The sequence below is a fragment of the Streptomyces sp. Q2 genome (assembly GCF_056820935.1).
In genome coordinates this window covers 102,490-158,751 of the sequence record NZ_JBXEJE010000027.1, presented here as the reverse complement: position 1 = coordinate 158,751, position 56,262 = coordinate 102,490, and the positions used below count along the sequence as shown (strand labels likewise).

54 protein-coding genes and 1 pseudogene (2 of these 55 cut by a window edge) are annotated in these 56,262 nt (G+C 71.2%); 29 read left to right on the top strand and 26 right to left on the bottom strand.

Going from position 1 to position 56,262, the window contains the following annotated elements:
• On the bottom strand, positions 1–21 hold the beginning of the coding sequence (locus ACWBNA_RS29250; protein ID WP_482707507.1) for an alpha-2,8-polysialyltransferase family protein. 1,323 nt of this gene lie to the left of the window's left edge; 21 of the gene's 1,344 nt are visible here — the first part of the coding sequence; it begins with the start codon at positions 19–21; its stop codon lies beyond the left edge, outside the window.
• Complete coding sequence (locus ACWBNA_RS29245; RefSeq protein ID WP_482707506.1) at positions 21–1,007, bottom strand: glycosyltransferase family 2 protein; 987 nt, start codon at positions 1,005–1,007, stop codon at positions 21–23. The genes ACWBNA_RS29250 and ACWBNA_RS29245 overlap by 1 nt, the downstream gene beginning before the upstream one ends.
• A 198-nt stretch (positions 1,008–1,205) precedes the next feature.
• Here ACWBNA_RS29245 and ACWBNA_RS29240 point away from each other — a divergent pair, with 198 nt between their 5' ends.
• From ACWBNA_RS29240 to ACWBNA_RS29225, 4 genes are read left to right on the top strand one after another with little or no spacing between them, the layout of a single operon-like run.
• Positions 1,206–2,588 (top strand): DUF6716 putative glycosyltransferase, encoded by a 1,383-nt coding sequence (locus tag ACWBNA_RS29240; RefSeq protein ID WP_482707505.1) that lies wholly within the window; start codon positions 1,206–1,208, stop codon positions 2,586–2,588.
• 23 nt (positions 2,589–2,611) lie between these two features.
• Entirely contained in the window at positions 2,612–3,856 is a 1,245-nt protein-coding gene (locus ACWBNA_RS29235; RefSeq protein ID WP_482707504.1) for a cytidylyltransferase domain-containing protein, read from the top strand.
• Between the two features lie 14 nt (positions 3,857–3,870).
• Positions 3,871–4,809 (top strand): N-acetylneuraminate synthase family protein, encoded by a 939-nt coding sequence (locus ACWBNA_RS29230; RefSeq protein WP_383871460.1) that lies wholly within the window; start codon positions 3,871–3,873, stop codon positions 4,807–4,809.
• 55 nt (positions 4,810–4,864) lie between these two features.
• A complete protein-coding gene (locus ACWBNA_RS29225) occupies positions 4,865–5,962 on the top strand; it encodes a hypothetical protein (RefSeq protein ID WP_482707503.1) in 1,098 nt (365 codons plus the stop codon).
• Between the two features lie 6 nt (positions 5,963–5,968).
• On the opposite strand, the gene ACWBNA_RS29220 is transcribed toward ACWBNA_RS29225, so the two are convergent.
• Complete coding sequence (locus ACWBNA_RS29220; protein WP_482707502.1) at positions 5,969–6,628, bottom strand: class I SAM-dependent DNA methyltransferase; 660 nt, start codon at positions 6,626–6,628, stop codon at positions 5,969–5,971.
• Between the two features lie 266 nt (positions 6,629–6,894).
• Here ACWBNA_RS29220 and ACWBNA_RS29215 point away from each other — a divergent pair, with 266 nt between their 5' ends.
• The 9 genes from ACWBNA_RS29215 to ACWBNA_RS29175 all read left to right on the top strand — a co-directional run bounded on the left by ACWBNA_RS29215 (position 6,895) and on the right by ACWBNA_RS29175 (position 17,567).
• Positions 6,895–8,127 (top strand): M20 family metallopeptidase, encoded by a 1,233-nt coding sequence (locus ACWBNA_RS29215; protein WP_482707501.1) that lies wholly within the window; start codon positions 6,895–6,897, stop codon positions 8,125–8,127.
• A gap of 302 nt (positions 8,128–8,429) precedes the next feature.
• On the top strand, positions 8,430–9,479 hold the full coding sequence (locus ACWBNA_RS29210; RefSeq protein ID WP_482707500.1) for a BMP family lipoprotein: 1,050 nt from the start codon (positions 8,430–8,432) through the stop codon (positions 9,477–9,479).
• A 409-nt stretch (positions 9,480–9,888) separates the two neighbouring features.
• Positions 9,889–10,938 carry a BMP family lipoprotein gene (locus ACWBNA_RS29205; RefSeq protein WP_482707499.1) on the top strand — a complete coding sequence of 350 codons (1,050 nt, stop codon included), beginning with the start codon at positions 9,889–9,891 and terminating at the stop codon, positions 10,936–10,938.
• A gap of 211 nt (positions 10,939–11,149) precedes the next feature.
• Positions 11,150–12,745 (top strand): ABC transporter ATP-binding protein, encoded by a 1,596-nt coding sequence (locus ACWBNA_RS29200; protein WP_482707498.1) that lies wholly within the window; start codon positions 11,150–11,152, stop codon positions 12,743–12,745.
• Entirely contained in the window at positions 12,745–13,869 is a 1,125-nt protein-coding gene (locus ACWBNA_RS29195; RefSeq protein WP_482707497.1) for an ABC transporter permease, read from the top strand. Before ACWBNA_RS29200 ends, ACWBNA_RS29195 begins: the two co-directional genes overlap by 1 nt.
• Positions 13,866–15,131 (top strand): ABC transporter permease, encoded by a 1,266-nt coding sequence (locus tag ACWBNA_RS29190; protein WP_482707496.1) that lies wholly within the window; start codon positions 13,866–13,868, stop codon positions 15,129–15,131. The genes ACWBNA_RS29195 and ACWBNA_RS29190 overlap by 4 nt, the downstream gene beginning before the upstream one ends.
• Positions 15,128–15,520, top strand: a complete 393-nt coding sequence (locus tag ACWBNA_RS29185; protein ID WP_482707495.1) for a cytidine deaminase — start codon at positions 15,128–15,130, stop codon at positions 15,518–15,520. The genes ACWBNA_RS29190 and ACWBNA_RS29185 overlap by 4 nt, the downstream gene beginning before the upstream one ends.
• 92 nt (positions 15,521–15,612) lie before the next feature.
• Positions 15,613–16,890, top strand: a complete 1,278-nt coding sequence (locus tag ACWBNA_RS29180; RefSeq protein WP_482707520.1) for a thymidine phosphorylase — start codon at positions 15,613–15,615, stop codon at positions 16,888–16,890.
• A gap of 254 nt (positions 16,891–17,144) precedes the next feature.
• Positions 17,145–17,567, top strand: a complete 423-nt coding sequence (locus ACWBNA_RS29175) for a Uma2 family endonuclease (protein WP_482707494.1) — start codon at positions 17,145–17,147, stop codon at positions 17,565–17,567.
• 6 nt (positions 17,568–17,573) lie between these two features.
• On the opposite strand, the gene ACWBNA_RS29170 is transcribed toward ACWBNA_RS29175, so the two are convergent.
• The gene (locus ACWBNA_RS29170; protein WP_482707493.1) at positions 17,574–18,494 is read right to left on the bottom strand and encodes an AEC family transporter; all 921 of its coding nucleotides are present in this window, start codon (positions 18,492–18,494) and stop codon (positions 17,574–17,576) included.
• A 142-nt stretch (positions 18,495–18,636) separates the two neighbouring features.
• Between ACWBNA_RS29170 and ACWBNA_RS29165 the strand changes: the two genes are divergently transcribed.
• Positions 18,637–19,023, top strand: a complete 387-nt coding sequence (locus ACWBNA_RS29165; RefSeq protein ID WP_482707519.1) for an STAS domain-containing protein — start codon at positions 18,637–18,639, stop codon at positions 19,021–19,023.
• On the opposite strand, the gene ACWBNA_RS29160 is transcribed toward ACWBNA_RS29165, so the two are convergent.
• The 3 genes and pseudogenes from ACWBNA_RS29160 to ACWBNA_RS29150 form a co-directional block, all read right to left on the bottom strand.
• Positions 18,907–19,917: a sigma-70 family RNA polymerase sigma factor gene (locus tag ACWBNA_RS29160; protein ID WP_482707492.1), complete on the bottom strand. Its 1,011-nt coding sequence runs from the start codon at positions 19,915–19,917 to the stop codon at positions 18,907–18,909. The two genes, ACWBNA_RS29165 and ACWBNA_RS29160, sit on opposite strands and share 117 nt — an antisense overlap.
• An 86-nt stretch (positions 19,918–20,003) precedes the next feature.
• Positions 20,004–20,108, bottom strand: a pseudogene (locus ACWBNA_RS29155) (RNA polymerase subunit sigma-70); the annotation flags it as partial.
• 207 nt (positions 20,109–20,315) lie between these two features.
• On the bottom strand, positions 20,316–21,593 hold the full coding sequence (locus ACWBNA_RS29150; RefSeq protein WP_482707491.1) for an MFS transporter: 1,278 nt from the start codon (positions 21,591–21,593) through the stop codon (positions 20,316–20,318).
• Positions 21,594–21,656: 63 nt separating this feature from the next.
• Here ACWBNA_RS29150 and ACWBNA_RS29145 point away from each other — a divergent pair, with 63 nt between their 5' ends.
• Positions 21,657–22,610, top strand: a complete 954-nt coding sequence (locus tag ACWBNA_RS29145; protein ID WP_482707490.1) for a LysR family transcriptional regulator — start codon at positions 21,657–21,659, stop codon at positions 22,608–22,610.
• 87 nt (positions 22,611–22,697) lie between these two features.
• On the opposite strand, the gene ACWBNA_RS29140 is transcribed toward ACWBNA_RS29145, so the two are convergent.
• Positions 22,698–23,459, bottom strand: coding sequence for a prolyl oligopeptidase family serine peptidase (locus ACWBNA_RS29140; RefSeq protein ID WP_482707489.1), 762 nt, complete (start codon positions 23,457–23,459; stop codon positions 22,698–22,700).
• Between the two features lie 113 nt (positions 23,460–23,572).
• Here ACWBNA_RS29140 and ACWBNA_RS29135 point away from each other — a divergent pair, with 113 nt between their 5' ends.
• Both ACWBNA_RS29135 and ACWBNA_RS29130 read left to right on the top strand, forming a co-directional pair.
• A complete protein-coding gene (locus tag ACWBNA_RS29135) occupies positions 23,573–24,736 on the top strand; it encodes an adenosine deaminase (protein WP_482707488.1) in 1,164 nt (387 codons plus the stop codon).
• Between the two features lie 138 nt (positions 24,737–24,874).
• Positions 24,875–25,234 (top strand): ATP-binding protein, encoded by a 360-nt coding sequence (locus ACWBNA_RS29130; protein WP_482707487.1) that lies wholly within the window; start codon positions 24,875–24,877, stop codon positions 25,232–25,234.
• A gap of 79 nt (positions 25,235–25,313) precedes the next feature.
• On the opposite strand, the gene ACWBNA_RS29125 is transcribed toward ACWBNA_RS29130, so the two are convergent.
• From ACWBNA_RS29125 to afsQ1, 5 genes are all read right to left on the bottom strand, one after another.
• Positions 25,314–25,517, bottom strand: coding sequence for a PspC domain-containing protein (locus tag ACWBNA_RS29125; RefSeq protein WP_482707486.1), 204 nt, complete (start codon positions 25,515–25,517; stop codon positions 25,314–25,316).
• Between the two features lie 93 nt (positions 25,518–25,610).
• Positions 25,611–26,162, bottom strand: a complete 552-nt coding sequence (locus ACWBNA_RS29120; RefSeq protein WP_482707485.1) for a VanZ family protein — start codon at positions 26,160–26,162, stop codon at positions 25,611–25,613.
• Positions 26,163–26,244: 82 nt separating this feature from the next.
• The gene (locus ACWBNA_RS29115; protein WP_482707484.1) at positions 26,245–26,847 is read right to left on the bottom strand and encodes a hypothetical protein; all 603 of its coding nucleotides are present in this window, start codon (positions 26,845–26,847) and stop codon (positions 26,245–26,247) included.
• Positions 26,847–28,403 carry an ATP-binding protein gene (locus ACWBNA_RS29110; RefSeq protein ID WP_482707483.1) on the bottom strand — a complete coding sequence of 519 codons (1,557 nt, stop codon included), beginning with the start codon at positions 28,401–28,403 and terminating at the stop codon, positions 26,847–26,849. The genes ACWBNA_RS29115 and ACWBNA_RS29110 overlap by 1 nt, the downstream gene beginning before the upstream one ends.
• Entirely contained in the window at positions 28,400–29,077 is a 678-nt protein-coding gene (afsQ1, locus tag ACWBNA_RS29105) for a two-component system response regulator AfsQ1 (RefSeq protein WP_383871526.1), read from the bottom strand. The genes ACWBNA_RS29110 and afsQ1 overlap by 4 nt, the downstream gene beginning before the upstream one ends.
• 253 nt (positions 29,078–29,330) lie before the next feature.
• Between afsQ1 and ACWBNA_RS29100 the strand changes: the two genes are divergently transcribed.
• A complete protein-coding gene (locus ACWBNA_RS29100; RefSeq protein WP_482707482.1) occupies positions 29,331–30,074 on the top strand; it encodes a SigE family RNA polymerase sigma factor in 744 nt (247 codons plus the stop codon).
• Between the two features lie 226 nt (positions 30,075–30,300).
• Here ACWBNA_RS29100 and ACWBNA_RS29095 read toward each other — a convergent pair whose 3' ends face one another.
• Entirely contained in the window at positions 30,301–31,011 is a 711-nt protein-coding gene (locus ACWBNA_RS29095) for a uridine kinase family protein (RefSeq protein ID WP_482707481.1), read from the bottom strand.
• 70 nt (positions 31,012–31,081) lie between these two features.
• Between ACWBNA_RS29095 and ACWBNA_RS29090 the strand changes: the two genes are divergently transcribed.
• On the top strand, positions 31,082–31,489 hold the full coding sequence (locus tag ACWBNA_RS29090; protein ID WP_482707480.1) for a hypothetical protein: 408 nt from the start codon (positions 31,082–31,084) through the stop codon (positions 31,487–31,489).
• A gap of 67 nt (positions 31,490–31,556) precedes the next feature.
• Here the strand turns inward: ACWBNA_RS29090 and ACWBNA_RS29085 are convergent, their stop codons facing one another.
• From ACWBNA_RS29085 to deoC, 3 genes are read right to left on the bottom strand one after another with little or no spacing between them, the layout of a single operon-like run.
• Complete coding sequence (locus ACWBNA_RS29085; protein WP_482707479.1) at positions 31,557–32,510, bottom strand: aldehyde dehydrogenase family protein; 954 nt, start codon at positions 32,508–32,510, stop codon at positions 31,557–31,559.
• Positions 32,503–33,939 (bottom strand): aldehyde dehydrogenase family protein, encoded by a 1,437-nt coding sequence (locus tag ACWBNA_RS29080; protein WP_482707478.1) that lies wholly within the window; start codon positions 33,937–33,939, stop codon positions 32,503–32,505. The genes ACWBNA_RS29085 and ACWBNA_RS29080 overlap by 8 nt, the downstream gene beginning before the upstream one ends.
• Positions 33,940–33,944: 5 nt before the next feature.
• A complete protein-coding gene (gene deoC / locus ACWBNA_RS29075) occupies positions 33,945–34,904 on the bottom strand; it encodes a deoxyribose-phosphate aldolase (RefSeq protein WP_482707477.1) in 960 nt (319 codons plus the stop codon).
• A gap of 135 nt (positions 34,905–35,039) precedes the next feature.
• Between deoC and ACWBNA_RS29070 the strand changes: the two genes are divergently transcribed.
• Positions 35,040–35,726, top strand: a complete 687-nt coding sequence (locus ACWBNA_RS29070) for a PH domain-containing protein (RefSeq protein ID WP_482707476.1) — start codon at positions 35,040–35,042, stop codon at positions 35,724–35,726.
• Positions 35,727–36,660: 934 nt separating this feature from the next.
• Here ACWBNA_RS29070 and ACWBNA_RS29065 read toward each other — a convergent pair.
• The 3 genes from ACWBNA_RS29065 to ACWBNA_RS29055 form a co-directional block, all read right to left on the bottom strand.
• On the bottom strand, positions 36,661–38,292 hold the full coding sequence (locus tag ACWBNA_RS29065) for a phospho-sugar mutase (protein WP_482707475.1): 1,632 nt from the start codon (positions 38,290–38,292) through the stop codon (positions 36,661–36,663).
• A 296-nt stretch (positions 38,293–38,588) separates the two neighbouring features.
• Entirely contained in the window at positions 38,589–39,425 is an 837-nt protein-coding gene (locus tag ACWBNA_RS29060) for a purine-nucleoside phosphorylase (RefSeq protein WP_482707474.1), read from the bottom strand.
• Between the two features lie 127 nt (positions 39,426–39,552).
• Positions 39,553–39,990: a gamma-glutamylcyclotransferase family protein gene (locus tag ACWBNA_RS29055; protein WP_482707473.1), complete on the bottom strand. Its 438-nt coding sequence runs from the start codon at positions 39,988–39,990 to the stop codon at positions 39,553–39,555.
• 64 nt (positions 39,991–40,054) lie between these two features.
• Between ACWBNA_RS29055 and ACWBNA_RS29050 the strand changes: the two genes are divergently transcribed.
• Both ACWBNA_RS29050 and ACWBNA_RS29045 read left to right on the top strand, forming a co-directional pair.
• Positions 40,055–41,545, top strand: a complete 1,491-nt coding sequence (locus ACWBNA_RS29050) for an NAD(P)H-quinone dehydrogenase (protein ID WP_482707518.1) — start codon at positions 40,055–40,057, stop codon at positions 41,543–41,545.
• 166 nt (positions 41,546–41,711) lie between these two features.
• Entirely contained in the window at positions 41,712–42,674 is a 963-nt protein-coding gene (locus tag ACWBNA_RS29045; RefSeq protein WP_482707472.1) for a DeoR/GlpR family DNA-binding transcription regulator, read from the top strand.
• Positions 42,675–43,585: 911 nt separating this feature from the next.
• Here ACWBNA_RS29045 and ACWBNA_RS29040 read toward each other — a convergent pair.
• Entirely contained in the window at positions 43,586–45,358 is a 1,773-nt protein-coding gene (locus ACWBNA_RS29040) for an acetyl/propionyl/methylcrotonyl-CoA carboxylase subunit alpha (RefSeq protein ID WP_482707471.1), read from the bottom strand.
• Positions 45,359–45,740: 382 nt separating this feature from the next.
• On the opposite strand from ACWBNA_RS29040, the gene ACWBNA_RS29035 reads away from it, so the two are divergent.
• Complete coding sequence (locus tag ACWBNA_RS29035) at positions 45,741–46,229, top strand: hypothetical protein (RefSeq protein WP_482707470.1); 489 nt, start codon at positions 45,741–45,743, stop codon at positions 46,227–46,229.
• 13 nt (positions 46,230–46,242) lie between these two features.
• Here ACWBNA_RS29035 and ACWBNA_RS29030 read toward each other — a convergent pair whose 3' ends face one another.
• Positions 46,243–46,863: a Maf family protein gene (locus tag ACWBNA_RS29030; protein WP_482707469.1), complete on the bottom strand. Its 621-nt coding sequence runs from the start codon at positions 46,861–46,863 to the stop codon at positions 46,243–46,245.
• Positions 46,864–46,909: 46 nt separating this feature from the next.
• On the bottom strand, positions 46,910–47,038 hold the full coding sequence (mmpB, locus tag ACWBNA_RS29025; RefSeq protein WP_383857808.1) for a morphogenic membrane protein MmpB: 129 nt from the start codon (positions 47,036–47,038) through the stop codon (positions 46,910–46,912).
• Between the two features lie 128 nt (positions 47,039–47,166).
• Between mmpB and ACWBNA_RS29020 the strand changes: the two genes are divergently transcribed.
• Entirely contained in the window at positions 47,167–48,291 is a 1,125-nt protein-coding gene (locus ACWBNA_RS29020; protein ID WP_482707468.1) for an SGNH/GDSL hydrolase family protein, read from the top strand.
• A gap of 46 nt (positions 48,292–48,337) precedes the next feature.
• Here ACWBNA_RS29020 and ACWBNA_RS29015 read toward each other — a convergent pair whose 3' ends face one another.
• Both ACWBNA_RS29015 and ACWBNA_RS29010 read right to left on the bottom strand, forming a co-directional pair.
• On the bottom strand, positions 48,338–48,547 hold the full coding sequence (locus ACWBNA_RS29015) for an acyl-CoA carboxylase epsilon subunit (RefSeq protein ID WP_482707467.1): 210 nt from the start codon (positions 48,545–48,547) through the stop codon (positions 48,338–48,340).
• Positions 48,548–48,556: 9 nt separating this feature from the next.
• On the bottom strand, positions 48,557–50,167 hold the full coding sequence (locus tag ACWBNA_RS29010) for an acyl-CoA carboxylase subunit beta (protein ID WP_482707466.1): 1,611 nt from the start codon (positions 50,165–50,167) through the stop codon (positions 48,557–48,559).
• A gap of 110 nt (positions 50,168–50,277) precedes the next feature.
• Between ACWBNA_RS29010 and ACWBNA_RS29005 the strand changes: the two genes are divergently transcribed.
• Positions 50,278–51,138, top strand: a complete 861-nt coding sequence (locus ACWBNA_RS29005; RefSeq protein ID WP_482707465.1) for a biotin--[acetyl-CoA-carboxylase] ligase — start codon at positions 50,278–50,280, stop codon at positions 51,136–51,138.
• Between the two features lie 209 nt (positions 51,139–51,347).
• Complete coding sequence (locus tag ACWBNA_RS29000) at positions 51,348–52,508, top strand: adenylate/guanylate cyclase domain-containing protein (protein WP_482707464.1); 1,161 nt, start codon at positions 51,348–51,350, stop codon at positions 52,506–52,508.
• Between the two features lie 17 nt (positions 52,509–52,525).
• Here the strand turns inward: ACWBNA_RS29000 and ACWBNA_RS28995 are convergent, their stop codons facing one another.
• Positions 52,526–53,194, bottom strand: a complete 669-nt coding sequence (locus ACWBNA_RS28995) for a hypothetical protein (protein ID WP_482707463.1) — start codon at positions 53,192–53,194, stop codon at positions 52,526–52,528.
• Between the two features lie 211 nt (positions 53,195–53,405).
• On the opposite strand from ACWBNA_RS28995, the gene ACWBNA_RS28990 reads away from it, so the two are divergent.
• From ACWBNA_RS28990 to hutH, 3 genes are all read left to right on the top strand, one after another.
• Positions 53,406–54,215, top strand: coding sequence for an enoyl-CoA hydratase/isomerase family protein (locus tag ACWBNA_RS28990; RefSeq protein ID WP_482707462.1), 810 nt, complete (start codon positions 53,406–53,408; stop codon positions 54,213–54,215).
• A gap of 101 nt (positions 54,216–54,316) precedes the next feature.
• Positions 54,317–55,465: a GGDEF domain-containing protein gene (locus tag ACWBNA_RS28985; RefSeq protein ID WP_482707461.1), complete on the top strand. Its 1,149-nt coding sequence runs from the start codon at positions 54,317–54,319 to the stop codon at positions 55,463–55,465.
• An 82-nt stretch (positions 55,466–55,547) separates the two neighbouring features.
• Positions 55,548–56,262: the 5' portion of a histidine ammonia-lyase gene (gene hutH / locus ACWBNA_RS28980; protein ID WP_482707517.1), read on the top strand. 824 nt of this gene lie beyond the right edge of the window; 715 of the gene's 1,539 nt are visible here — the first part of the coding sequence; its start codon is at positions 55,548–55,550; the stop codon falls past the right edge of the window.

The following is a 56,262-nucleotide window of genomic DNA, read 5'->3' as shown; positions in this document are numbered from 1 at the left end:
GCGAGGGGTGGTCTGGGGCATCAGGCGGCCGCCTTCGCTGTGCTGACCCGGCGCCGCAGCCGCCGCAGCTTGGCGGAGCGGCGCATGTCCATGGTCTCGAGTACGTCACCGAGCGCGTCCTGCGGCATGCGCTTGATCGCCGCCGCGCTCATCGCCCGCAGCTGCTTGGCCACGGCCGGCTCCCACTTGGACTCGTCCGAGAGATGGTGGGCGATGATCGCGCAGTAGGTGCGCACCGCCTTGGGGAGCAGCCGGCCGGCGTCCGGGTCCGCCGCCGTCTCCTCGATCACCTGGTCGAAGGCGCGGATGAAGTCGAGTTGGCGGGCGTCGCCGATCTGGGTCAGCGAGGAGGCGACCCCCCGCCGGTAGAACACGCCCAGCAGGCTCACCACGGCGAACGACTCGGCCTCACGGTGCAGTTTCCAGATCCACGGCCGGTCCTCGGCCGTGCGCAGCCCGTCGGTGAAGTGCAGCAGGCCCTGGTCGAGCAGGCGGCGGTGGTAGGCGCCGGCCCAGGCGTAGGCGTAGTCCACCGACGTCGTCCGGTCCGCGGGCAGGATCGCCTCACGCGGGTTCAGCACCTCGTCGCGTCTGCCCACCGGGGCCCGCTGCACGGTCCGGGCGCGGGCGGTGGCCTGCACATGGTCGGTGCGGACGAAGTCGCAGCCCAACCCCTCGATCGCCGAGGTCAGTTCGGCGAGGTAGCCGCGGGCCAGCCAGTCGTCGCCGTCCAGGAACGTCAGGTACTCGCCCCGCGCGGCGTCCAGGCCGGTGTTGCGCGCGGTGGCGAGGCCGCCGTTTTGTTCATGTCGGATATAACGCACCTGGGCGACATCGGAAAGCTCCTCGGCGGCGCGTTCGAGAATGGCCGGGGTTTCGTCCGTCGATTTGTCGTCGACCAGCACGAACTCGAAGTCGGGCCGGGCGTTCATTCGAAGGCTTCTGAGGGTGTCCGGGGCGAATTGCTGCACGTTGTAGAACGGCACGATCACGGAAAGCTTTGGCACCTGCAAAACCCTAGGAGCCGGTCCGGCAGCGGAACCGTACGGTGACCGTACAGGGGGTGAACTCCGTGTGTCGGAATGGTGCATCCACTGTACTTTTCGCTTTTCCACGGGCCAGTTCGGCTCTCGGTGGGCTGTTGTTAACTTTTCGTTGATTCCCGGTTGGGCCGCACCTAGAAATTGCTTCCTAGCGTCTTCCTCGTGCCACCAAGTACAGGAACGCGTACCAGGAACACCCCGCGAATCGCCGTCCTCGCGGACTCGGACACCCGCTGGAAATGGGGTGCGCTGACCGCGGACCGCATCACGCCGGGCCCGTCCATGGAAACCGCACCGCGCGACGACACGCAAGCCGGCCCCGCCCTGAGCGGATTCCTGCTGCGCGGCCGGGCCACGCCCACGCCCCGTCAGCTCGAGGAAGTGGGGGTGCGCGCCGAGTCGCTGCGCGAGGTCACCGCGGTCGAGTTCCTGCGCGCCATGGCCGAGGAGGAGTACGACGTCGTCGTCATCGCCCTCGTCGGCGGCGGCGTGCAGGCGATGCTGCACGGCCTGGGGCGGGCCTGGGAGGGCCGGGAGAAGCGTCCCGTCGTCGTCACCGGCTATGTCGGTGTCGTCTACGAGAAGCTCGCCGACGGCCTCCTGCTGCGGCACGGCGCCGACCTCGTCCTCGCCAACTCCCGCCAGGACGCGGACCGTTTCCGCACGGTGTACGAGGGAGTGGGCGCCGACGCCTCGTCGGTGACCGAGGTGGCACTCCCGTTCCTCGGCGGAGCCCCCTACACGGGCGAGCACGACCCGTCCGCGGAGCAAGGGCGCAGGCCCTACACGGTGGTCTTCGCCGCCCAGCCCTCCGTCCCGGACAGCCGCAAGGACCGTACGTACCTGCTGGAGCGGCTCGTTCGGCACGCCCGCACGCACCCCGACCGCGAGGTGCTGCTGAAGCTGCGCTCCAAGCCGGGCGAACACACCACGCACATCGAGGAGTTGCCCTACCAGAAGCTGGCGCAGCGGGCCGACCTGCCGCCCAACCTCCGTCTGGTGTACGGCCACATGGGCGAGCTGCTCGACCGCACCGACCTGCTGGTCACGGTGAGTTCGACGGCCGCCCTGGAAGCACTGCACCGCCGCATCCCCACCGTCGTGCTCACCGACCTCGGCGTGCGCGAGGTGCTCGGCAACCACCACTTCGTCGGCTCCGGCTGCCTCGCCTCCTGGGACCAGCTCGACGCCGGTCACCGGCCCGCGCCCGACGAGGAGTGGGTGGCCCGGCAGGGCGTCGCGGCTGAGGGCGGCGCGTACGCCCACGCCTTCGACGCGGCGCGGGAGCGGATCACCAAGCTGCTGGCCGCGCCCGGACTGCCCCCGCTGACCCCGTACTACACACCCGCGACCGCGCCCGGCTACCTGCCCGGCATCCTCGCCCGCCACCACCTCGGCCCGGACGGCAGCCCGCTGCCCGGCGCCCCCGCCGCCGACCGGGAGCCGGGCCCGGTCCGGCAGATCGTGCGCCGGGCGGCGCGCGGCGCCTACCGGCACGGGGTGCAGCGGGTGGCTCCCGTCATCCGGCGGATGGGGGAGCTGTGACCTCTCTTCAAGGAGTAGACCCCATGTCCCACCCGGCAGCGGGCCAAGGCGCTTCGGTGCGCCGGGTGCTCGCGGTGATCCCCGCGCGCGGCGGCTCCAAGGGCGTGCCCGCGAAGAACCTCGCCCCCGTCGGCGGTGTCCCGCTGGTGGCGCGAGCGGTGCGCGAGTGCCGTGCGACCCGGCTGGTGACGGACGTGGTCGTCTCCACCGACGACCAGGCCATCGCGGCCGCCGCCCGTCAGGCCGGCGCGGAGGTCGTGCTGCGGCCGGCCGCCATCGCCGGTGACCTGGCCACCTCGGAGGCCGCGGTCCTGCACGCGATGGAGGCCCACGAGGCCCTGCACGGCGCGGCCGTCGACGTGGTCCTGCTCGTGCAGTGCACCAGCCCGTTCATCGCCCGCGAGGACGTCGAGGGCGTCGCCGCCGCCGTCGTCGAGAACGGGGCGGACACCGCGGTGACCGTGGCGCCGTTCCACGGGTTCGTCTGGCGGGACGCGGACCAGGCGGCCGGCTCCGCCGACGGGAACGGCGGTCACGGCGTCAACCACGACAAGTCCTACCGCCCCCGCCGCCAGGACCGCCCCCAGGACTTCCTGGAGACGGGCGCCGCCTACGCGATGGACGCGGCGGGCTTCCGCAAGCACCGGCACCGCTTCTTCGGCCACACGGAACTGGTCCGCACGGACCCGGCCCGCGTGCTGGAGATCGACGACCCGCACGACCTGGCCCGCGCCCGCGCGCTGGCCCCCCTCTTCGACGCGAACCGTCCCGGCGCCCTTCCCGCCGCCGACGACATCGACGCGGTCGTACTGGACTTCGACGGCACCCAGACCGACGACCGGGTGCTGATCGACGCCGATGGAAAGGAGTTCGTCTCCGTCCACCGCGGAGACGGCCTCGGCATCGCCGCCCTGCGCAACAGCGGCCTGAACATGCTGATCCTCTCCACGGAGCAGAACCCGGTCGTCGCCGCCCGTGCCCGGAAGCTCAGGATCCCGGTCCTGCACGGCATCGACCGCAAGGACCTCGCACTGAAGCAGTGGTGCGAGGAGCAGGGCATCGCGCCCGAGCGCGTGCTCTACGTCGGCAACGACGTCAACGACCTCCCGTGCTTCGCCCTCGTCGGCTGGCCCGTGGCGGTCGCGAGCGCCCACGACGTGGTGCGCGGCGCCGCACGCGCGGTCACCACCGTCCCCGGTGGCGACGGCGCGATCCGAGAGATCGCCAGCTGGATCCTCGGCCCTTCTCTCGACTCCCTCAACAGTTAAGGAACGTTCCTGCCATGAGCACCAACTCCCGCCTGCGCACGTTCGGTTCGAAGACCGCCGGCCCGGGTCACCCCGTCTACATCACCGGCGAGATCGGCATCAACCACAACGGCGAGCTGGAGAACGCCTTCAAGCTCATCGACGCGGCCGCCGAAGCCGGCTGCGACGCGGTCAAGTTCCAGAAGCGCACCCCCGAGATCTGCACGCCGCGCGACCAGTGGGACATCGAGCGCGACACCCCCTGGGGCCGGATGACGTACATCGACTACCGCCACCGCGTGGAGTTCGGCGAGGACGAGTACCGCCAGATCGACGAGTACTGCAAGACCAAGAACATCGACTGGTTCGCCTCCCCCTGGGACAACGAGGCCGTCGCCTTCCTGGAGAAGTTCGACGTCCCCGCCCACAAGGTGGCCTCCGCCTCCCTGACCGACGACGAGCTGCTGCGCGAGCTCCGCGCCACCGGCCGCACCGTCATCCTCTCCACCGGAATGTCCACCCCGAAGCAGATCCGGCACGCGGTCGAGGTCCTCGGCTCGGACAACATCCTGCTCTGCCACGCCACCTCGACCTACCCGGCGAAGGCCGAGGAGCTCAACCTCCGGGTGATCAACACCCTGGAGAAGGAGTACCCGAACGTCCCGATCGGCTACTCCGGCCACGAGACCGGCCTGCAGACCACCCTCGCCGCCGTCGCCCTCGGCGCCGCCTTCGTCGAGCGCCACATCACCCTCGACCGCGCGATGTGGGGCTCCGACCAGGCCGCCTCCGTCGAGCCGCAGGGCCTCACCCGCCTCGTCCGCGACATCCGCACCATCGAGGCCTCGCTGGGCGACGGCGTCAAGAAGGTCTACGAGTCCGAGCTCGGCCCGATGAAGAAGCTGCGCCGCGTCAGCGGTGTCGTCGCCGAGGCGGAGATCGCGGCGGCGGCGGGCGAGCCGGTCGCGGTCTGAGCCCCGGCACCCACACCCCCCACAGAATCAGTTACGACGGGACGGTCGTACGTAGATGAGCCGCCGCGCCGGGTCCGCCGGCCCCCGCACTCTCGCCTTCGTGGAGAGTCCGGTACAGCTGCTGAACGTGCTGGAGTGGGCGCACACGCGTGTGCGGGCCCCCGAGCACGACGAGCAGGAGCGGGCACCCGGCGCGGGGCTCACCCTCGTCGTCCTGTCCCCGATCGACCCCATGACCCGCGGCCAGCTGCGCCGCATGTCCGAGCTCGCCCGCGAGGAGGGCCACCAGGTCCGCTGGGAGGAGGCGAGGGGCGGTCCCCTGGCTCCGTTCCAGACCATAGGCGGCCTCACCGGAATGCTCCGCCGGGCCGACCGGGTGGTCCTGGGCGACCCCTTCTCGCGATACGTCCAGCTGCTGCTGACGATCACCAGGGCCCGCGACCTCGTCGTCGTCGACGACGGCACGGCCACGATGGAGTTCGTCGCCCAGCTGGCCGGCGGCGAACGCCTGGTCCGCTGGCACCGCAAGGGCGGCCGGCCGGGCCCCCGCGACCTGGTCTTCGCGCCGGTGTCGTCCGTGGCCAGGCGCCGGCTGACGCCGAGCGGGCGCCGGACGGTGGAGATCTTCTCCTCCATGCCCATGGACGAGACCCCGGCCGGCGTCACGGTCACCGCGAACGCCTTCGCCTGGACCCGCTCCCGCTTCGGCCCGCCCCGCATCACCAAGGGCGCCGACCTGGTCGGCACCTCGCTGGTGGAGACGGGAGTCGTCGACGCCGACCGCTACCTGGAGGCCGTCCGCGCCCTGGCCAAGGCCCACGGCGCGACCCGCTACTTCGCCCACCGCCGGGAAGCCACCGACAAACTCCACCGCCTCGCCGTGGAGACCGGCCTGGAGATCGTCCGCCCCGACCTCCCCCTGGAGCTGATCGCCCGCCGCGGCCCGGTCGGCCGTACGATCCTCAGCTTCCCCTCGACCGTCGTCCACACCCTCCCGCTCGCCCTCGTCGGCACGGACGTACGCGTCGCGGTCTGTGACATCGACCCCGAATGGCTCACCCGGAACGCCTCACCGCGCGCCCAGGGCTTCCTGTCGGGCGTGACGGGCTCGGCACGGGACGTGACCCGGCTGTCGGCGGTCACCGCGGTGTGACGGTTCCTACGCAGGCTTCCTCGCCAGGAGGAAGGTCCGCGGCCGCGTCTCCTCCCCGTACGGCTCACGCAGCACCCGGACCTGGAGGCGCAGGCCCGCGTCGGTGAGGTGGCCGGCGACCGTCTGCGGTGTACGCCAGTAGTAGTCGAGCGAGATCTCCCGACCGAACCGCTCCGCCAGGTGCAGCCGCCCTTCCTCGTCCCCGGACTGGAAGGCGAGCAGCACATGACCGCCGGGCGCCAGGACGCGGTGGAACTCGGCGAACGCCGTCGGCAGATCCTCGTCGGGCACGTGGATGATCGAGTACAGGGCGACGATCCCGCCCAGCGTCCCGTCCGGCAGATCCAGGGACGTGAGGGATCCCACATGGAAGCGCAGACCGGGGTGGGCCCGGCGGGCCAGCTCCACCATCCGGGGCGAGATGTCGACGCCGAAGACCGGCAGCCCGAGCGCACGCAGCCGGGCGGTGACGTACTCGGGGCCGCTGCCGAGATCGGCGACGGGAGCCGACCCGTTGTCACGCACCAACTCGGCGAAGGCGGCGACCTGCGCGCGGTCCACCGGTCTGTCGGCGAGGCCGTCGGCGTAGCGCTCGCTGTAGACGTCGGCGATCTTGTCGTACGACGTTCGGGTGGCCCGCAGGTGGTCCAGCGTCTCGGCACTCACGCTGCCGCACCCTACTGATCCGGTGCCTGGAATGTGGGGCGCTTCACCAGTCCGACAGGTGAACAGACCGGCCTTTTCAGGACGAGGCGTGGTATCCGTGGAGAAGGGGATGGGTGCGATTCACATCCACTCGGCCGGAAAGCCGGCGAGTGTACCCATCCCGAACGGTACATATACGTCCGGCGATCAGATTTTCTTCCCTCTCATGGTTGATCTTTTGTTGATCGAGGGTCGGTCGACCGCCCGGGCGTCCTACCCTTCAGAGGGTGAAGCAATTGACGTCCCTAGAGTCCGAGGCCGATTCCGCCGGGGAAGCGCTGCTTCCCGGTGTGCTGCCCGAGGCGCTCCGTGCCGAACTCGTCGCCTTCCGCCGAGACCTGCACATGCACCCCGAGCTCGGCAACCAGGAGTTCCGCACCACGGCGGCGATCAAGGAACGGCTCGAGAAGGCCGGCCTGAAGCCGCGCGTACTCGCGGTCGGCACCGGGCTCGTCTGTGACATCGGCGAGTGGGACGGCGGCCGCCCCATGCTCGCCCTGCGGGCCGACATCGACGGCCTGCCCATCCCGGACACGAAGACCGAGTGCTCGTACCGCTCCACCGTCCCGGACCGCGCGCACGCCTGCGGTCACGACGTGCACACCACCGTGGTGCTGGGCGCCGGGCTCGTCCTCGCCGAGCTGCACCGGCAGGGGCTGCTGCCCAGACCCGTACGGCTGATCTTCCAGCCCGCGGAGGAGGTACTGCCCGGCGGTGCCGCCGACGCCATCGACTGCGGGGTGCTCGACGGGGTCGGGCGGATGCTCGCCGTCCACTGCGACCCGCGGGTCGACGCCGGACGGATCGGGCTGCGACAGGGCGCCATCACCTCCGCCTGCGACCGGCTGGAGATCGCCCTCGACGGCCCCGGCGGCCACACCGCGCGACCTCACCTGACGACCGACCTGGTCACCGCCGTCGCCCGCGTCGTCACCGACGTGCCGGCCCTCGTCGCCCGCCGCGTCGACACCCGCGCGGGTCTCGCCGTCACCTGGGGCCGCATCGAGTCGGGCCACGCCCCGAACGTGATCCCGCAGCACGCCGAGCTCTCCGGGACCGTACGGTGCCTGGACATCGACGCCTGGCGGCAGGCGCCCGACATCGTGGTCGCCGCGATCGACGAGGTCGCCAACCTGCACCGCGCCAAGTCGGAGATCAACTACGTGCGCGGAGTGCCGCCGGTCGTCAACGACCCGGACGTCACCGAGCTGGTCCGGGACGCCATGATCGCCCGCCGGGGTGTCGACTCCGTCGAGAGCACCGAGCAGAGCCTGGGTGGCGAGGACTTCTCCTGGTACCTCCAGCACATCCCCGGCGCCATGGCCCGCCTCGGTGTCCGCCCTCCCGGCGAGCGCGCCGTACGCGACCTTCACCAGGGCGACTTCGACGCCGACGAGTCGGCGATCACGGTGGGCGTGGAACTGTTCACCGCCGCCGCCCTCCTGGACGGCGGTCTCTAGCCGGTCCTCCGAAAGCCCCGTTCAGGTTGCGGCCCGGGCGGGGCGGAGAGAGTCTGAGCGCGTGGCGTGCAACAGGTGCGTCATCACGCTGGTCACATCCGGAGGCACGGAAAGTTACGGGACCTGAGAGCACGGTGTCCCACGGCATCCCATTCGATCCAGTGGTTCACAGGGACGTAACCGGCCATCGGCACGAATGGATAACGGCCACACGAAACCCCGTTCCCAGGAGTGTCTACGCGCGTTACTCTGCGCCGAACTCAGCACCCACTGCGGGGCTTTGGAGAATGGGGAACTTCGAGATGCGTCGGATATCCAAACTGACCCGTGTCGCGGTGGGGGTCGCGTCGCTCGCGCTCGCCGCAACCGCTTGTGGCGGCACCAGCACTGACGGCGGCAGCGACAGCGAGACCAAGAGCGACCTCGGTCTCGCCATCGCGTACGACATCGGCGGCAAGGGCGACCAGTCCTTCAACGACGCCGCGTTCTCCGGTCTGGAGAAGGCGCAGAAGGAGTTCGGCTACAAGACCGCCGACGTCGAGCCCACCGAGGGCGAGACCGACGCCGACAAGGAACAGCGTCTGTCCTCGCTGGCCAAGCAGGGCTACAACCCGATCATCGGCGTCGGCTTCGCCTACACCCCCGCGATGGAGGCCGTGGCCGCGAAGTACCCGAAGACCACCTTCGGCATCGTGGACTCCGTGGTCGAGGGCAAGAACGTGGCGTCCCTCGTCTTCGCCGAGAACGAGGCCTCGTACCTGGCCGGCGTCGCCGCCGCCAAGGCCACCAAGACGAACATCGTCGGTTTCGTGGGCGGTGTCGACGTCCCGCTGATCCACAAGTTCGAGGCCGGCTACAAGCAGGGCGTCGCGGACACCAATCCCAAGGTCAAGGTCCTCTCGCAGTACCTGACGCAGACGGCGGAGGAGGGCGGCTTCTCCAGCCCCGACAAGGGCAAGGCCGCTGCCGAGGGCCAGATCGAGAAGAAGGCCGACGTTCTCTACGCGGCCGCCGGTCTGTCCGGCCAGGGCGTGATCGAGGCCGCCGCCAAGGCCAAGGTCTGGGCGATCGGCGTCGACTCCGACCAGTACAAGCAGGCCGCGCTGGCGTCGTACAAGGGCTCCATCCTGACCTCCGCGCTCAAGGACGTCGGCGGTTCGGTGTACGCCCTGGCCAAGTCCGTCAAGGACGGCAAGCCGCTGACCGGCGTCCAGACCTTCGACCTGAAGGTGAACGGCGTCGGCCTGTCCGAGAGCAACCCGGAGTTCGCGAAGGTCGCGGGTCTCTCCGCCGCGGTGGCCAAGGCCAAGGAAGAGATCATCGACGGCACCATCAAGGTCAAGACCGAGTAGTTCCCCGCGGTTCTGCCCGAACGGGCGAACGCGGTCGGATCGGTACGAAGCGGGCGGGGACTTACGAGTCCCCGCCCGCTTCGGCGTGTCGTGTCCGGGTCACTCACCGCCACCCTCCCTTTGCGGTCGGCAACCCTCGGGTCAAGGGCGAGTTCGCGTTGGGCACGGCCGGATAACAAGGTGGACAGAAGGGGTTTTCAGGCAGGTCTACGCGCGTTAATCTGCGGCGAAGCCAGCGTCGAAGCCGAAACCGTCCCCGGCGCTGAGCGACCCCGGGGAAGTCGAGCGACCCCCGCGCCGCCTCGGCACGGGAAGAGCACGCACCGCCTGTGGCATCAGCCGCCGCCGCGGCGGGCGCGGCAACGCACCCGCACTTCTCCGGACCCGCTACTCGACAGGAGCACCACACATGCGCCGGATTTCCCGGATCACGGTCGCAGGCGCAGCGACCGCCTCTCTGGCCCTCGCCCTCTCCGCCTGTGGCGGTACCTCGACTTCGAGCTCGTCCTCGGACTCGAAGGGCGACAAGGGTCTCGCGATCGCGTACGACGTCGGCGGCAAGGGCGACCAGTCCTTCAACGACGCGGCGTACGCGGGCCTGGAAGAGGCGAAGAAGGAGTTCTCCTACGACACGGCCGACCTCGAGCCCACCGAGGGCGAGACCGACGCCGACAAGCAGCAGCGTCTGGAGTCGCTGGCCAAGCAGGGGTACAACCCGGTCATCGGCATCGGGTACGCGTACGCGACGGCCGTCAAGGAGGCCGCGGCCAAGTTCCCGGACACCACCTTCGGCATCGTGGACGACTCCACGGTCCAGGCGGACAACGTGGCGGACCTGGTCTTCTCCGAGGAGGAGGCCTCCTACCTCGCCGGTGTGGCCGCCGCCAAGAACACCAAGACGAACGTGGTCGGCTTCGTGGGCGGCGTGGACATCCCGCTGATCCACAAGTTCCAGGCGGGCTTCGAGCAGGGCGTCAAGGACACCGACTCCAAGGTCAAGGTCCTCTCGCAGTACCTCACCCAGACGGCCGAGGAGGGCGGCTTCTCCAGCCCGGACAAGGGCAAGACGGCCGCCGAGGGTCAGATCGAGAAGAAGGCCGACGTCGTCTACGCGGCCGCCGGTCTGTCCGGCCAGGGCGTGATCGAGGCCGCCGCCGCCAACAAGATCTGGGCGGTCGGCGTCGACTCCGACCAGTACAAGCAGGAAGCCCTCGCGAAGTACAAGGACTCCATCCTCACCTCGGCGATGAAGGACGTAGCCAAGGCGGTGTACAACCTGGCGAAGTCGGTCGAGGACGGCAAGCCCGAGACCGGTATCGTCAGGGGCGATCTGAAGACCGGCGAGGTCGGCCTGTCGAACTCCAACCCGAAGTTCGCGGACAACACCGAGCTGCAGGACGCCCTCAAGACGGCCAAGGAGAAGATCATCAGCGGCGAGATCAAGGTCAAGAGCAGCTGACTGAGCAATACCCTGAGCAGCGTGTAACCGCGGGGTTACGTCCGCTCAACGGGGTACGGGGAGGCTGTCTCCCCGTACCCCGTTGTCACGGGCGCCGGGCCCCTTTTCGATGCCGTAGGGGCGCTACGCGCGTAGACGACCCCCGTCCCCAGGAGAGTGCGCCATCAACGCGTCCAGCAGCCCTCCGGCCGGAGCGGCGGTCAAAGGTCAAGTGACCGCCGTCGAGCTCGCCGGGATCACCAAGCGTTTCCCGGGCGTCGTGGCCAACCACGACATCCATCTCACCGTCCGCAAGGGCACCGTCCACGCCCTCGTCGGCGAGAACGGCGCCGGCAAGTCGACGCTGATGAAGATCCTCTACGGCATGCAGAAGCCGGACGAGGGCACCATCGCGATCGACGGTGATCAGGTCACCTTCTCCTCCCCGGCCGACGCCATCGTCCGCGGCATCGGCATGGTCCACCAGCACTTCATGCTGGCCGACAACCTCACGGTGCTCGAGAACGTGGTGCTGGGCAGCGAGAAGCTCTACGGCATCGGCGCCAAGGCCCGCCGCAAGATCCAGGAGATCTCCGAGCGCTACGGCCTCGGCGTGCGCCCCGACGTCCTCGTCGAGGAACTCGGCGTCGCCGCCCGCCAGCGCGTGGAGATCCTCAAGGTCCTCTACCGAGGCGCCCGCACGCTGATCCTCGACGAGCCGACCGCCGTGCTCGTGCCGCAGGAGGTGGACGCGCTCTTCGACAACCTCCGCGAGCTCCGTGCCGAGGGCCTGTCGGTCATCTTCATCTCCCACAAGCTCGGCGAGGTCCTCTCCGTCGCCGACGAGATCACCGTCATCCGCCGCGGCACGACCGTCGGCACCGCGGTCCCCGCCGAGACGACCCCGCGTCAGCTCGCCGAGATGATGGTGGGCAGCGAGCTGCCCACCCCCGAGACCGCCGAGTCCACGGTCACCGACCGCCCGGTCATCACCGTCGACAAACTGCGCCTGGAGGCGTTCGGCGGCAAGGCCCTCCTCGACGACATCAGCTTCACCATCCACGCGGGCGAGATCCTGGGCATCGCCGGAGTCGAGGGCAACGGCCAGACCGAGCTGGTCGACGCGCTCATCGGCCTCAAGGGCGCCGACTCCGGCACGATCACGCTGATCGACGAGGACATGACCGGCTGGCCCACCCGCAAGCGCCGCGAGCAGGGCATCGGCTACATCCCCGAGGACCGCCACCGCCACGGCCTGCTCCTGGAGGCCCCCCTCTGGGAGAACCGCATCCTCGGCCACGTCACCGAGAAGCCCAACGCCAAGGGCGTCTGGCTGAACCCGAAGGCGGCCCAGGAGGACACCCGCCGGATCGTCGCCGACTACGACGTCCGCACCCCCGGCATCGACGTCACCGCCGCCTCCCTGTCCGGCGGCAACCAGCAGAAGCTGATCGTCGGCCGTGAGATGAGCAGCAAGCCGCGCTTCCTGATCGCCGCCCACCCCACCCGGGGTGTGGACGTCGGAGCGCAGGCCGCGATCTGGGACCACATCCGCGAGGCTCGCCGCGAGGGCCTGGCCGTGCTGCTGATCTCCGCCGACCTCGACGAGCTGATCGGCCTGTCCGACACCCTGCGCGTGATGTACAACGGCAAGCTGGTCGCCGACGCGGACCCGGCCACCATCACCCCGGAGGAGCTCGGCTCGGCCATGACCGGTGCCGTCACCGGGCACCTCGAACACGAAGAGACCACCGAGACCCCGGCAGACACCCCCGAGACCCCCGAGATCCGCAAGTCTCCCGAGTCTCCGGAAGACGAGGCCCGCTGATGAAGAAGTTCGACAAGGAGCGCGTGCTCCTCGCGGTGGCCGGACCGGTCATCGCGCTCGCCGTGGCCTTCGTGCTGAGCGCGATCGTGCTGGTCGCCTCCGGCAAGAACCCGGTCGAGCCCTTCTCGATCATGTTCGAGCAGGCCTCGTTCTCCGACGTCCAGGTCCGCATCATCAACCAGGCGTCGATGTACTACATCGCGGCGCTCGCGGTGGCCATCGGCTTCCGGATGAACCTGTTCAACATCGGGGTCGACGGCCAGTACCAGCTCGCCGCCATGATGGCCGCGATCGTCGGCGCCCACGCGAACCTGCCGGCCGTCCTGCAGATCCCGCTGCTGCTCCTCACCGCGATCCTCACCGGCGCCTTCTGGTCCGGCATCGCCGGTGTCCTCAAGGTCACCCGCGGGGTCAGTGAGGTCGTCGCGACGATCATGCTCAACGCGATCGCGGTCTCCGTGATCGCCTACCTGTGGCTTCCGAACGTCTTCGGGGTCAAGGTCGGCAACAACAACACCACCGGCGAGATGCACGAGTCGGGCTGGGTGCCCGGCATCGACATGGGCGCGGCCGGCGAGATCTACGGCCTGGTGGTCCTCGCCGCTCTGCTCGGCGTCGGCTACTGGGTCGTCCTCAACCGCACCCGCTTCGGCTTCGACCTGCGTGCCTCCGGTGCCTCGGAGTCCGCGGCGGCGGCCAGCGGTGTCGACCCCAAGCGCATGATCCTGACCGCGATGCTCATCTCCGGCGGTCTCGCCGGTCTCGCGGGCCTGCCGATCCTGCTCGGCGACTCGCACACCTACAACCTCAACTTCCCCACCGGCATCGGCTTCCTCGGCATCGGCATCGCCCTGCTCGGCCGTAACAACCCCACCGGTATCGCCTTCGCCGCCCTGCTGTGGGCCTGGCTCGACAAGGCCTCGCCCGAGCTGGACTTCCACGACTACGACAAGGAGATCGCGGTCATCATGCAGGGCCTGATCGTGCTCTCGGTCGTCGTCTCGTACGAGGCCGTACGCGAGTGGGGCCTGCGCCGCCAGCAGCGCCGGGTCGGCGCGGAACTGGCCGCCGGAAACATCCTCGGCGCCGACAACAACGTGAAGAAGGAGGTGGCGGGCCGATGACCACCGTGACCGACCTCAACCAGCCCACGCTGCAGCCCACGGCGCCGACCGGGCGCCGCATGTCATGGCCCGTCCTGCTGCTGGTCATCGCCGGCGCCCTGGCGCTGACGTCGATCGTCCGCATCATCACCGGCGCCGACGGCATCACCAACGTCAGCCAGATGTCCACCGCCCTCCAGCTCGCCGTCCCGATCGGCCTCGCCGGCCTCGGCGGTCTGTGGGCCGAACGCGCGGGCGTCGTCAACATCGGCCTCGAGGGCATGATGATCCTCGGCACCTGGTTCGGTGCCTGGGCCGGCTTCCAGTGGGGCCCGTGGACGGGCGTCCTGGTCGGCATCCTCGGCGGCGCGATCGGCGGTCTGCTGCACGCGATCGTCACCGTCTCCTTCAACGTCAACCACATCGTCTCCGGCGTGGCCATCAACATCCTCGCCCTCGGCGCCACCCGCTACCTCGCCCCGCTCGCCTTCGAGGGCCACACGGGCGGCTCGGCCAAGCAGTCCCCGCCGGTGGACTCCCTCGGCAACTTCACGGTGCCCGGACTGTCGGACGCGCTGACCGACCTGAACGCCAAGGGCTGGTTCTTCATCTCGGACATCGCCGGTCTGCTCGGCGGTCTGATCACCAACGTGTCCTGGCTGACCCTGATCGCCATCGCGCTGATCCCCGGCACCTGGTGGATCCTGTGGCGCACCGCGTTCGGCCTGCGGCTGCGGTCCTGCGGCGAGAACCCGATCGCGGCCGAGTCGCTCGGCGTGAACGTCTACAAGTACAAGTACATCGCCGTGATCATCTCCGGCGGTCTGGCCGGCCTCGGCGGTGCCTTCCTCTCCATCGTCGCCAACCCCTTCTACCTGGAGGGCCAGACCAGCGGCCGCGGCTACATCGGTCTCGCCGCGATGATCTTCGGCAACTGGATGCCGGGCGGACTCGCCATCGGCGCCGGCCTGTTCGGCTACACCGACAGCCTCAACCTGCGCGGCGGCTCCGAGAACGTCCACGCGCTGCTGCTGCTCGGCGCGCTGCTGCTGATCATCGGCTCCATCTGGCTGGCGTTCCGGAAGAAGTACACCTCCTCCGCGATCACCCTGCTCGTCGGCGGCCTGGTGCTCACCTGGTACCTGGGCACCAACGAGGTCCCCAACCAGGTCGTCTCCGCCACGCCGTACGTCATCACGCTCGTCGTCCTCGCGCTGTCGGCCCAGCGCCTCAGGATGCCGAAGGCGGACGGCATGCCCTACCGGAAGGGACAGGGCAAGTGACCGACGTCGACTGGGACACGCTGCGGGCGGTGGCCCGGGACGCCATGTCACGGGCGTACGCCCCGTACTCCGGCTACCCGGTCGGCGTGGCGGCCCTGGTCGACGACGGGCGCACGGTCTCCGGCTGCAACGTCGAGAACGCCTCGTACGGCCTCGGCCTGTGCGCCGAGTGCGGTCTCGTCTCGGAGCTGCACAACACCGGCGGCGGCCGTCTGACGCACTTCACCTGCGTCGACGGCCAGGGCGCGATCCTCGTCCCGTGCGGCCGCTGCCGGCAGCTGCTGTACGAGTTCGGCGGCCCCGACCTGCTGCTGGAGACGCCGGCGGGCATCCTGCCGCTGTCGCAGATGCTGCCGCAGGCCTTCGGGCCGGGGCATCTCACCAAGTAACTCCCGTGCGGTCCCTTCGAGTCGCCGGCTTCGGCCACTCGGGGGCCGCGCAGTTTCTGAATGCTTTTCGGAAGGAAGGCCACGCCATGGCCATGGACGCCATCTCCGTCATCCGCACCAAGCGGGAGCGCGGTGAGCTCAGCGACCAGCAGATCGACTGGGTCATCGACGCGTACACCCGCGGGGAGGTCGCCGACGAGCAGATGTCCGCGCTTGCGATGGCCATCCTGCTCAACGGCATGAACCGCCGGGAGATCGCCCGCTGGACCGCCGCGATGATCGCCTCCGGGGAGCGCATGGACTTCTCGTCCCTGTCCCGCCCGACGGCGGACAAGCACTCCACGGGCGGCGTCGGCGACAAGATCACCCTGCCGCTCGCCCCGCTGGTCGCGGCCTGCGGCGCGGCCGTCCCGCAGCTGTCGGGCCGGGGCCTCGGCCACACCGGCGGCACCCTGGACAAGCTGGAGTCGATCCCCGGCTGGCGGGCCCTGCTCTCCAACGAGGAGATGCTGTCCGTACTGGACGGCACCGGCGCGGTGATCTGCGCGGCGGGCGACGGCCTGGCCCCGGCGGACAAGAAGCTGTACGCCCTGCGTGACGTGACCGGCACGGTCGAGGCGATCCCGCTGATCGCCTCCTCGATCATGTCGAAGAAGATCGCCGAGGGCACCGGCTCCCTGGTCCTGGACGTGAAGGTCGGCACCGGCGCCTTCATGAAGACGATCGAGGACGCGCGCGAACTGGCCTCCACGATGGTGGGCCTGGGCACGGACCACGGCGTGAAGACGGTCGCCCTGCTCACGGACATGTCGACCCCGCTCGGCCTGACGGCCGGCAACGCCCTGGAGGTCCGCGAGTCGGTGGAGGTCCTGGCGGGCGGAGGCCCGGCGGACGTCGTCGAGCTGACCATCGCCCTGGCCCGCGAGATGCTCGACGCGGCCGGCGTCAAGGACGCGGACCCGGCGAAGGCCCTCGCCGACGGCTCCGCCATGGACGTGTGGCGCCGCATGATCGCGGCCCAGGGCGGCGACCCGGACGCGGAGCTGCCGGTGGCGCGCGAACAGCACGTGATCAAGGCCCCGTCCTCGGGCGTCCTGACCCGCCTCGACGCCTACGACATCGGCGTCGCCGCCTGGCGCCTGGGCGCCGGCCGCGCCCGCAAGGAGGACCCCGTGCAGGCGGGCGCGGGCGTCGAGCTGCACGCCAAGCCCGGCGACACGGTGACCCAGGGCCAGCCCCTGCTGACCCTGCACACGGACACCCCCGAGCGCTTCGCGTACGCCCTCGAGTCGGTGGAGGGCTCGTACGACATCGCGGCGGCGGGGACGACGTTCTCGGCGTCGCCGGTGGTGCTGGAACGTATCGCTTGACCTGGACTTTCCTCGTTTGGGTGAACGGGACCGGTGGACCCCCGCCGGTCCCGTTCGGCAGCCCTCGGGTGCGTCCGTCTCCTGCCAGATCCGGACGAGTTCGTCCCACTCGTGGCCGCCGGCCGTCGAGTGGTCGACGGGGAGTGCGCTCATGGCGGTGTCTCCGATCGGTGCGTCACCGGTCCCAGCATCGAGGGGATCGTCACCGTGGCACCCCACCGCCGTCCAACGCGCACAACGACATCGCGGACCTCGTGCAGCGCAGCCTGTACGAGGTCATCCCGAAAGACTGGGGCGTCTACCAGAGGTTGTGCACAGCCGTGCCGTCCCGCATCGGGCTGTATATTCCGGACCTTGCTGTGGCGCCGAGGCAGGTGCTGCGCGCCGAGAAGGGCTGTTGCGTCCCCGCTGACGCGGCGGAACTCATCGTCGAGATCACCTCCAAGTCCAACGCGAGCAACGACCGGATCAAGAAGGCGGCGGGGTACGCACAGGCAGGCGTTCCTCTCTACCTCCTCATCGACAATCGGGCCCCCGGAGGCCCAACGATCACGCTGCACGGCGAGCCCCATGGTGACGTCTATCGCGTCCTGCGGGCGGGCAAGTTCGGTGCCACCATCCCCTTGCCGAAGCCCTTCGACCTCGACCTCTACACCAGCGACTTTCCCCATAGTTGATGCAGGTCACCCCAACAACGCCGCCACCACCACCAAAACCGGCACCGACAGCACCGTCGACACCAGGATCGAGTCCCGCGCCAGCCGCTCGCCCACCCCGTAGCTGGACGCGTAGGTGAAGAGGTTCTGTGCGGCCGGCAGGGCCGAGGTCACCACCACGTCGAGGAGTGCGGCACCGCGCAGCCCGAACACGCCCACCGCCAGCGCCCAGGCCACCATCGGCTGCCCCACCGTCTTCAGCGCCACCGACAGCAGCACGAGGTGGCGGTCCGGGCCCCGGCCCGGCATCGTGCTGCCGCACAGGGAGATGCCGAAGGCGAGCAGGACCGCCGGGACGGACATGTTGCCGATCAGGGTGACCGGATTCATGACGGCGGCCGGGATCCGCATCCCGCTCGCCGACACCAGGACCCCGGCCAGCGAGCCCACCGCGATCGGATTGCGCAACGGTGTGAGCAGCCGCTGCCACAGCGGCCCCTTCTGGCCCCTGCCCGACAGGTCCAGGATGGTCAGCGCGACCGGCGCCAGGAGGAGGAGTTGGAACAGCAGGACCGGTGCCACCAGGGAGGCGTCGCCCAGCACGTACACGGCGATCGGGATGCCGAGGTTGCCGGAGTTGACGTAGCCCGAGCACAGGGCGCCGATCGTCGTGCGGCCGATTCCCCAGCCGCGTACGACACCCACCGCGACGAAGACGCCCGCCGCGGCCGCCGTGCTCAGCGCGGTCACGACCAGGCGGCTGGAGAAGATCAGCGACAGGTCGGTGCGGGCCAGCGTGGTGAACAGCAGAGCGGGTGAGGCCACGTGGAACGCGAGCTTGGTCAGGACGTCACGGCCGTGTTCGCCGAGGTGACCGCCCCGCCCGAGCGCATAGCCGACGCCGATGACGACGGCGATGACCGCGAAGCCGGTCAGCACCCCCTGCACGGAGCCTCCTCACAGGTGAGGAAGGCGTGCGGTCTCCGGGGCGGCGACGATATGTGGGGCATACAGGCAACCCTCCGGGGAAGGAGGGCGGCGGGTCAATGTGATCCCGGTCGGCGGACAGCGAGGGAAGACGCCGGCCGCGATGAGTTACGCCCGCCCCGCCGGTCTACCGCTCGTGGACGCCATGACACCCGCAGTACTCGTGCTGACCGGCCCCGTCACCAGGGACGAGGTGACCGGGCTGTGCGACGAGGTGCGGGCGCTGCTGGAGGCCGGTGGTGCCAGGGCCGTGGTGTGCGACGTCGGAGGGGTAGGGCCGCCGGGGCTGGGCACCGTCGACCTGCTGGCCCGGCTGGAGCTCACCGCCCGGCGGGCCGGGGGCCGGATCCGGCTGCGCGATGCCGACCCCGGCCTACACGCCCTCCTCGACCTGGTCGGCCTCCGCTTCGAGACGGAGCGGCAGCCCGAACAGCGGGAACCAGCGCTGCGTGTCGAGGAAACAGTGGAACCCGGTGATCCGGCCCTGTGAGATCTCGAGGACCTGCACCGCCCACGGGATGAAGCCACCCTTGTCCGGGTCCGGCTTGTACTGGGCGAAGCCCGGCAGACCGTTGACCTGGACCGGCACCAGGTGTGAGCCCGCGCAGGGAGCACCGAGCGTCGTCATGAAGCCGGTGATGTCCGAGGGGCCGGTCAGCCACAGGTCGAACGGCGGCATCGTCATGACGGCGTCCTCGTGCAGCAGGGCCGTCAGAGCGGTCATGTCATAGCCCTCGAACGCCGCCACATAGCGGTCCAGGAGCTTTTGCTGCTCGTCGTCCAGCGGGTCGGACACGGCCGCGTCCGCGCCAAGCTGCTCCCGCTCGGCGAGCGTCGCCCGGGCCCGCTGCAGCGCGCTGTTGACCGAGGCGACCGAGGTGTCGAGCAGCTCGGCGACCTCGCTCGCCTTCCACGCCAGCACCTCACGCAGGATCAGCACCGCGCGCTGCTTGGCCGGGAGCTGCTGGAGGGCGGCCATGAAGGCCAGCCGCACGGACTCCTTGGCGACGGCCGCCTCCGCCGGGTCCTCGGTCGTCGGCAGTACGCGTGCGTCCGGCATCGGCTCCAGCCAGGTGTTGTCCGGGCGGGGGGACAGCGCGGCCCGGGCGAGGGGGGTGGAGTCGGTGAGATCCATCGGCCTCGCGCGTTTGTTGCCGGCCGTCAGCATGTCCAGGCACACGTTCGTCGCGATGCGGTACAGCCAGGAGCGGAGGCTGGAGCGGCCCTCGAACTTCTCGTAGCTGCGCCAGGCCCGGACCATCGTGTCCTGCACCGCGTCCTCGGCCTCGAAGGAGGAGCCGAGCATGCGATAGCAGTACCCCGTCAGCTCGGTCCGGTGTTTCTCCAGCCTGACGTCAAGATCCGTCGTCACCGTGTCACTCATCGTCGTCCACCCACCCCTGTGGCGTTCTGTCGCGCGCCTTTGCGCCCAGCACTTCGGAAGCTACCGCAGGGCACTGACAATGGCCNCTCGGCCTCGAAGGAGGAGCCGAGCATGCGATAGCAGTACCCCGTCAGCTCGGTCCGGTGTTTCTCCAGCCTGACGTCAAGATCCGTCGTCACCGTGTCACTCATCGTCGTCCACCCACCCCTGTGGCGTTCTGTCGCGCGCCTTTGCGCCCAGCACTTCGGAAGCTACCGCAGGGCACTGACAATGGCCTGGGGAGTGGGGAAAGGAGCAGGTGGGAGAGGCCGGCCTCCGCCTGTCGCCCCACCGGGTCGGGCGGGGCGACAGGCGGAGGCCGGGGGTGCCAGGGGGCGGAGCCCTCTGGCACGGCCAGGTCAGTGGGCCGGCACAGGGACCCGCCGCGCGGCGACCCGCGCCGCCCGCGACCCGAACACCGTGATCGTCACGACGCCGAGCACCGCCAGCAGGCCGACGCCCACCGTCCCGGCCCAGCCGCCCGCGTGGAAGGCGACCGCGCCGACGGTGCTGCCCGCGCTGGAGCCGACGTAGTAGGACGACTGGTAGAGGGCCGAGGCCTGCGCCCGCCCCTTCGTCGCCGTCTTGCTGACCGCCGACGACGCGACCGCGTGCCCCGCGAAGAAGCCCGCCGTGATCAGCACCAGTCCCAGCAGGACCAGCGCAAGGGAGTCGGCCAGGGACAGCAGCAGACCCGTGGTCGTCGTACCGCCCGCCGCGTACAGCGCGCCCCGGCGGCCGAGGCGCCCGACCAGCCGCCCGGCCGTGGACGCCGACACCGTGCCCACCAGGTAGACCAGGAAGATCGACCCGATGATGCCCTGGGGCAGGTCGAAGGGCGCCTCGGTCAGCCGGTATCCGATCACCGTGTAGACGCCGCCGAACACCGTCATGAACAGCGCGCCGATCGCGTACAGCCGGCGCAGCAGCGGGTCGGAGAGGTGGTCACGGACCGTGCGGGCCAGCACCCGCGGCCGCAGTGAGCCCGGCGCGAAGTGCCGTGGGGCGGGCAGCAGCAGCCGGAAGGCCACCGCGCAGCCGACCGCGATCACGCCGATCACGCCGACCGCGACCCGCCAGCCCCACTCCTGCGCGACCCAGCCGGTGATGACCCGGCCGCTCATCCCGCCGACGCTGTTGCCCGCGACGAACAGGCCGATCGCGGTGACCAGCGCCTTGGGCGTGACCTCCTCCGCGAGGTAGGCCGTCGCCGAGGCCGGCAGACCCGCCAGCGCCGCGCCCTGCACCGCCCGCAGCACGATCAGCGCGGTCAGCGAGGGTGCGAAGGGGACCAGGAGACCGACGGTCACCGCGACGGCCAGCGAGGCCGTCATCACCGTACGACGGCCGAACCGTTCCGACAGGGCGCTCATCGGCAGGACGAACAGGGCCAGTCCGCCGGTCGCGGCCGCCACCGTCCAGCTCGCCTCGCTCGCCGCCACCCCGAAGTCGCCGGAGATCAGCGGCAGCAGGGCCTGTGTGGAGTAGAGGAGGGCGAAGGTCGCGACACCGGCGAGGAAGAGGGCGAAGCTCATCCGGCGGTAACCGGGGCCGCCCGGGGCCACTCGGGAATCGACGACAGGGGCTGGAGCAGCGGCGCCCACGATGGTGGACGCCCCGGTACTGGCGGGAGACATGCCTCGAAGTTACGTACGCTCCCGATCATCCGTCCAATGCATGGAATCGGCATAATCGTTCCCATGGAGCATCAGCAGAGGTCACAGGCGCGCCTGTCACCGTCCAGTGACACAGAAGACATGGTGATGTTGCTGGCCCCGCGCCTCGCGTACTTCGCCGGCGTCGCCCGCACCGAGCACGTCACCCGCGCCGCCCAGGAGATGCAGGTCCCGCAGTCCACCCTGTCGAGGGCCATGGTCCGGCTCGAACAGGACCTGGGCGTCGACCTGTTCGCCCGCCGCGGCCGCACGGTCTCCCTCACCCCCGCCGGCCGCACCTTCCTCGGCTCCGTCGAGCGTGCCCTCGCCGAGATCCGGCGCGCCGCCGACGAGGTCCGCGCCGACGCCGACCCGGCCACCGGCAAGGTCGCCTTCGGCTTCCTGCACACCATGGGCGCCGAGACCGTGCCCGGCCTGCTTCAGGCCTTCCGCACCGACCATCCCCGAGTCCGCTTCAGCCTCGTCCAGAACTACGGCGAGGCGATGATCGAGCGGCTGCGCGCGGGCGAGCTGGACCTGTGTCTCACCTCTCCCGTTCCGGACGCCCCCGACCTGGTCGCCCGCCGCCTCGACGAGCAGAAGCTCCGCCTGGTCGTCCCGGCCGACCACCCCCTCGCCGGCCGCCGGCGCGTCCGTCTCGCCGAGGCCGCCGACGAAACCTTCGTCACCCTCGAACCCGGCTACGGCCTGCGCCGCATCACCGACGACCTCTGCCAGGAGGCCGGCTTCAAGCCCCGGGTCGCCTTCGAGGGCGAGGAGGCGGAAACGCTGAGGGGTCTGGTGGCGGCCGGCCTGGGGGTAGCCCTCCTGCCCCCACCCGTCTTCCCTCGCCCGGGGGTTGTGGAACTGACGGTCACAGCCCCGCGGGCGGCCAGAGAGATCGGCGTGGCCTGGCTGGACGGCCACCCGGATACGCCGCCCGTGGCCGCCTTCAAGAAGTTCCTGCTCTCGAAACGAGGCAACCTGCTGCCGACCTGAGGGCGCGGGGCTGTGTCGACATGCGGCTCCGCCGCGTGGGCGCGACCAGCCCCCACGAACCCGCACACCCCCCACCGACCCCGAGCCTCAACGGCGAAGGGACTGCCCGAAGCCTGAGGCGAGCGGCATCCGCAACCCCAGCGGCGGCGGCGCCGCCAACGCGTCCCGGACCGGCCGTGACAGCGCCCGCCCGAACAGCGTCCCCATCACGAAGTCCGCCGCCAGCGCGTGGACTTCGTCCCGGTGCTGATGCAACCCGTGTCCGTCGGAATGGACTTCGAACCGGCACACGTCCCGGTTGGCCTTCTTCGCCCGTGCCGCCAGCCGGAACGACAGCTCCGGATCGGTACGTTCGTCGTTCGTGCCGTGCACGATCAGCACCCGGCGTCCCACGAGCTGCTTCACCGGTTCGGGTGGGGCGGCCATGTCCTCCTCGGGCAGCCAGGGGGCCAGTGCCACCACGGAGTTGACGGCCTCGTGCCCGCTCGCGTGCAGCGCCGCGCGCCCGCCCATGTCGACGCCGACCAGGCAGACGGAGACGTCGCCGTAGCGCCGTACGACCTCCTCGACCGCCCAGGACGTGTCGTGCGCCGGATGGGCCTCGCTGCCGTTCCAGCCGCGATAGCGGTAGTGGACGACATGCGTGACCAGGCCGTCGTCACGGCCCGTACGTGCCAGCCGGCGGCCCAACGCGCGTACGGACGCGGTCGCCATCAGGGGAGACGGTCTGCGGCCGGAGACCTCGTCGCCGCCGGGGAGCAGCAGCACCACCCCGCTCACCGCCGTCGGCTCCGGTCCCAGTGCCCGCCCGAGCCGGGCCGTGCGAACCGGCGTCGCTTGCTGTGCCATGACAGAACAGTGTCAGAAGCGCGGGTGTACGCCACTAGTACGTGCGGTCACCGTTACGTATCGACGATTTCGTACAGCGCGCCATCTACGCGCGTAGGCGTTAGAGTGCGGAAATGACGAGCCAGACTGCCCCGAAGGGAACCACCCCGAGCTCGGACCAGATCCGCCGGGCGCCCAAGGTTCTGCTGCACGACCATCTCGACGGCGGGCTGCGCCCCGGCACGATCGTCGACCTCGCCCGGGAGACCGGGTATACCCACCTCCCGGAGACCGACCCCGAAAAGCTCGGCATCTGGTTCCGCGAGGCCGCCGACTCCGGTTCCCTGGAGCGGTACTTGGAGACCTTCTCGCACACCGTCGGCGTGATGCAGACCCGGGACGCGCTCGTCCGGGTCGCCGCCGAGTGCGCCGAGGACCTCGCCGAGGACGGAGTCGTCTACGCGGAGGTGCGATACGCCCCCGAACAGCACCTGTCCGCCGGCCTGAGCCTCGAAGAGGTCGTCGAGGCCGTCAACGAGGGCTTCCGGGAAGGCGAACGCCGGGCCCGTGCCAACGGCCACCGCATCCGCGTCGGCGCCCTGCTCACCGCCATGCGGCACGCCGCCCGTGCCCTGGAGATCGCCGAACTCGCCAACCGGTACCGCGACCTGGGCGTGGTCGGCTTCGACATCGCCGGCGCCGAGGCCGGGTTCCCGCCCACCCGGCACCTCGACGCGTTCGAGTACCTCAAGCGCGAGAACAACCACTTCACCATCCACGCCGGGGAGGCCTTCGGACTGCCGTCCATCTGGCAGGCCCTGCAGTGGTGCGGCGCCGACCGGCTCGGCCACGGCGTGCGCATCATCGACGACATCCAGGTCCACGAGGACGGCTCGGTCCAGCTCGGGCGGCTCGCCTCCTACGTACGGGACAAGCGGATCCCGCTGGAGCTGTGCCCCAGCTCCAACCTCCAGACCGGGGCCGCGGCCTCGTACGCCGAGCACCCCATCGGGCTGCTGCGCCGGCTGCACTTCCGGGCGACCGTGAACACGGACAACCGCCTGATGTCCGGCACCAGCATGACCCGGGAATTCGAGCACCTTGTCGAGGCGTTCGGTTACACACTCGAAGACCTGCAGTGGTTCTCCGTCAATGCGATGAAATCAGCGTTCATTCCATTCGATGAACGGCTCGCGATGATCAATGACGTGGTCAAGCCCGGATATGCCGAGCTGAAGTCCGAATGGCTGTTCCAGCAGACCGCCTCCACCAGCGGTTCTGTGGGTGCGGAGGGCTGAGACGGGAAATTCGCTGACCCGGAATGCGGACGGGCTTTCACGATCCGTCCGCATTTCGTTGTTTGCGGCGGGTGGCGCGGCGTGTTTACGGTCGGGGACCGCTCACATCACCGTCATCCCATTCAAGGACGCGTTTTAATGAAGCAGTCTGCTGCCAAGACCCTCGGTGTCGCCGCTCTCGGTGCCGCCTTCGCCGCCGCCGGTGCGGGCGCCGCGAACGCCGCCCCGGCCGTCCCGGACGCCACCCAGGCGCTGGGCGGCGTCACCCAGACGCTGCCGGCGGAGGGCGTCACCGAGTCCCTGCCGGGGGCCGGTGAGGCGCTGTCCCAGGCGCAGCCGGCGCTCACCACGAGCCCGGCGGCCGTGCAGCCGGTCGCGCAGAAGGTGCTCTCCGAGGGCTCGACCGCGCCGGTCGCCGGTCTGCTCGGCGGGCTGCCGGTCGGTGGCGCCGGCCTGCCCGCGCAGGGCCTGCCGGTGAACGGGATCCCGCTCGGCTGATCCGCACCGCCTCCGAACGCGCCGGTGGGGCGCACCCTTGGACACGGGGTGCGCCCCACCGGCGTACGCGCTTACGCGACTACCAGGCCGTGCGCGCGGCCTTGTCCTCGGACGGGAACAGGATCCACAGCGCGATGTAGAGCAGGAACTGCGGGCCGGGCAGCAGGCACGAGACGACGAAGATCACGCGCATCGTGGTGGCGGAGGTGCCGAAGCGCTGCGCCAGCGCGGCACACACTCCGCCGATCATGCGGCCGTTGGTGGGGCGGGCGAGGCGGGACATGTCGGCTCCTTCGTGAGCGTCTGTCGGAGGCGACCTTGTTGTTCGCCTCATCTGACAACCACGGTACGGAGACGAAGAGGGCAAAGCATCGCTCTACGGTGCGATCCCGACCCTGGGAATCGTCGGGGTCCGACCCTGAGGAGCGTCCTCCTGGCGGACGGGGCGGCTCCCGACCCGCTCGGTCCTGCGGCGCAGCCAGGCGCGGGCCGCGGGCACGAGCGCCGCGTGGGTGAGGGCGACGCCCGCCGTGTTCAGGAGCAGCGAGTCGATGTCCACGACCTGTCCGGGCACCGCGGTCTGGAGCAGTTCGATGCCCAGCGAGATCAGGGCGCCGGCCGCCATCGTCCGGAGCAGGGAGGCGAGCGGAGAGACCGTGAGCCTGCCGTGCGCCATCGGCAGCAGCACGCCCAGCGGGGCCAGCAGCGCGAGCCCCTCGGCGATGCGCCGGACGCCCTCCTGCCAGCCGAGCGCCGCATCCGCCCGGATGCCGGCCAGCGGATGCAGGTTGGGTGGCATCACCCAGGGGACGTCCAGTGGACGCAGCGTGAACCAGGCGACGAACACGAGGTGTGCGACGAGGAGGACACCTCCCGTCACACGGATGCGAATCGCGGCACTGCCGCCGATGGAGCCTTGACGCTGCACGCCCCCCTAGACGCGGCCTCCGGCACGAACGGTTCCGGGACACCCAGGGGTACGTGCATGAGGCTTGCGCCACACCCGTACGTCAGCCGCCCGTCACCTCGCCCGACGGCGGCTCCTTGCTGCCCGGACGGGAGCGGACCTCGTCGGTGCACTCGTAGCGGCGCAGAGGTGCGCTGTCGGGCCCGCCGAGGATGACGGAGCCGTCGCCCTCCGCGGCCGCCGAGTCGGAGAAGGTGCAGACGAGCTGGGCGAGGGAGTAGGAGGTCAGGTCGCCCGGCGGGGTGCTCAGACGCAGGGCGTCCTCGGGATCCCCGGCGCGCGGTCCGCTCACCGTCATGCCGCCGCGCACGTCGGTGGTGTACCCGGCCTCCTTCTCCGCGGCCGACGGCGTCGCGGCGAGTTCGTCCAGCAGCCCCTGCGCGACCAGCACCCGCCGCGTGGAGTCGGCAGTGCCGTCCGGCACGCGCACGGTCCGGTCGACGGCCACCAGTGACGAACCGCACAGCAGGAACACCTGCACCGGCAGCCCGCGCGAGGCCTGCGTGGAGACGTCCGGCTCGGACAGGGAGCAGCGCACCCGGGAGGGCGCGGGGCCGAAGTCGGTCGGCACCTCGGTGGCCCGGATGCCGCATCCGGCGAGGAGCAGGGCGAGCGCGGGGAGCGCCAGCAGACGTCGTACGTTCATCAGGCGTCCTCCGGGCCCTTCTCACCTTCGTCGGCTTCCTCCGTGAGCGGGTACGAGTCCCGCGGCAGCCGCAGCGTGAACACCGCGCCGCCCTCGGCGGAGTTGGCGGCCGTGATCTCGCCGCCGTGGATGTGGGCGTTCTCCAGGGCGATGGACAGGCCCAGGCCGCTGCCCTCGGAGCGCGGCCGGGAGGCGCTGGCCTTGTAGAACCGGTCGAAGACGTGCGGCAGGACGTCCTCGGGGATGCCCGGTCCGTGGTCCCGCACCTCGATGACGACCTCCTCGTCGGCCGCCCGCACGGCGACCCGCACCGGCGACCCGCCGTGCTTGAGCGCGTTGCCGACGAGGTTCGCCAGGATCACGTCCAGGCGGCGCGGGTCGAGACGGGCGTGGATACCGCGCTCGGCGTCCAGCTCCACCGCGTCCAGCCAGGCCCGCGCGTCGATGCAGGCGGTGATCTGGTCGACGACGTCCACGTCGTCGACGACCAGCCGGGCGGTACCGGCGTCGAACCGGGTGACCTCCATGAGGTTCTCGACGAGGTCGTTGAGCCGCCGCGTCTCGCTGACCACGAGCCGTACCGCCGGATCGACCATGGGATCGATGCCGCCCGACTCCAGCTCCTCCTCCAGCACCTCCGTGACGGCGGTGATGGCGGTCAGCGGCGTCCGCAGCTCGTGCGACATGTCCGCCACGAACCGCCGGGACGCGTCCTCCCGCGCCGCCATGTCGTCCACGCGTTTCTCCAGCGCCGCGGCCGCGTTGTTGAACGTCCGTGACAGGTCGGCGAGTTCGTCGGTACCGGACACCCGCAGCCGCGTGTCCAGCTTCCCCTCCCCGAGCCGCCGGGCGGCGACCCCGAGCCGGTGCACCGGCTTCAGGACGGTCGTGGCGGCGGCCTGCGCGAGCAGCGCGGAGCCGATCAGCGCCAGGCCGGTGGCGATCCCGAGCGACCAGGCGAGGGAGTTGAGGTCCTTGGCCTCCGGCTCCAGCGACTTGAGCATGTAGCCGGTCGGCCCGCCGCCGATCACCTTCGTACCGGCCACCAGGTAGGGGGTGCCGTCGCTGACTATCCGCTGCCAGTACAGGTGGTACGCGTACTTGTTGGTCGAGGTGACCTTCTGCTCCCTGTTCACCGCCTCGCGCAGGGAGGCGGGCACGTCCTGGAGCGAGAAGCCGTCCAGCGCGCCGGAGTTGCCGTACACCGTCGCGCCGCTCTCGTCCTGGGCGACCAGCAGCACGCTGAAGCGCTGGCTGCTGTTCGCCATCTGCCCCGCCGTGTGCTGCAGTTCGTCCTGGGTGGGGGTCCGGGTCAGCGAGCCCGCGCGGTTCTGCATCTCCTGCTCGAAGTCGCGCAGCACGGCGTCCTGGGTACGCGTGAGGACGGCCTCCCGGTTGAGCCAGTAGGCGATGCCGGACGCGGACACGGCGGCGGTCAGCGCCACCAGACCGAACACGACGACCAGCCGCAGGCGCAGGCTGGTGAACCGCAGCCGTGTCCAGGTTCCCTTGCGGGCCGCGGCCCAGCCGCGGACCCCCCCTTGCGCTTCGGTCACTGAGGAGTGTCCAGCCGATAACCCACGCCACGCACGGTACGGATCAGCGTCGGGGACGAGGGCACGTCCTCCACCTTGGCGCGCAGCCGCTGCACACAGGCGTCCACCAGCCGCGAGTCGCCGAGATAGTCGTGCTCCCACACCAGGCGCAGCAACTGCTGCCGCGACAGGGCCTGCCCGGGCCGGCGGCTCAGTTCGAGCAGCAGCCTGAGCTCGGTCGGGGTGAGCTGGAGGTCCTCGCCGTTCTTGGTCACGGTCATGGCCGCGCGGTCGATGACCAGGGACCCGAACGTGGCCGCGTCGTTGGCCTCCCGCTCGCCGCGCCGCAGCACGGCCCGGATCCGGGCGTCGAGGACGCGCCCCTGCACGGGCTTGACGACATAGTCGTCGGCACCGGACTCCAGTCCGACCACCACGTCGATGTCGTCGCTGCGCGCGGTCAGCAGAATGATCGGCAACTGGTCCGTGCGCCGGATGCGCCGGCACACCTCGAACCCGTCGATGCCGGGCAGCATCACGTCCAGCACGATCAGATCGGGCCGCTGCTCGCGCAGCAGCTGCAGGCCGTCCTCGCCAGTGGCAGCGGTGGCAACCCGGTGTCCCTGGCGCGTCAGAGACAGCTCCAGGGCCGTACGGATGGCGTCGTCGTCCTCGATCAGCAACAGGGAAGGCACGGGGGTCATTCTGACCCATGGTGGGCCGGGGCTGCGACACCTGTATTTCTCCGGCCCGAACCTGTATTTCTACGCGCCGGTAACGCTCTTGTCTGTGTGGGGACTGTGCCACGCCCGTGAGCGGCATCCGAGGGGGGCCTGTGACAGGTCTGTGACAGTCGGCGGACACGGCCATGAAGTGGTCCGGGCAAGCTTCTCGGCACAGGCAAGGAAGCAAGGCGAAACACCGGAAGTCCACGACGGGGGGCGCGAGATGAACACGCTGCACGGCAACAGCACGAGCGCAGTGATCACGCGTCTGCACGACGTGAACGGGGGCCGGGGTTCCGAGAAGTCCGGTGCCGTGAGCGGGCGGGGGTGCGCTCGCGGCACCGGGCGTCAGCACACCGGATACATGACGGTGGTTGACGGTTTCACGGGGGAAGCACACGGGGGAAGCGCGTACAGGGAGGACACGGGGGAGCGTCGTTCGCTGTCGGAGGCGGAGTTCACCGCCTACGTCCAGGAGCGCCGCGCCTCCCTGTACGCAACCGCCTATCACCTCACCGGCGATCGCTTCGAGGCCGAGGACCTGCTGCAGAGCGCGCTGTTCTCGACGTACCGGGCGTGGGACCGGATCAGTGACAAGGCCGCGGTCGGGGGCTACCTCCGCCGCACCATGACCAACCTGCACATCAGCGCGTGGCGCCGCCGCAAGCTGAACGAGTACCCGACCGAGGAACTGCCGGAGACGCCCGGCGACACGGACGCGATGCGCGGCACGGAACTGCGCGCGGTCCTGTGGCAGGCGCTCGCCCGGCTGCCGGAACTCCAGCGCACCATGCTGGTCCTTCGTTACTACGAGGGCCGCACGGACCCGGAGATCGCCGAGATCCTCGACATCAGTGTCGGCACGGTGAAGTCCAGCATCTGGCGGTCACTCCGCCGGCTGCGCGAGGACGACGTCCTCAGCTTCGGCCGTGACGAGGAAAGCGCCTTCGGGGAGCTCGTCGCCTGAAGGTCGGGGGGAAGCAAGTAACGGGGGAGCGGTAACCGGGGAGGGGCCCACGGGGGATCACGGGGTCACGGGAACCGCAGGGGGCCACGGGGGCCTTGGGGGGAAAGCACGGGGGAGCACCAAGGGAGCGGGACTGGAGGGCCGGGGGGCCCGTCCAGTCCCGTTTTCGCGTGTACGGCGGCAGCCCGTGCGGCGGCCGGCCCGTACGGCGGTCAGGCGGCCGCGGTCAGCTCTTCGAGGCCGACGTCGCGGCCGGGCGGCGGCCCGCCGCAGCCGCGGCCAGGCGGCCCAGGGCCTCGTCCTTGTCGCAGGCGTGAGCGCCGAGCGCCGTCTGGCGGGCCACGATGGAGCGTTCGGAGCGCATCAGGCGCCAGCCGCGACGCAGGAGGAAGGGCACGGACTTACGGCCTTCCCGCAGGTCGCGCAGGAAGCGGCGGCGGAAGGTCCGCAGCGGGCCCCGGCTCAGGCACAGGGCGTCGGCGAGGACGCCGAGGTCCCGGCAGCGGGTGACGATCTCGGCGGCGAAGATGCCCTCCGCGATGAACAGCGGGGTGCGGCCCACCTCGACCGACTCCTCGCCGGTGCGGGCGCTCAGCGAGATGTCGTAGACGGGGATCTTTGTCCGGCCCGTGCGGCACAGGTCCACGATCGCGGCGATCGCGGTGTCCGCGTCCCACGAGTCCGGGTGGTCCCAGTCGATGTCGGAGCTCCCCGCCACCAGCGGCAGCGTCGGGTCGTCGCCCTCCTTGTAGAAGTCGTCCAGCCGCAGGACCGGCAGGCCGGAACGGGCGGCGAGGAGGGACTTGCCGGAGCCGGAAGGGCCGCAGAGCAGCACGACTCGCGTCGGTATGGGTGGTTGGGAGCTCACGGGACACCAGTGTGAGGCATCCGGCGGCCCCCCTACGACCCCGTGGGTCGGCTTTGAAGCGCGCGTCACACGTCAACTACCCTTCGTGTCGACCTCATTACCCTGTGCAGATCGAAGCAAGCAGAAGGTGGCAGAAACGATGGTCCGACACGCGTCCTCCCAGAACCCGACCGCCCCGCACGCCCTGGTCGCCCTCGCGACCGCGGGCGCGGCCCTGGGAGCAGGCGCGGCGACGGCCGCCGCTGCCACCGAGCCGGTCGCCGACGTGACGCGCCCCCGCCCCGCCTCGCTGGGCAACGTCGACCCGCAGGCCGGGGTGCAGGCCCTCACCGGCACCGTCGGCTATGTCACCGGCCCGGTCGCCGGCCTCAAGCCCAACCCGCTCGCCGGCACCGGAGTCGACCCCCTCGACAACGGCGTCGGCACCCAGCCGGCCGACTTCAAGCCGCTGACCTCGCAGGCGCTGACCGGGCCGGTCGCGCAGGCGCAGTCGATCGGGAGCATGCCGGTGGTCGGGCAGGACGCGGGGCTGCTGGGCGACGGCTGAGCACGGCAGAGAGCCGCGCCTGCCCCTGGACGGAGGGGAGGCGCGGCTCTCCGGTCTTCGGCGGCTGTCAGTACGCGGAGCCGGACGCGCCCAGCGAACCCGTCGGGTGCCAGACCGTCTTCGTCTCCAGGAACGCCGTCATGCGGTCGATGCCGGGGGTGGCCGACCAGTTGTCCACAGGCTGTGGACGAAGGACGCGCTTCAGGTTGTCCGCCGCCGCGATCTCCAGTTCCTTCGCCAGGCCATCGTCGGTGCCGGCGCCGGCCAGATCGATCGCGTTGACGTCCTGGTGTGCCGCGAGAGGCGCCGCGATCTCCGCCGTACGGCCGGAGAGGATGTTCACGACCCCGCCGGGCAGGTCGGAGGTGGCGAGGACCTCGCCCAGGGACAGGGCCGGGAGCGGGGACTTCTCGCTCGCGATCACGATCGCCGTGTTGCCGGTCGCGATCACCGGGGCGAGGACCGAGACCAGGCCCAGGAAGGACGACTCCTGAGGGGCGAGGACCACGACCACGCCCGTCGGCTCGGGGGAGGAGAGGTTGAAGTACGGGCCCGCCACCGGGTTGGCGCCGCCGACCACCTGAGCGATCTTGTCGGTCCAGCCCGCGTACCAGACCCAGCGGTCGATCGTGGCGTCCACCTGCTCGGCGGCCTTGGACTTCGACAGGCCCTCGGCGTCGGCGACCTCGTGGACGAACTGGCTCCTGCGGCCCTCCAGCATCTCCGCGACGCGGTAGAGGATCTGGCCGCGGTTGTACGCGGTCGCCCCGGACCAGCCGCCGAACGCCTTGCGGGCGGCCACGACCGCGTCACGGGCGTCCTTGCGGGAGGCGAGCGGCGCGTTGGCCAGCCACCTGCCCTTCCCCGCCGCGTCAGCGTCTGATGTCTTCGTCGTCACCTCGTACACCCGGCCGCTCTCGGAACGCGGGAACTTCCCGCCGACGTACAGCTTGTAGGTCTTGAAGACCGACAGCCGCTCGGTCCTCTCCGCCTTCTCCGCCTTCTCGGACTTCTCAGACATCGAGGTACGCCTCCAGGCCGTGACGACCGCCCTCGCGGCCGAAGCCCGACTCCTTGTAGCCGCCGAACGGCGAGGTCGGGTCGAACTTGTTGAACGTGTTGGACCAGACGACGCCCGCGCGGAGCTTGTTCGCCACCGCCAGGATGCGGGAGCCCTTCTCCGTCCAGATGCCCGCCGACAGGCCGTACTGACTGTTGTTGGCCTTGGCGACGGCCTCGTCCGGGGTGCGGAAGCTGAGGACCGACAGCACCGGGCCGAAGATCTCGTCGCGGGCGATGGCGTGCGCCTGGGTGACGTTCGTGAAGAGCGTCGGGGCGAACCAGTAGCCGGACGAGGGCAGTTCGCAGGCCGCGGACCAGCGCTCGGCGCCCTCCGCCTCGCCCGCCTCGACGAGCGTGGTGATGCGGGAGAGCTGCTCGGCGGAGTTGATCGCGCCGATGTCCGTGTTCTTGTCCAGCGGGTCGCCGAGGCGGAGGGTGGAGAGCCTGCGCTTCAGGGAGTCCAGCAGCTCGTCCTGGATCGACTCCTGGACCAGCAGCCGGGAGCCCGCGCAGCACACCTGGCCCTGGTTGAAGAAGATGCCGCTCACGATGCCCTCGACGGCCTGGTCGATCGGGGCGTCGTCGAAGACGATGTTGGCGCCCTTGCCGCCGAGTTCGAGGGTGACCTTCTTCCTCGTGCCCGCCACCTGGCGGGCGATCGCCCTGCCGACCGCCGTGGAACCGGTGAAGGCCACCTTGTTCACGTCGGGGTGTTCGACGAGGGCCGCGCCCGTGTCGCCGTATCCCGGGAGGATGTTGACGACACCCCGGGGCAGGCCCGCCTGGCGGCAGATGTCCGCGAAGAACAGCGCGCTGAGCGGGGTCGTCTCGGCCGGCTTCAGGACGACCGTGTTGCCGGTCGCCAGCGCCGGGGCGATCTTCCACGCCAGCATCAGGAGCGGGAAGTTCCACGGGATGACCTGGCCGGCCACGCCGAGCGGGCGCGGGTTCGCGCCGAAGCCCGCGTGGTCGAGCTTGTCGGCCCAGCCCGCGTAGTAGAAGAAGTGCGCGGCGACCAGGGGCAGGTCGGCGTCCCTCGTCTCCTTGATCGGCTTGCCGTTGTCCAGCGTCTCCAGGACGGCCAGTTCGCGGCTGCGCTCCTGGATGATGCGGGCGATGCGGAAGAGGTACTTCGCGCGCTCGGAGCCCGGCAGCGCCGACCACTTCGCGAAGGCCTTGCGGGCGGCCCGCACCGCGCGGTCGACGTCCTCGGAGCCCGCCTGGGCGATCTCGGAGAGGACCTCCTCGGTCGACGGGGAGACCGTCTTGAAGACCTTGCCGTCGGCGGCCTCGGTGAACTCGCCGTCGATGAACAGGCCGTAGGAGGGCGCGATGTCGACGACGGAGCGGGACTCCGGTGCGGGTGCGTACTCGAATGCGGATGCCATGGTGATCAGTCCACCGTCACGTAGTCGGGGCCGGAGTAACGGCCGGTGGCCAGCTTCTGACGCTGCATCAGCAGGTCGTTCAGGAGCGAGGAGGCGCCGAAGCGGAACCAGTGGTTGTCCAGCCAATCCTCGCCCGCGGTCTCGTTCACCAGAACGAGAAACTTGATCGCGTCCTTGCTCGTGCGGATCCCGCCGGCCGGCTTCACGCCGACCTGTACCCCGGTCTGGGCGCGGAAGTCGCGGACCGCCTCCAGCATGAGGAGGGTGTTCGCGGGCGTCGCGTTGACGGCGACCTTGCCGGTGGACGTCTTGATGAAGTCGGCTCCGGCGAGCATGCCGAGCCAGCTGGCGCGGCGGATGTTGTCGTACGTCGACAGCTCGCCCGTCTCGAAGATGACCTTGAGGCGGGCGGCGCCCGCGCAGGCCTCCTTCACGGCGACGATCTCGTCGAACACCTTGGTGTAGTTGCCCGCGAGGAACGCCCCGCGGTCGATGACCATGTCGATCTCGTCGGCGCCCGCGGCGACCGCCTCGCGGACGTCCGCCAGCTTCACGGAGAGCGCGGCGCGGCCCGCCGGGAAGGCGGTGGCGACCGAGGCGACCTTCACCGAGGAGCCGGCGACGGCCTCCTTGGCGGTGGCCACCATGTCCGGGTAGACGCAGACGGCCGCGGTCGCGGGGGCCGTACGGTCGGTCGGGTCGGGGCGGACCGCCTTGGCGCCGAGCGCCCGGACCTTGCCCGGGGTGTCCGCGCCTTCCAGCGTCGTCAGGTCGACCATCGAGATGGCGAGGTCGATGGCGTACGCCTTCGCGGTCGTCTTGATGGAACGGGTGCCGAGCGAGGCGGCGCGCGCCTCCAGGCCGACCGCGTCCACGCCGGGCAACCCGTGGAGGAAGCGGCGCAGCGTGCTGTCGGACGCGGTCACGTCGGCGAGAGCGTGTGCAGCGGATGCAGTGGTGGGCATGGTCACAAGCCGAGCATATCTACGCGCGTAGCGGCTGTACACCCCGACGGACATATCAGGTGCTCATCCGCTGGGCGTCCGGTACGGCGGCACCACGTTCCGGCGTCGCCGGGGGCTTCGGGCAGAATCGGGACCATGACGACCCCGGAGCCCCAGTCACCAGCGCCGCAGCCCTCGGTTCCCCCGTCGCCGGACCGGATCTACCGGTCGCCCGCGGGCATGGCCGGCGGTTTCCTGCTGCTCGGCATCACCGGCTGGCTCGGCATCGACGCGATCGTCACCGGCGAGGACCGCACACCGTGGCTGGCACTCGCCGCGCTGATCCTCGTGGTGCCGCTGGTCGTGGCCTTCTCACTGCGCCCCGCCGTGTTCGCGAACGAGGAACGGCTGCGCATCCGCAACCCCTTCCGCGTGATCGTGCTGCCGTGGGGGCAGATCGAGGCGCTGCGCTCCAGCTACTCGAACGAGGCCGTCGCCTCCGGCAGGAAGTTCCAGCTGTGGGCCGTGCCCGTGTCGCTGCGGGGGCGGAAGAAGGCGGCTCGGCGTGAGGAGCGGCGCGGTGCGGACGGGGCCGGGCGGGGCGGCGCGTTCGGCGGGCTGTCCGGGGCCGGGGGGATGCGGGCCGGGGGCCGGACCGCGGTGCCGGACGGGCCGGTGCGCGCCCAGAACGACCGGATCATGGACGAGCTGCGGGAGCTGCTGAAGGCCCAGGCGAAGTCGGAGGCGGCGCAGGGCGAGGTGACCGTGCGGTGGGCCTACGAGGTCATGGGACCGGCGGTGACCGGGGCGGTGCTGCTGGCGATCCTGATCGCGACGGGGTGAGGCGGCCGCGGGCCGTCGCCGACGGTCACGGCGCGCCGCGCCAGACCGGCACCGTGTACGCCCCGGAGTACGGCGAGCCTGTCCGGGCGGCTGTCGGGACGACCGTGGGGTAGGGGCGGATGCGTGGGTCCGGCGATGGCCGGGGCGGTGCTGGTGGCGATCCTGATCGCGACGGGGGGAGGCGGCCGCGGGCCGTCGCCGACGGTCACGGCGCGCCGCGCCATACCGGCACCGTGTACGCCCCGGTGTACGGCGAGCCTGTCAGGGCTGCTGTCGGGACGACCGTGGGGTAGGGGCGGATGCGCGGGACGGGTTGAGGGTCAGGGGTGAGCGGGGTGAGGCGGCCGCGGGCCGTCGCCGTCGCTCACGGTGCGCCGCGCCATACCGGCACCGTGTACGCCCCGGTGTACGGCGAGCCTGTCCGGGCAGCTGTCGGGACGACCGAGGGGTAGGGGCGGATGCGCGGGACGGGTGGAGGGTCAGGGGTGAGCGGGGTGAGGCGGCCGCGGGCCGGCGCCGACGGTCACGGCGCGCCGCGCCAGACCGGCACCGTGTACGCCCCGGTGTACGGCGAGCCTGTCCGGGCCGCTGTCGGGACGACCGCGGGGTAGGGGCGGATGCGTGGGTCCGGCGATGGCCGGGGCGGTGCTGGTGGCGATCCTGATCGCGACGGACCGGCCGGCCGGTGGCCGCGGGGGGCACGGTTGCCGCCGGGGTGGTCTCGGTGGTCGCTCGGGGTGTCGGCCGGAAGGCGGTCGAGGACACGGCGGCGGCTCCAGGCAGGCTCGGCGGGGTGCTACCGGTCCACCGTTGCCCGCGGGGTGGGGCGGGACCTGGAGCCCGCGTCAGCCTGCCTGGGGAAATCACCCGATGGGGTGCCTCCGAGTTGTCTCGGGGGCACCCCGTCCCCGGGCCTGGATCTGTCGCGTACGGATCAGATGCCGGCCGCCGTCGACAGGTCCCGCTTGATCGTCGCCAGCAGTTCCGTCGCCCTCCTGCGGGCCGCCGGGAGATCGGCGTGCGCGGCGACCGGGACGACGACCTCCAGGTAGCACTTCAGCTTCGGCTCGGTGCCGCTGGGGCGGACGATGACCCGGGCGCCGTCGAGCGTGTAGCGCAGGCCGTCGGTGGGTGGAAGCGTGTCCGTGCCTTGGCTGAGGTCCTCGGCCCTCGTGACCGGCAGGCCGGCGAGGCGGGTCGGGGGCTGTTCGCGCAGGCGCCGCATCGCGTCGGCGATGACCGACAGGTCCTCGACGCGGACCGCGAGCTGACCGGTGGCGTGCAGGCCGTGCTCGACGGCGATGTCGTCGAGGAGGTCGAGGAGGCTGCGGTTCTCCTCCTTCAGCGTCGACGCGAGTTCCGTGATCAGGAGGGCGGCCGTGATGCCGTCCTTGTCGCGTACGCCGTCCGGGTCGACGCAGTAGCCGAGGGCCTCCTCGTAACCGAAGCGCAGGCCCTCGACACGGGCGATCCACTTGAAGCCGGTGAGGGTCTCCTCGTACGGCAGGTTGGCCTTCTCGGCGATACGGCCGAGGAGGGAGGAGGACACGATCGACTCGGCGAAGGTGCCGCGGGCTCCTCGGGCCACCAGGTGGGTGGCGAGGAGGGCGCCGACCTCGTCGCCGCTGAGCATCCGCCAGTCGCCGTCGTCCTTCACGGCCACCGCGCAGCGGTCGGCGTCCGGGTCGTTGGCGATGATCAGGTCGGGGTCGGTCTCGCGGGCCTTCGCGAAGGCGAGGTCCATCGCGCCGGGCTCTTCCGGGTTGGGGAAGGCCACGGTCGGAAAGTCGGGGTGGGGGTCGGCCTGTTCGGCGACGAGGACGGGCCGAGGGAAGCCCGCGCGGGCGAAGGCGGCGAGGAGGGTTTCCTTGCCGACGCCGTGCATCGCCGTGTACACCGTGCGGGCCGTACGGGGGGAGCCGGGGGCGAGGACGGCGTCCGTGCGGGCGAGGTAGGCGTCGAGGACGGCGTCGTCGAGGGTCTCCCAGCCGGTGGTGGGGCGGAAGACGGTGGTGAGGGACGGGATGGCGTCGATCTGGGCCGCGATCTCGGCGTCCGCCGGGGGCACGATCTGGGAGCCGTCGCCGAGGTAGACCTTGTAGCCGTTGTCGCGGGGCGGGTTGTGGCTGGCGGTGACCTCCACGCCGGCGACCGCGCCTAGGTGCCTTATGGCGTACGCCAGGACGGGGGTGGGCAGGGGGCGAGGCAGGACGGCCGCGCGCAGGCCCGCTCCCAACATCACGGCGGCCGTGTCCCGGGCGAAGTCGGCCGACTTGTGGCGGGCGTCGTAGCCGATGACGACGAGTCCGCCGTCCTGGCCGTTCGCCTTGAGGTACGCGGCGAGGCCGGCGGCGGCGCGGATGACCACGGACCGGTTCATCCGCATGGGCCCGGCGCCGAGCTCGCCCCTCAGGCCCGCCGTACCGAACTGGAGGGTGCCGCTGAACCGTTCGGCGAGCTCGGTGACGTCCTTGGCGTCGATCAGTTCGGCGAGTTCCTCACGGGTCTCCGCGTCGGGGTCCTCGGCCAGCCATGCCTTGGCCTGTGCGATGACATCGGCGTGCACTTGGGTCGACCTCTCGTTTCGGTTCGTAGGTGGCCGGGGGGTTTGCGGGACGGGTTTCTCGCCCCCGCCGCCCCTACCCGTCCTGTCCCCGGGGGCTGCGCCCCGGACCCCCGGTCGGCCCTGAACGGGTCTTGTCCTCAAATGCCGGACGGGCTGATCGGGGTGTGGGTGGAGCCCTTCCCGTCCTGTCCCCGGGGGCTGCGCCCCGGACCCCCGGTCGCCCTGAACGGGTCTTGTCCTCAAATGCCGGACGGGCTGATCGGGGTGTGGGTGGGCGGAGCCCTCTGGTGCGGTCTCTACAGGCGGCCCAGTACCTGTGCCAGCAGGGAGCCCATCCGCGTCGCCGAGTCGCGGCCCGCCTGGAGGACCTCCTCGTGGTTCAGCGGCTCGCCCGTCATGCCGGCGGCGAGGTTCGTCACCAGGGAGATGCCCAGCACCTCCGCGCCCGCCTCGCGCGCCGCGATGGCCTCCAGCACGGTCGACATGCCCACCAGGTCCGCCCCGATGACGCGGGCCATGCGGATCTCCGCCGGCGTCTCGTAGTGCGGGCCGGGGAACTGGGCGTAGACGCCCTCCTCCAGCGTGGGGTCGATCTCCTTGCACAGGGCGCGCAGGCGGGGGGAGTACAGGTCGGTGAGGTCGACGAAGTTGGCGCCGATGATGGGGGAGGTGGCCGTCAGGTTGATGTGGTCGCTGATGAGGACCGGCTGGCCGGGGCGCATGCCCGCGCGCAGACCGCCGCAGCCGTTGGTGAGGACGATCGTCTTGCAGCCGGCGGCGACGGCGGTACGGACGCCGTGCGCGACGGCGGCGACTCCGCGGCCCTCGTAGTAGTGGGTGCGGCCCAGAAAGACCAGGGCCCGCTTCGCACCGATCTTGTACGAGCGGACGGTGCCGCCGTGGCCCTCCACCGCCGGCGGCGGGAAACCGGGCAGCTCGGTGACCTGCAGCTCGGCGTCGGGGGTGCCGAGGGCGTTCACGGCCGGCGCCCAGCCGGAGCCCATCACAAGGGCGACGTCGTGGGTCTCGGCGCCGGTCAGTTCGCGCAGGCGCGCGGCGGCGGCGTCGGCGGCGACCCTCGGATCATGAGGGGTGGCGCCCTGGATGTCGTCCGGAAGGAGAGATGCGTTCACGCCGATGAGGGTAGCCGGTCAGGGCCTACGCGCGTAGATGACAGAGCTCACGGGATGGGGATCGTTGTCTTGTCGTTTCCAACGAGAAAGGCGCTCCCCGGGCCGACGGGCGAGCGCCCCGGCGGCCTCAGCAGGGGTGCTTGCGGAGCTCCATCACATAGTCGTGCGGCGCGCCCGCCGACTCCGCCGCGTCCGCGACCTCGCCCAGGTAGCGGGCCGAGGGCAGGCCGCCCTCGTAGCCGTTGAGGACGTACACCCAGGCCGGTTCCTGGCCCTCCAGGGTGTGTACGCGCACGCGCATCCGGCGGTAGATGTCGAGGCCGACACCCTCCCAGCGGTCCATCGAGTCCTCGTCCATGGGCGCGAGGTCGTACAGCGCGACGAAGACCTGCGCGCCCGGCGCCTCCACGATCGTGGCGAGCGCGCCCTCCCAGCCCATGTGTTCGCCGCCGAAGGTCAGCCGCCACCCGTTCAGCCAGCCCGTCGCGCGCAGCGGCGAGTGCGGGGCGCGGCGGGTCATCAGCCGCGCGTCGAGGTTGCCGGCGTACCCGGCGTAGAGCGACATGCGTCGAGGGTACGGCAGCCGTTTCGCGGGTCTCTCCCGTCACTGACGTAACGGATGGGCCTCCCTGTCGCCCCCGGGGCGGTGGCATGGCGCGGCGTGCGGGACAATGGAGTACGTGACTCGGATCGTGATCATTGGCGGCGGACCCGGCGGATACGAGGCGGCCCTGGTGGCCGCCCAGCTCGGCGCGGAGGTGACCGTCGTCGATTGCGACGGCCTGGGCGGGGCGTCGGTGCTCACCGACTGCGTCCCGTCGAAGACTCTTATCGCCACGGCCGAGGTGATGACCACCTTCGATTCGTCCTACGAAGAGCTGGGGATCATCGTCGCCGACGACACCCCGCCCATGGAGCAGGCCGCCCGGGTGGTGGGGGTCGACCTCGGCAAGGTCAACCGGCGTGTGAAGCGGCTCGCCCTCGCGCAGTCGCACGACATCACCGCCTCCGTGACCCGCGCCGGCGCCCGGGTGCTGCGCGGGCGCGGGCGCCTCGAGGGCATGCAGGCCCTCGACGGCTCGCGGAAGGTCGTGGTGCGTGCCGTCGACGGGACCGAGGAGACCCTCGTCGCGGACGCGGTGCTCATCGCCACCGGCGGTCACCCGCGTGAGCTGGAGGACGCCCAGCCCGACGGCGAGCGCATCCTGAACTGGACCCAGGTCTACGACCTCGACGAGCTCCCCGACGAGCTCATCGTGGTCGGTTCCGGTGTCACCGGTGCCGAGTTCGCCGGGGCCTACCAGGCGCTCGGCTCCAAGGTCACCCTCGTCTCCTCCCGCGACCGGGTCCTGCCCGGCGAGGACTCCGACGCCGCCGGCGTTCTGGAAGAGGTCTTCAGGCGCCGTGGAATGAACGTTTTGGCCCGCTCCCGCGCCCAGTCCGCCAAGCGGGTCGGCGACCGCGTGGAGGTCACCCTCGCCGACGGCCGGGTCATCACCGGCTCGCACTGCCTCATGGCCGTCGGCGCCATCCCGAACTCCGCTGGCATGGGACTGGAGGAGGCCGGGGTCAAGCTCCGCGACTCCGGGCACATCTGGACCGACAAGGTCTCCCGGACCACCGCCCCCGGCGTGTACGCCGCCGGTGACGTGACCGGTGTCTTCGCCCTCGCCTCCGTCGCGGCGATGCAGGGACGTATCGCCATGTACCACTTCCTCGGCGACGCCGTGGCCCCGCTGAACCTGAAGACGGTCTCCTCGAACGTGTTCACCGACCCGGAGATCGCCACCGTCGGCTACAGCCAGTCCGACGTCGACTCCGGCAAGATCGACGCCCGTGCCGTGAAGCTGCCGCTGCTGCGCAATCCGCGCGCGAAGATGCAGGGCATCCGGGACGGCTTCGTCAAGATCTTCTGCCGCCCGGGCACCGGCATCGTCGTCGGTGGCGTGGTGGTCGCGCCCCGCGCCTCGGAACTGATCCACCCGATTTCGATCGCCGTCGACAACAATCTGACGGTCGAACAGATCGCGAACGCGTTCACCGTCTACCCCTCCCTTTCAGGGTCGATCGCCGAGGTCGCGCGGCAGTTGCACACGCGTAAGGCGGGCGACGAAGGCTGACGGCCGAAAGCGATTCCTCGCCGGTCACAGGGAGTTGCCGCGCATGCGGGCGGCATGTGCGCCGGAATTAGGCCCTATACCACCTGCCGTCCCCGTGTGCGAACAACTTCTGTAATTCGGCGCAAACTGCTGAAACCAGGCGGTCGTTGGGGTTACTGTCAGTTTCGTGTTCGCTGCAGAACGTCGCCAATTGATCCTCGAAATGGTGCGAGCGAACGGGGCCGTGTCGCTCCGTGAGCTCGCCCGCGTCGTCCAGACCTCCGAAGTGACCGTACGGCGGGACGTGCGCGCACTGGAGGCAGAAGGACTCCTCGACCGCCGACATGGCGGTGCGGTATTGCCGGGCGGGTTCACGCGAGAATCCGGCTTTCCGCAGAAATCCCATCTCGCGACCGCCGAGAAGACGGCCATCGCCGATCTCGCCGCGAGCTTCGTCGAAGAAGGCGAAGCCATCGTGGTCGGGGCGGGAACCACCACACAGGAGCTGGCCCGCCGGCTCGCCCGCGTGCCCGGGCTGACCGTCGTCACCAACTCCCTGTTGGTGGCCCAGGCGTTGGCCCACGCCAACCGCGTGGAGGTCGTGATGACCGGCGGGACGCTCCGCGGTTCGAACTACGCCCTCGTCGGCAGCGGTGCCGAACAGTCCCTCCAGGGGCTCAGGGTGTCGCGGGCCTTCCTCTCCGGGAGCGGACTGACCGCCGAGCGCGGGCTGTCCACGTCCAACATGCTCTCCGCGTCCGTCGACCGGGCGCTGGTGCAGGCCGCCGCCGAGGTCGTGGTCCTCGCCGACCACACCAAGCTCGGCACCGACACCATGTTCCAGACCGTGCCGACGGACCTCATCACCCGCCTCGTGACGGACGAACCGCCAGGCCACGACGACCGGGCGGCCACCGAACTCCAGGCCCTCGCCGACCAAGGGGTGCAGATCGCCATCACCGGGGCGTCGGAGCACCCGGGGGGTGATCAGGTCCCGGCGCGCCGCCAACAGCGCCGGGACGTGCCCCTGCCGGGCCCGCGCCGCGGCCAGGTCCCGGCCGGCAGCCAAGGACTGCGCTCCGCCACGGCCCTGGGCGAACAGACCCCGGGCACCGAACGGGCGAGGGTCGCGGACCTCCGCCGCCGCTGACAGGCGGGGGTCCGAGGAGACCCGCGACGGGCTGACGGGTTCCGGTTTCCCACCGACGGGGGACCGCCCGGCACAAGGTGGCCCCGTACCGTCGCCTCAACGACGGTCGGCACAGTGCCCACGGACATCACCGGTGCGGACGCACGGGCGGGTGCCGGGACCGACCCGTAACCGGGAGAACGCCACCCGCACGCAGGAGTCGCGAGGGCGGGCGCCGACCGCGGCCACGACCCTGGTGCCCGTCGACGCGGGGCAGCGCAGCAGCTTCTCGAGGCCCTCCTGTACGCGACCGGGTCGCGGGGTCGGGGTGCTCAGCGAAGCGGCCGGGTGTCCCTTCTGAACGCGACCGAGTCGCGGGCTTGGGGTGCTCAGTGAGTCGCCGGGTGTCGCGGCCGGCTACGCGCTCGACCGCGGCGGCAGCGACCTCCCCGAGCCGGAACGCGACCTGGAGAGCTTCGCCCAGCCGTGGCTCGCGGCCATCGCGAGCCGGCCGGCCGAGCGGCAACGCCTGCTCGCACGCTCTGCTGCCGCCTGCCGCCTGCCGCCTGCCGCCCGTCACTTCGCACGCGGCCGGGGTTGCGGGACGGGACGCGCCTGGGGGTGTCACGCACACGCCTACGACCTCATGGTCAAAGGCGTGCCGGCCCCCTGCTTCGTCGCCGCCCACACCATCGCGCGATCCTGCTCGGCGTCGCCCTGCGGAGGGGCCGGTCGGTCCCCGCCTGCGCGGCCTGCTCCCCGTGACCATCGCGTGTCCGTGACTGTCCCGTCTCCGTGACGATGGCCGTCGCCGTCGGCGCAGCGATTGCGGTCCCACGGGGGGACGGGAAAGACGAGGCGCCCGGCGGAATGTTCGTTCCAGTCCGCCGGGCGCCTCGGGTGTCGTACGGGGTGTCGTACGGGGAAGGCCGTCAGTCCTTGATCTCGCAGATCGCCGCGCCGGACGTGATGGACGCGCCGACGTCGGCGGACAGGCCCTTGATGGTGCCGGCCTTGTGCGCGTTCAGCGGCTGTTCCATCTTCATCGCTTCGAGGACGACGATCAGGTCGCCCTCCTGGACCACCTGGCCCTCCTCGACCGCGATCTTGACGATCGTGCCCTGCATCGGAGAGGCGAGGGTGTCGCCGGAGGCGGCCGGCCCGGACTTCTTGGCCGCGCGGCGCTTGGGCTTGGCGCCCGCCGCGAGGCCGGTGCGGGCCAGGGACATGCCGAGCGAGACCGGGAGGGAGACCTCCAGGCGCTTGCCGCCGACCTCGACGACGACCGTCTCGCGGCCCGCCTCCTCGTCGGCCTCGGTGTCCGCGGGGGCGGCGAAGGGCTTGATCTCGTTGACGAACTCGGTCTCGATCCAGCGGGTGTGGACCGTGAACGGGTCGGCCGAGCCGGTGAGCTCGGGGGCGAACGCGGGGTCCTTGACCACCGCGCGGTGGAACGGGATGGCGGTGGCCATGCCCTCGACCTGGAACTCGTCCAGGGCGCGCGCTGCCCGCTGCAGGGCCTGCTCGCGGGTGGCGCCGGTGACGATCAGCTTGGCCAGCAGGGAGTCCCAGGCCGGGCCGATGACCGAGCCGGACTCGACGCCGGCGTCCAGGCGGACGCCCGGGCCGGACGGCGTGGTGAAGGTGGTGACGGTGCCGGGGGCCGGGAGGAAGCCCCGGCCGGGGTCCTCGCCGTTGATGCGGAACTCGAAGGAGTGGCCGCGCAGCTCGGGGTCGCCGTAGCCGAGTTCCTCGCCGTCGGCGATGCGGAACATCTCGCGTACGAGGTCGATGCCGGCGACCTCCTCGGTGACCGGGTGCTCCACCTGGAGTCGGGTGTTGACCTCCAGGAAGGAGATCGTGCCGTCGACACCGACCAGGAACTCCACCGTGCCGGCGCCGACGTAGCCGGCCTCCTTGAGGATGGCCTTGGAGGAGGAGTACAGCTCGGCGACCTGTGCCTCGGAGAGGAAGGGTGCCGGAGCCTCCTCGACCAGTTTCTGGTGGCGGCGCTGGAGGGAGCAGTCACGCGTGGAGACGACGACCACGTTGCCGTGCTGGTCGGCCAGGCACTGGGTCTCGACGTGCCGGGGCTTGTCGAGGTAGCGCTCGACGAAGCACTCGCCCCGGCCGAACGCGGCGACCGCCTCGCGGACCGCCGAGTCGTACAGCTCCGGGACCTCTTCGAGGGTGCGGGCGACCTTCAGACCGCGACCGCCACCACCGAAGGCGGCCTTGATCGCGATGGGCAGGCCGTGCTCCCGGGCGAAGGCGACGACCTCCTCGGCACCGCTCACCGGGTCCGGCGTGCCGGCGACCAGCGGGGCGCCGGCGCGCTGGGCGATGTGCCGGGCGGCCACCTTGTCGCCGAGGTCGCGGATGGCCTGCGGCGGCGGGCCGATCCAGATCAGCCCCGCGTCCAGGACCGCCTGGGCGAACTCGGCGTTCTCCGACAGGAAGCCGTAGCCGGGATGGATGGCGTCGGCGCCGGACTCGCGCGCGGCGTTCAACACCTTCTCGATGTCGAGGTAGCTGGTCGCGGGAGTGTCACCGCCCAGAGCGAACGCCTCATCCGCGGCGCGGACATGCAGAGCGTCCCGGTCCGGGTCGGCGTAGACGGCCACGCTCGCGATACCGGCATCCCGGCAGGCCCGGGCCACGCGGACAGCGATTTCGCCACGGTTGGCGATGAGCACCTTGCGCACGATTGAGGCTCCCTCCTTGAAACAAGCCGAGTTTAGGGACTGCCGACACGACACTTCGACCCGTCCCCACTGGTGAGCTTGCCCACACGGAGCGTGATGCGAGGCCAGCTCGACCGCGAAATCCCTTGTCGCACCTGGGTACGCAGGGCTTCTGTCGAAACCCTAGCCCTCCTTTGTGGTCAAGGTCTCTATGAGAGCGTGCTGCGGGCCACAGGGTTTCTTTGTGGAGTCCCTACGAATGGCCCAATGATTCTTTGCCCGTGGCGGAACTCTTGTCCGCGGGTGTACCCGTGAGTAGCGTTCAGGATGTCCCGGACGTACTTGGGGTAACAGCAGCCTTGCTCGAGTGGTACTCGAAAAGCTCGGAAGTGGGTGGGGACCGGTGGTGCGCAGACCGGTGGCGTGGATCGTGGCGGTCGTGCTCTTCGTCGAGGCGCTCGGGGTCGTCGCGCTGAACTGGCTCCTGGGGACCGTCGTCGACAACCAGCAGATGTCCCTGGCCGGCCTCGATCCGGACGTGATGTCCACGTCGTCGAAGGTCAGCGGCTTCCTCTTCGGTCTCTACTTCGTGATGTGCGGCCTGGTCGCGCTGCTGGTCGGCCTGCGCGACCGCCCGCCGGCCGGCCTCGGGCGTGTCCTGCTCATCAGCGCGGCCGTGGTGCACGGGTTGCTGGGCGCGTTCGCGTGGGGGCTGATGGGCTGGCACGCGTTCCTCTTCATGATGCTGGTGCTCGCGCTCATCGTGCTGCTGCTGATGACGTACGACGTTCAGGGCCGGACCGAGCCCGAGCCCGCCGACGCGACGCCGGACGGCCCCAAGGGCGGCGACGGTTCGCCGCTCAGCCCTCCGCCCACGCCCAGCACCCCGTAACCGGCTCTCCCGGTCACTTCTCCCCGGGCGTCCACAACTCGGTGATGCCGACGCCCAGTTCGGCCAGCAGTCGTCGCAGGAGCGGCAGGCTGATGCCGATCACGTTGCCGTGGTCGCCGTCGATGCCGTCGATGAACGGGGCCGAGCGGCCGTCGAGGGTGAAGGCCCCGGCGACGTAGAGGGGCTCGCCCGAGGCGACGTAGGAGGCGATCTCCTCGTCGGTCGGGTCGCCGAAGTGGACGACGGTGGAGGCGACGCCGGAGGTGTAGCGCCCGGTGGCGGTGTCGTGGACGCAGTGGCCTGTCTGGAGCGTGCCGGCCCGGCCGCGCATCGCCTTCCAGCGGGCGGTGGCCTCCTCGGCGTCGGCCGGCTTGCCGAGCGCCTCGCCGTCCAGGTCGAGCACCGAGTCGCAGCCGATCACCAGGGCGCCCTTGACCTCGGGCTTCGCCGCCACCACGGACGCCTTGGCCTCGGCGAGGGCGAGCGCCAGTTCGGCGGGGGTCGGCGCGGTGACGGCGTCCTCGTCGACGCCGCTCACGATCACCTCGGGGTCGAGTCCGGCCTGGCGCAACAGGCCGAGCCGGGCGGGGGACTGGGAGGCGAGGACGAGTCGGCGGCGCGGCTGATCAGTCATGCGGCCAGGGTATCGGCGGCCGGCCCAGGGGCTCCAGGAGCGCCTCTCACCTCACCCCGAGCACGATCATCGCCAGCACCATGGCCAGCGCGATGAGAACACCCAGCCGCCGAAGCATGTCCTGCGTGTCGCGCAGTTCCTTCGGCGGCTCGTTGTCGGGGTCGGACCACAGCATGGTTTCCAGCGTGCGGGGGCTTCGTGGAGGGCGCCTGAGTACGCGTACTCAACTTCCGTCCCCCTCGACAAAGGGGTCTACTGTTCCGTTAATCTAAAGGAACTTCAGTCCCGTTTGGAGAGGGTGCCATGTTCACCGCTGCCTGGACCGCGTCACCCCAGCTGCCCGCCGAGGGCTTCACCCCCAACTGGTCCCGGGAGGGCTTCTGGCGTCAGTCCGTCCGTCAGGTCGTCCGGCTCACCGCGGGCGGCGGCCGGCTCCGGATCCGGCTCTCGAACGCGTACGGCACGTCGGCGCTGCGGGTGGCCGGCGCCACGGTCGGCCGTACGGTCGCCGAGGCCGCGGTCGACTCCCCGACGCGGCTCACCTTCCACGGGGCGTACGACGTGTCGCTTCCGGCGCGCGGACACGCCGTCAGTGACGCCGCCGAACTCGCCGTGGCGACCGGGGAGTCGGTGGCGGTCACCCTGTACTTCGACACCACGACCGGGCCCGCGACCTTCCATGCCCAGGCCTTCACGACCAGCTACCGGGGCGAGGGGGACCTGCTCGCGGACGCGGGCGGCGACGGGTTCGACGCGACGAGCGAGTCCTGGTACTTCCTGTCCGCCGTCGAGGTCGACGCGGGCCGCACCGACGGCATCGCACTCTTCGGCGACTCGGTCACCGACGGCTTCGGATCGACGCCCGGCGCCGACCGCCGCTGGTCGGACGCCCTGGCCGGGCTCACGGGCCGACCGGTCCTGAACGCCGGGATCGGCGGGAACCTGCTGCTCAACGACTCCGCGTGGTACGGGGAGAAGGGCGTCCACCGGCTGCGGCGCGATGCGCTGGAGCTCGCGGGGGTGGACACGCTGGCCGTGCTGATCGGGCTGAACGACATCGGGTTCAGCGAGACCGACCAGCAGCCGACGTACCGGCCGGCGCCGGTGGTGGAGGCGGCGGAACTCGTCGCCGGGCACCGGGAGCTGATACGGCAGGGGAAGGAGCGGGGGCTCCGGATGATCGGCTGCACCCTGCTGCCGTTCGCGGGCTCGGACCATTGGGGCGAGCACGCGGCCAAGGTGAGCCACGAGGTCGACGAGTGGATCCGGTGCGCGGGGGAGTACGACGCGGTGGTGGATCTGCGGCGCGCCCTGGCCGATCCGGCGGATCCGGACCGGCTGCGGCCGGTGTACGACTTCGGCGATCACCTGCACCCCGATGACGCGGGGTACGCGGTGATGGCCGAAGCCGTCGCGCGTTGTCTGTAGCCGAGGGTGCGTGGGGGCACCGTTCGCGCCCCTCGGCACGTTTCCTTTATCCCGGCCAGTAGGTGCGGCTCCAGGCGGTCGGGCTCGGCTCCGGAAGCCGGTGCGCCGCGATGCGGGACGGGTCCGACCATGCGTCCCGTGGGGTGGGCGCGCCGGGCGGGGCTTCCGCCGCCGCCGCGGCGCGGGCGCGGACCACCGCCAGAGCGGCGGCCAGCTCCTCGGGGGTGGGGTTGCCCCGTACGACCTTGATCGTCATGAGCGGCTCCTAGAGGGGGATGTTGCCGTGCTTCTTCGGGGGCAGGGACTCCCGCTTGGTGCGCAGTTGACGCAGGCCGCGCACGACGTGCCGGCGGGTGTCGGACGGCATGATCACGGAGTCGATGTAGCCGCGCTCGGCCGCGATGTAGGGGTTGAGGAGGGCGTCCTCGTACTCCTGGATGAGCCGGACCCGGGTCGCCTCCAGGTCTCCGGCGGCCTCCGCCTCGGCGATGGTGCGGCGGTGCAGGATGTTGACCGCGCCCTGGGCGCCCATCACGGCGATCTGGGCGGTCGGCCAGGCCAGGTTGAGGTCCGCGCCGAGGTGCTTGGAGCCCATGACGTCGTAGGCGCCGCCGAAGGCCTTCCGCGTGATCACCGTGATCAGCGGGACCGTGGCCTCCGCGTACGCGTAGATCAGCTTGGCGCCGCGGCGGATGATGCCGTCGTGCTCCTGGTCGACGCCGGGCAGGAAGCCGGGGACGTCCACGAAGGTGATCACCGGGACGTTGAAGGCGTCGCAGGTGCGCACGAAGCGGGCGGCCTTCTCGCTGGCCTTGATGTCGAGGCAGCCGGCGTACTGCATGGGCTGGTTGGCGACGATGCCGACGGGGCTGCCCTCGACCCGGCCGAAGCCGGTGAGGATGTTCGGTGCGAACAGCGGCTGCGTCTCGAAGAACTCGGCGTCGTCCAGGATGTGCTCGATCACCGTGTGCATGTCGTACGGCTGGTTCGCACTGTCCGGCACGATCGTGTCCAGCTCGCGGTCCTCGTCGGTGACGGCGAGGTCCGCCTCCTCCGGGAAGGCCGGGGCCTCGCTGAGGTTGTTGGACGGCAGGTACGACAGCAGTTGCTTGACGTACTCGATGGCGTCCTTCTCGTCGCCGGCCATGTGATGCGCGACACCCGAGGCGGAGTTGTGGGTGCGGGCGCCGCCCAGCTCCTCCATGCCGACGTCCTCGCCGGTGACCGTCTTGATGACGTCCGGGCCGGTGATGAACATGTGCGAGGTCTGGTCGACCATGACGGTGAAGTCGGTGATCGCGGGCGAGTAGACCGCGCCGCCCGCACACGGACCCACGACCAGGCTGATCTGCGGGATCACACCGGACGCGTGGGTGTTGCGGCGGAAGATCTCGCCGTACGCGCCGAGGGAGGCGACGCCCTCCTGGATGCGGGCACCGCCGGAGTCGTTGATGCCGATGACCGGGCAGCCGGTCTTCAGCGCGAAGTCCATCACCTTGACGATCTTCTGGCCGTAGACCTCGCCGAGCGCGCCGCCGAAGACGGTGAAGTCCTGTGAGAACACGGCGACGGGGCGGCCCTCGACGGTTCCGTAACCGGTGACCACGCCGTCGCCGTAGGGGCGGTTCTTGTCCAGGCCGAAGTTGGTGGAGCGGTGCCGGGCGAACTCGTCGAGCTCCACGAAGGAGTCCTCGTCGAGCAGGAGCTCGATCCGCTCACGGGCCGTCAACTTGCCCTTGGCGTGCTGCTTTTCCACGGCGCGTGCGGAGCCGGCGTGCGTCGCTTCCTCGATGCGTCGCTGGAGGTCCGCGAGCTTGCCCGCGGTGGTGTGAATGTCGATCCCTGGGATCTCGTGACGCTCTTCCGGCTCGGACATCGGGATACGGCTCCCTGCCTGCTCAAAAGGGGGGACGGTTACTCATCCGTACAGTAGTGGCGTGCCCAGGAATCAGCAGTGCGGTGTTTACCACACCTAGGGTGGCTTGCATGACGCCGCGAGATGCCTCAGACGACAGCCGTTGGTCCGACCTGGAGCGCCCGCCGCTCAACGGTGCCGCCCTGCGCAGGGCACTGGTGCGCGACGACGGCCTGTGGTCCGGCATCGAGATCGTGCAGCTCACCGGATCCACCAACCACGACCTGGTGGCGCTGGCCGACGCGGGCAAGGCGGCCGAGGGCGCGGTGCTCGTGGCCGAGGAGCAGAGCGCCGGGCGGGGCCGCCTCGACCGGCAGTGGACCGCACCGGCCCGTTCGGGCCTCTTCTTCTCCGTCCTGCTGAAGCCGGCCGAGGTCCCGGTGGCCCGCTGGGGCTGGCTCCCGCTGCTCACCGGCGTCGCGGTGGCGACGGGGCTGTCACGGGTGGCGGGCGTCGACACGGCACTCAAGTGGCCGAACGACCTTCTGGTGACCGTGGCGGGCGAGGAACGCAAGGCCGGCGGCATCCTCGCCGAGCGGGCCGGCGACGACGGGGTGGTCGTCGGGGTCGGCATCAACGTCACCCTCCGCGCGGACGAACTGCCGGTGCCGCAGGCCGGGTCGCTGGCGCTGGCCGGGGCGGTGAGCACGGACCGGGATCCGATCCTGCGGGGCGTGCTGCGGTCCCTGGAGGACTGGTACGGGCGCTGGCGGGCGGCCGGGGGCGACCCGACGACGAGCCGGCTGCAGGAGGCGTACGTGGCGGGGTGCGCCACGCTCGGGCGGACGGTGCGGGCGGAGCTGCCGGGGGACCGGTCGGTGGTCGGGGAGGCGGTGGCGGTGGACGGGGACGGTCGGCTGGTGATCGCCACCGAAGAGGGCGTAGAGGAGCCCGTGGGAGCGGGAGACATCGTGCACCTGCGACCCGCGTGAGCGATGCGGCCACGGGGCGGGGCCGTGTCGAGGTGCGGCTTTGCCGCGTGGGCGAGGCCGGCCGCACACGACCCGCGGCACCCCCGACACGAACCACCCACTCCCTCCCTCGCTCCACCTGGCGGAGCGAAGGAGTGAGCTACCGCACACCTGCCGTAAAGTGAAGGCCGGTCGAGAACTGACCGCGGCAGATCGGAAGGGCAGCAGGCGTGACCGTCGACGACACGGGCTCCGGCGCGGACGCGGACGGCCGGGCGGACCCTCCACCACTCTCGGCTTCGCTCGAGGAGGGGGACCCCCAAGCCGCCGAGTCCGACGACGACCCGCTCGCCCTGCGCATCGAACAGCTCATCCTGGGCGCCGAGCGGCGCTACACCCCCTTCCAGGCGGCCCGCAGCGCGGGCGTCTCGGTGGAGCTGGCCACCCGCTTCTGGCGGGCCATGGGCTTCGCCGACATCGGACAGGCCAAGGCGCTCACGGAGGCCGACGTGCTCGCGCTGCGCCGGCTCTCCGGCCTGGTGGAGGCGGGGCTGCTGAGCGAGGCGATGGCCGTGCAGGTGGCGCGCTCCACGGGGCAGACCACCGCCCGCTTGGCGGAATGGCAGATCGACTCGTTCCTGGAGGGGCTGACCGAGCCGCCCGAGCCCGGTATGACCCGCACCGAGGTGACGTACCCGATCATCGAGCTGCTCCTGCCCGAGCTGGAGGAGTTCCTCGTCTACGTCTGGCGCCGCCAGCTCGCCGCCTCGGCGGGCCGGGTCGTCCAGACGGCCGACGACGAGGAGATGGTCGACCGGCGCCTCGCAGTCGGCTTCGCCGACCTCGTCGGGTTCACGCGGCTCACCCGCCGTATGGAGGAAGAAGAGCTCGGCGAACTCGTCGAGGCCTTCGAGACCACCGCCGCCGACCTGGTCGCCGCGCGCGGCGGGCGGCTGGTCAAGACCCTCGGCGACGAGGTGCTGTACGCGGCGGACGACGCCGGCGTCGCCGCCGAGATCGCCCTGCGGCTCATCGAGACCATGGCGGCCGACGAGACCATGCCGGAGCTGCGCGTCGGCATCGCCTTCGGCACGGTCACCACCCGTATGGGCGATGTTTTCGGTACGACGGTGAACCTCGCCTCCCGGCTGACGTCGATAGCCCCGCGCGACGCCGTCCTCGTCGACAGCGCCTTCGCCGAGGAGCTGATCCGCACCGGCGACGCGCCGGCCTCCGAGGCGGAGGCGGCCGAGGCCGCGGCGGCCGCCGAGAAGGAGGGCGAGGAGCCGCCCACGTACCGCTTCGCCCTGCAGCCGATGTGGCAGCGGCCGGTGCGCGGACTCGGCGTGGTCGAGCCGTGGCTGCTGACGCGGCGGACCGGGCAGCCGTAGCCCGTCTCAGTCGCGTCTCAGTCGCGCCGGGCGGTCAGCGGGTCCACGCACACGGCGATGACCGGCACGCACAGTCCGGGCTGGTGCGGCTGGTCCGGGCGGTCCGGCTGGTCCGGCTGCGGGGCCGGGGGAGTCGTGGCCCTGCTCGGCGTGGGTGTCGGGGCGGGCTGCGGGGGCCTGCCTCGGGACGTCGAGGGACGGGGCGCGGTGGTGGGCGCTGCCGTGCCGGTCGGGTTCGGCGCCTGAGGGATCGTCGGGGACGACGGCCGGGACGTCCTCGCGGCCGGGGCGGGGGCGAGGGACACACCCGGCGTGGGCAGCGCGCTCGGACCGCCCATCGCGGTGGTCGCGGACGGATGCGCCCCCGGGACGACGGCCGCGACGGTGGCCGCGGCGTTGGTCGCCCGGTCCGCGCCGGCCTCCTCCTGGTCCACGCGGGGCCCGGCCTTCGTGGTGGCGAGTCCGCCGACGCCCGCATCGGGGGTCAGTTGTACGAGGCTCAGCGCGCCCGCCGCCAGCGCCAGGCCGCCCGCGGCGAGCAGCACCTTGCGGGGCCGGGGGCGGCGGTGCCGGCCGCGGGAACTCCAGAGCCGGGTTCCGGTGCCGTACGACTCCGGCGGTACGGTCGCCGCGCCCTCCGCGCTGTCTCTGGCCGTCTTCGCCGCCGGTGTGTCCGTCGTCGTCATCGTGATCCTTCCCCGTGCGCCCGCGCCCCCTGTGCGCTGTGGCGGACGCACGTTATGCCCTCCCATGGGCGGTGGAGTGCGGGTTGGGCGTGATGTCACTCGAACGGGGTGTCGGGTACGGACCCCGGAACCGGCCGGCCCTTTCCTGCGCGGGGCACGCCTGCGATGATCAGGGCAACGGATGTTAACCGTCGTTAACCGGGAGGGTGTCATGAGCGAGGAGCGGTTCGGGGAGTACGTGCGGGTACGGCGACACGTCGACGGGGCTGACGGGTACGTCGCGGAACTGGCCCTGGACCGGCCCAAGGCCATGAACGCGGTCTCGACGGAGATGGCCCGCTCGCTCGCCGGTGCGTGCGCGGCGCTGGGCGCCGATCGTGACGTACGCGTGGTCGTGGTGACCTCCACCCATGAACGGGCCTTCTGCGTCGGGGCCGACCTGAAGGAGCGGAACTCCTTCAGTGACGCGGATCTGCTGCGGCAGCGGCCGGTGGCGCGCGGCGCCTACACCGGCGTCCTGGAGCTGCCGGTACCGACGATCGCCGCCGTGCACGGGTTCGCGCTGGGCGGCGGTTTCGAGCTGGCGCTCGCCTGCGACCTGATCGTCGCGGACCGTACGGCCGTGGTGGGGCTGCCGGAGGTGTCGGTCGGCGTGATCCCCGGGGGCGGCGGCACGCAACTGCTGCCGCGGCGGGTGGGGGTGGCCCGCGCGGCCGAGCTGATCTTCACGGCCCGGCGGGTGGAGGCCGGGGAGGCGGCCTCGCTGGGGCTCGTCGATGTGCTGGTGGAGGAGGGGCGGGACCGCGAGGAGGCGTTGGCGCTGGCGTCCCGCATCGCGGGGAACTCGCCGGTGGGGCTGCGGGCGGCGAAGAAGGCGCTGCGGCTCGGCCAGGGGCTGGACCTGCGGGCCGGGCTGGAGGTCGAGGACGCGGCGTGGCGGGCGGTGGCGTTCTCGGGGGACCGGGCGGAGGGGGTGGCGGCGTTCAACGAGAAGCGGCGTCCTTCCTGGCCGGGGGAGTAGAGGCACCGAGCCTTCGCCCTTTTCCAGGCGGTCCACCGGGGCAGTCACCCCGCCGCCGCATCCAACGCCCGTTTCGCCCCGAAACTCCCTAGCCTGGTGTGATGGGTGAGGACAGTCGGCTCGCGGGTGTTGTCGCTTTGGCTCAGGGCATGGCCGCCGCGCACAGCTCGCGGGAGGTGTGGTGGGCTGCCGCCAGCGGGGCGTACCGGGCGCTCGGGGGCAGTTTCGCCGCGCTGTCCGTGTGGGAGCGGGAGCTCGGGCGGCTGCGGGTGCTGGTGAACGTGGGGGAGCGTGCCGAGGACGAGGAGGAGTTCCCGGACGCCGAAACCTACCCGGTGTACCAGTTCGCCGAGATCACCGAGTTCCTGCACGAGCGGTGGGCCGGGGGCGGTGAGCCCGACGCCTGGGTGGAGACCGCGGCGGGGCCCGCCGCCGGACGCCGGCCCGGTTACGTCCATCAGCGTGTCGCCGCCCTGCGCCGCCGAGGCCGCGGCTGCTGCGTGGTCGCGCCGATCGTGCTGCACGGCCGGGCCTGGGGCGAGCTGTATGTCGCCCGGCCCGTCGGCGCCCCGGTCTTCGACCGCGGGGACGCGGATTTCGCCACCGTCCTGGCCTCCGTCGTCGCCGCGGGCCTCGCCCAGACCGAGCGGCTGGAGGAGGTGCGGCGGCTGGCGTTCACCGACGCGCTGACCGGTCTGGCCAACCGTCGGGCCGTCGACTCCCGACTGGACGAGGCCGTCGAGCGGCACCGCAGGGACGGCGCGGTCGTCAGTCTCGTCGTCTGCGACATCAACGGGCTCAAGCGCGTCAACGACACCTGCGGGCACGCCGTCGGGGACCGGCTCCTCGAACGCTTCGGGTCGGTGCTCTCGCTCTGCGGCGCCATGCTCCCCGGCGCGCTCGCCGCCCGCCTGGGCGGGGACGAGTTCTGCCTGCTCACCGTCGGACCGGCCGCCGACGACGTCGTCAAGGCGGCCGACGAACTCTGCCGCCGGGCGGCCGAGCTGGAGCTCGGGGAGGGCGTCGCCTGCGGGGTCGCGTCCACCGAGGACCCCATCGGGCCGGTGCACTCCGCGCGCCGGCTGTTCCGGCTCGCCGACGCCGCCCAGTACCAGGCCAAGGCCGAGCGGTCCTCGCGCCCGGTCGTCGCCGGGCGCGCGGGCCCCGACGATCCCGTCGTACGGCTTGCCGACGAGCCCGCCGTCGAGCAGCCGACCGCCGAGCGCCGCCGCTTCCGCGGGCGTGGCTGAAGCGTGACCCATCGGTAAGGGGCGAACCCGGCCCCCACTGGTGACATCTCGGAATTCACTGCGTACGCTCCTGAATATGGATATGCACACTGTGGTGGTGGGGACGTCCGGGGTCACCGCGTCCGACGTCCTCGCCGTGGCGCGCGCCGGCGCCCGGGTCGAGCTCTCCGGCGAGGCGGTCGCGGCTCTCGCCGCCGCCCGCGGCATCGTGGACGCGCTGGCGGCCAAGCCCGACCCCGTCTACGGCGTGAGCACCGGCTTCGGCGCCCTGGCGACCCGGCACATCAGCCCGGAGCTGCGGGCCCAGCTGCAACGCAACATCGTCCGCTCGCACGCCGCCGGCATGGGGCCGCGGGTCGAGCGTGAGGTCGTACGGGCCCTGATGTTCCTGCGGCTCAAGACCGTCTGCTCGGGACGCACGGGCGTACGCCCCGAGGTCGCGCAGGCCATGGCCGACGTCCTGAACGCCGGCATCACCCCGGTCGTCCACGAGTACGGCTCCCTCGGCTGCTCCGGAGACCTGGCCCCGCTGTCCCACTGCGCCCTCACGCTCATGGGCGAGGGCGACGCCGAGGGCCCGGACGGCGTCGTACGCCCCGCCGGCGAACTCCTCGCCGCGCACGGCCTCGCACCCGTCGAGCTGCGCGAGAAGGAGGGCCTCGCCCTCCTCAACGGCACCGACGGCATGCTCGGCATGCTGGTCATGGCCCTCGCCGACCTGGACACCCTCTACAAGTCCGCCGACATCACGGCCGCCCTGTCGCTGGAGGGCCTGCTCGGCACCGACAAGGTCCTCG

Bases quoted from the DNA above. Each gene is read 5' to 3' on its own strand.
- ACWBNA_RS29235 (WP_482707504.1), top strand. From the start codon at position 2,612: ATGTCCCACCCGGCAGCGGGCCAAGGCGCTTCGGTGCGCCGGGTGCTC.
- ACWBNA_RS29230 (WP_383871460.1), top strand. From the start codon at position 3,871: ATGAGCACCAACTCCCGCCTGCGCACGTTCGGTTCGAAGACCGCCGGC.
- ACWBNA_RS29225 (WP_482707503.1), top strand. From the start codon at position 4,865: ATGAGCCGCCGCGCCGGGTCCGCCGGCCCCCGCACTCTCGCCTTCGTG.
- ACWBNA_RS29210 (WP_482707500.1), top strand. From the start codon at position 8,430: ATGCGTCGGATATCCAAACTGACCCGTGTCGCGGTGGGGGTCGCGTCG.
- ACWBNA_RS29205 (WP_482707499.1), top strand. From the start codon at position 9,889: ATGCGCCGGATTTCCCGGATCACGGTCGCAGGCGCAGCGACCGCCTCT.
- ACWBNA_RS29195 (WP_482707497.1), top strand. From the start codon at position 12,745: ATGAAGAAGTTCGACAAGGAGCGCGTGCTCCTCGCGGTGGCCGGACCG.
- ACWBNA_RS29190 (WP_482707496.1), top strand. From the start codon at position 13,866: ATGACCACCGTGACCGACCTCAACCAGCCCACGCTGCAGCCCACGGCG.
- ACWBNA_RS29180 (WP_482707520.1), top strand. From the start codon at position 15,613: ATGGACGCCATCTCCGTCATCCGCACCAAGCGGGAGCGCGGTGAGCTC.
- ACWBNA_RS29165 (WP_482707519.1), top strand. From the start codon at position 18,637: ATGAGTTACGCCCGCCCCGCCGGTCTACCGCTCGTGGACGCCATGACA.
- ACWBNA_RS29160 (WP_482707492.1), bottom strand. From the start codon at position 19,917: ATGAGTGACACGGTGACGACGGATCTTGACGTCAGGCTGGAGAAACAC.
- ACWBNA_RS29150 (WP_482707491.1), bottom strand. From the start codon at position 21,593: ATGTCTCCCGCCAGTACCGGGGCGTCCACCATCGTGGGCGCCGCTGCT.
- ACWBNA_RS29145 (WP_482707490.1), top strand. From the start codon at position 21,657: ATGGAGCATCAGCAGAGGTCACAGGCGCGCCTGTCACCGTCCAGTGAC.
- ACWBNA_RS29140 (WP_482707489.1), bottom strand. From the start codon at position 23,459: ATGGCACAGCAAGCGACGCCGGTTCGCACGGCCCGGCTCGGGCGGGCA.
- ACWBNA_RS29135 (WP_482707488.1), top strand. From the start codon at position 23,573: ATGACGAGCCAGACTGCCCCGAAGGGAACCACCCCGAGCTCGGACCAG.
- ACWBNA_RS29130 (WP_482707487.1), top strand. From the start codon at position 24,875: ATGAAGCAGTCTGCTGCCAAGACCCTCGGTGTCGCCGCTCTCGGTGCC.
- ACWBNA_RS29125 (WP_482707486.1), bottom strand. From the start codon at position 25,517: ATGTCCCGCCTCGCCCGCCCCACCAACGGCCGCATGATCGGCGGAGTG.
- ACWBNA_RS29115 (WP_482707484.1), bottom strand. From the start codon at position 26,847: ATGAACGTACGACGTCTGCTGGCGCTCCCCGCGCTCGCCCTGCTCCTC.
- ACWBNA_RS29100 (WP_482707482.1), top strand. From the start codon at position 29,331: ATGAACACGCTGCACGGCAACAGCACGAGCGCAGTGATCACGCGTCTG.
- ACWBNA_RS29090 (WP_482707480.1), top strand. From the start codon at position 31,082: ATGGTCCGACACGCGTCCTCCCAGAACCCGACCGCCCCGCACGCCCTG.
- ACWBNA_RS29085 (WP_482707479.1), bottom strand. From the start codon at position 32,510: ATGTCTGAGAAGTCCGAGAAGGCGGAGAAGGCGGAGAGGACCGAGCGG.
- ACWBNA_RS29080 (WP_482707478.1), bottom strand. From the start codon at position 33,939: ATGGCATCCGCATTCGAGTACGCACCCGCACCGGAGTCCCGCTCCGTC.
- deoC (WP_482707477.1), bottom strand. From the start codon at position 34,904: ATGCCCACCACTGCATCCGCTGCACACGCTCTCGCCGACGTGACCGCG.
- ACWBNA_RS29070 (WP_482707476.1), top strand. From the start codon at position 35,040: ATGACGACCCCGGAGCCCCAGTCACCAGCGCCGCAGCCCTCGGTTCCC.
- ACWBNA_RS29055 (WP_482707473.1), bottom strand. From the start codon at position 39,990: ATGTCGCTCTACGCCGGGTACGCCGGCAACCTCGACGCGCGGCTGATG.
- ACWBNA_RS29030 (WP_482707469.1), bottom strand. From the start codon at position 46,863: ATGACTGATCAGCCGCGCCGCCGACTCGTCCTCGCCTCCCAGTCCCCC.
- mmpB (WP_383857808.1), bottom strand. From the start codon at position 47,038: ATGCTGTGGTCCGACCCCGACAACGAGCCGCCGAAGGAACTGCGCGAC.
- ACWBNA_RS29020 (WP_482707468.1), top strand. From the start codon at position 47,167: ATGTTCACCGCTGCCTGGACCGCGTCACCCCAGCTGCCCGCCGAGGGC.
- ACWBNA_RS29015 (WP_482707467.1), bottom strand. From the start codon at position 48,547: ATGACGATCAAGGTCGTACGGGGCAACCCCACCCCCGAGGAGCTGGCC.
- ACWBNA_RS29010 (WP_482707466.1), bottom strand. From the start codon at position 50,167: ATGTCCGAGCCGGAAGAGCGTCACGAGATCCCAGGGATCGACATTCAC.
- ACWBNA_RS29005 (WP_482707465.1), top strand. From the start codon at position 50,278: ATGACGCCGCGAGATGCCTCAGACGACAGCCGTTGGTCCGACCTGGAG.
- ACWBNA_RS28995 (WP_482707463.1), bottom strand. From the start codon at position 53,194: ATGACGACGACGGACACACCGGCGGCGAAGACGGCCAGAGACAGCGCG.
- ACWBNA_RS28990 (WP_482707462.1), top strand. From the start codon at position 53,406: ATGAGCGAGGAGCGGTTCGGGGAGTACGTGCGGGTACGGCGACACGTC.
- ACWBNA_RS28985 (WP_482707461.1), top strand. From the start codon at position 54,317: ATGGGTGAGGACAGTCGGCTCGCGGGTGTTGTCGCTTTGGCTCAGGGC.